Origin of the sequence: Clostridium puniceum (assembly GCF_002006345.1) — a bacterium.
GTDB classification, from domain to species: domain Bacteria; phylum Bacillota; class Clostridia; order Clostridiales; family Clostridiaceae; genus Clostridium; species Clostridium puniceum.
The window spans coordinates 1-41,192 of sequence record NZ_LZZM01000196.1 but is presented as its reverse complement, the minus strand read 5'-3'; the positions used below and the strand labels follow the sequence as shown (position 1 = coordinate 41,192).

Genomic DNA, 41,192 nt, shown 5'->3' with positions numbered 1-41,192 from the left:
ATTCACAGTAACTAAATATATGTAGTTTATTTATTGGAATATATATATCATTATAAAAAACTTTTTTATTTTTATATGTATAATTTCGTTCATTTTAGTAAATAAATGTAATTATTCATAAAAAACAATCAATTGACTATTTGTAAAAATTTAATCCACTAAATTTATTTTTTTATATTAATTCTAATGTATAATTATTAATTCTTTTATATTTTTATTCAAAATCTCAAATAATCAAAATCACTCTTTTTTTTAAGAAGGTATATGAAAATTTTCCACTTATATTTATGCTATACTTATAAATATACAACTAAAAGGGGGCATACATAATGGTCTTAAATCCAAACGTTATCGTTGGTTTCGTTGGAACTTATACAAAAAATGAAAGTAAAGGGCTTTATCGTATAAATTTCAATATAGTTTCTGGTAACATTGAAAAAAGTAACTTAGCTTATGAAATCGAAAATCCTACATATTTATCGATTGATAAGGAAAGACATCTGCTTTATTCAACTTGTAAAATTGGCGAAAAATCTGGGGCAGCATCATTTAAATATTGGCAAGAAAAAGATAAAATTCATTTAATAAATTGTATTCTTTCTGAAGAAAAGCCACCTTGCCATCTAAGCATGAGCAATGACAAGCAAATATTAATTTCTTCAAATTATCATGAAAATAAGATGCTTATTTATAATACTTTGGACGGATTAATATTAAGTTCTCCTATTACAGGCAGTCACAATGGCTCTAGTATAAATACCTTAAGACAAGAAAAACCTCATATTCATTGTTCTATGTTTACAGCTGATGAAAAATACATTTTATCAATTGATTTAGGAGTAGATAAGCTGATAGTTTCATCCTTAAAAGATAATGATCTTACTCAAATGAAAGATCTTAGTTACTCATTCCCTGCTGGAACAGGACCAAGACATATAACTTATTCAAAAGCGAATCCTTTTTATTATGTATTAAGCGAATTAACTTCTGAACTTTTTGTTTTTAAATATGATTCTAAATCAGAAATTCCTTTTAAAAACATTCAAACTTTAAACAGTTTACCAAAAGACTATAGAGGTGTAAAAGCTGGTGCTGCAATACGCATTCATAACAATAATAAATTTTTATATACTTCGGATAGAGGAAATAATTCTTTAAGTTTATTTTTTATAAATCAAAGTGATGGAAGTTTGATTTATATTGATACCTTTTCTTGCAAAGGAGATTCACCCAGAGATTTTCAAATAGATCCAACAGGCAGCTTCTTACTTTGTGCTAATGAGAACTCTGATAATATTTCTATATTTTCTATAAATCATACAACAGGTATACTAACATTTATTAAATCAGAAAATATTCCTACTCCTACATGTATAGAATTTGCATAATAATTATATTATTAAAAACAGAGGCTAAAATTAATGTTAATTTAACATTAATTAATTAGTCTCTATTTTTATGTGCTTTAACAATTTTTCTAATTTTCATACAATTATTTATTTTTATAAAATTATTGTGATTTTTACATGCAGTTTTAATTGTTTTAAATAAAAATTGTATTTATTTTTATGTAAACCTTTTTTCTCTTTGACAATATTAATCAACTTAACTATAATAAAAAAAATATACACCTATAAAAAAGTGCGAAGCACAACCAAGAACTTTAAAACACAGCTAAAATATCACGAAGTTCAACTAAAAACTTTATATACAGATAAAAAAAGCGCGAAACGCAACCAAGATCATTTCACAAATATAAAATATCTCACAACAAAAAACTAGGTGAATATTAGTTAACGAATATAACAATTATAACTTTTTAAGGGAGGTGCCTATTGTGAATAAGCAAAAATTAATAAATCATATTAAAGCATCTAATAAACGTATAAGATGTGATTTAGTAATAAAAAATGTAACAATAATTGATGTTTTTAATAAAAATAGCTTTGTTGATAACATTGGAATTAAAGATGGATATATTGTTGGAATTGGTGATTATGAAGGAGTTGAAGTTATAGATGGTACAAATAAATATATCTGTCCTGGACTCATAGATTCTCATTGCCATATTGAATCTAGCCTAGTAACGCCTGCTGAGTACTATAAAGTTGCTTTATTAAATGGAGTCACCTCTGTTATTGCAGATCCCCATGAAATTTCAAATGTAATGGGCATTGATGGTATAAACTTTATGCTTAATTCTTCAAAAGGAATTCCTTTTGATATATATTTTATGCTTCCCTCTTGTGTTCCAGGTACTAGCTTTGAAAGTTCTGGCGCAACTCTACTTGCTAATGATTTAAAGTTTTTTTATAAAGATGATAAAATTTTAGGTTTAGCTGAAGTTATGGATTATCCAGCAGTTTCAAATTGTGAAGATAATATGATTGATAAAATTTATGATGCTATTACTAGCAATAAAGTTATTGATGGTCATAGCGCAGGCTTTACACCTATGATGACAAACACTTATAGAAACGCTAATATCCTAACAGATCATGAATGTAACAATACAGAAGAAGCCCTAGAAAAAGTTAGACGTGGCATGTATGTATTAATTAGAGAAGGTAGTGTTGCTAAAAATTTAAAAGAATTGTTACCAGCTGTTAATGAAAGTAATTGTTCTAGATTTTGTTTTTGTACAGATGATAAGCATATAGATGATATGATAAATAATGGATCAATTAACAGTTCAATAGTTTACGCTATAAAGAATGGTTTAAATCCTGAAACAGCTATTCAAATGGCTACTATCAATCCATCTATTTTATACAAATTAACTAACAAAGGTGCAATTGCTCCTGGCTACATAGCTGATTTTATTTTATTAAACAATTTAGAAGAATTCCAGATATCTAGTGTTTATAAAGAAGGTAAACTTGTTGCACTTGATGGTAATCTTGTTGGTTTAAATAATAATTTAACGAAAAATTCATTCTTAGACTCTTTTGCTCCTAATACTATAAATCTCTCTTCTTTGAAAAAGGATGATTTTAAAATTAATATCCCAAATAGAAATTTTAAAAATTTAAATGTAATTGAAATAATTCCAAACAAATTAGAAAGTATAAATTTAAAAGTTAAATTTTCTGATATTGATTCAATGAAGAATGGGAAATTTAAATATTTTAAATGCTCACCAAAAGATGATTTAATTAAAATTTCTGTTGTAGAAAGACATAAAGCCACTGGAAATATAGGACTTGGGATCTTAAAGGGGTTAGGAATTAAAGAAGGTGCGATTGGTACCACAATTGCTCATGATTCACACAACCTAATTCTTGCTGGAACAAATGACAAAGATATGTTGTTTGCAGCTAAAGAATTAGAAAAACTTCATGGTGGAATAATAGTTGTTAAAAATGAAACTGTTCTTGCTCATATACAACTTGAAATTGCGGGTCTTATGACTAGTAGAAAATATTCTGAAATTGAAGCAGATTTAGAAACTCTTCATTCTGCTGTAAAAATAATTGCTCCTTATATTAATTTTAATCCATTCCTAACACTTTCATTTTTATCTTTGCCAGTAATACCAGATATTAAAATTACAGATAAAGGTTTATTTGATGTTGTTAACTTTAAATTTATAGATATTTTTGAATAAGACATATAATCCAATTAACTCCCTTTATAGGTACATGTAGGCAATAATTGATGAAAACTCAAAGGGAAAAATATACTAACATACTTGACTTATTACTTTCTAGAATCTGATCTAAAATAAAGCCTCAAAGTGAATACTACACCTTGAGGCTTTTTACCGCATTATTGAAAATCACCACAATTATGATATAAGTTACAACAAATAAATTTCCATATACTTATTTAATCTATATAATTATAATATATCAATTTAACTAGAACTTATAGAATAAAAACTTTTTTAAACTATAACATCTTAAATTTTATAATTCATATTTTACCTTAATAATAACTATAGAAATTTCTTTAATCAAATCAATTTTTTCACCAATCCTACTTACTCTTAGACTCTCTATTACCTTTAGTTTAGGTCTTAATGGAAAACCTGGCGTTGTTTCTTCTACAATAGCAATTTCTCCTGTACTAATTTGCACAATAGTTCCTCTTGGATATGGAATTACTATTCTACAAAAAGTATTAACAATGTCATAATCAAACTTTGATCCTGCATTTGACATTAAATATTCTAAAACATCACTTGGAAACATTGCCCTTTTTTCTGGCAAATCTGTTGATAAATTATCATATGCATCTGCAATACTCACAATATTACTTAAATCAAGAATATTTTCTCCACTTAAACCATCTGGAAATCCAGTTCCATCTGGTCTTTCATGATGCTGAAGAACTATTAATTTACTCAAACTATTTAAATTGTAAGTACTTGATAAATACCTATATCCAAGTCGTGAATGCTGCTTAATTATTTCTTTTTCTTCTTCTGTTAAATTATCCTTATCTTGTCTATCTAAAAGATCTTTTGATAACAAAGATTTACCAATATCATGAATCAAAGCTCCAATGCAAAGAGCCTCTAACTTTTTTTTAGAAAATTTGAATGCCATTCCTATTGTAAGAGAAATTACTGCAACATTTACTGAATGAGAAAACATATAGTTATTCATGCTTCTTATATCTACTAAAGCAAGCATTACATCTTTATGATTTAATATATCATCTATCAAACTTACTGCCATTTTTCCTATATTATAAAAATAACTTTGCTCCTGCCATGTATAATCACTTTCACCATTTTTCTCTGGTTTTCCTTTGTTTAGTCTCCCTATATTAGAGAAAGCTTCTTTTATAGTTATAATGGCTTTTTGCCTTAATTCTGGTTTAATAATATCTTCGATTTCTTCATCACTATATTTATCCACTATATATATTGATAAAATGTTTATTTGCTTTATTTTTGCTATTGTGTTTTCTCTTAAAACCACTCCAGCTCTAAGTAAAATTCTACCATCAACATCATATAATGATTTTCCAAGTACTGTGTTAGGTCTCACATTTTCAATTGGAACTAATCTCATTAGCCTTCCCCCTAAAACTTGCTATCAGCTCCCATAATTCTAATACGAAATATGTACTAGCTTAGTCTTGAATACTTATCATTTATTATTTTTTTAAATTTTTCCCTTATGTACTTGTAAATTTTTGTATTCTTCAACTATTATATGTTATATTGTCGATATTCCTTTTAGTTACTTTTCTCGGTTTACCCTTAACTAATAAAAATACTAATTTAAAATAAATTTTTCTATTACCTTTGATATTCCATCTTCATCATTTGATGCTGTAATATAATTAGCAACCTCTTTAACTTCTGGAACAGCATTATCCATTGCAACTCCAAGTCCTGCATATTTGATCATAGATAAATCATTACCAGCGTCTCCACAAGCAATTATTTCTTCTTTTTTTATGCCAAGGAATTCACCAAGTTTTTTAAGTCCAAGTCCCTTGTCTACTTCCTTATGAGTAAATTCTAAAAAGAATGGTGAACTTTTAAATACACTATACTTTTCATAAATTTCATTAGGTAATTTTTCTATAGCTGGATCTAATATTTCTTGTGGATCTATCATCATAACCTTTATAATATCTTCTTCATCCTCAATCTCATTAAAATCCTTTATATTAATGTCAATGCCATTAATTTCAGCCTCATATTCTGTATATTTGCTATTCTTAGGTGTTATTAATCCATCCTTTGCAGAAAACGCATGAATGTTAATATTAAGTTGTTTGCTTATTTCATATATATTTTTTAAATCTGATCCCTTTAAAGAAACTTTTGACACAATTTTCCCTGTCTTAGTATTTTGAACCAAACCTCCATTAAAGCTTAATACATAATCTTCGCCCTTTAATAAACCTAGTTCCTCTAAATATTTATTGAGTCCAAGCAATGGTCTTCCTGATGCCAACACTATTTTTACCCCTTTTGCTTCTGCTTCCTTAATAGATGCTGCAGTTCTTTCAGATACTTTTTTATCTGTTGTAAGTAATGTTCCATCCATATCTAATGCAATTAGTTTATACATTTTACTCCTCCATTTGTACAATTATATTTATCTATTTAAATTATAGCATGAAATTCTCATACTTTATATTAACTTGTTATGTTTGTGAAATTATTTTAAATCTAATCATAAATCATCATTACTTTTTTAGTTTACTTCTATTTTCTCTCTAATTCAATTACTTTAATTTTTGAAATAATATTATAAAACATCTAAATTTGTAACTAATAGTAGTTTTTATTCATATTATGAATTATATCTAAAACTTATGAGGTTGTATTTATGCTTGAATCTTTATTATTAGTATCTTCTATATGTATAGATTCCTTTGTCGCAAGCATTGCTTATGGTACATCTAAAATCCGTATTCCTCCATTATCCACAATAATAATAAATTTAATCTGTACCATTACTCTTGCTTGTTCCTTATTTATGGGATCTATTTTTAAAAGTTTTCTTCCTGGCAACCTTCCTATAATTTTAGGATTTTTGCTTTTAATGATAATAGGAATATATAGATTATTTGAATATATTTTCAAATCATCTATTTCTAAATGTTCTAAATCAGATAAACCATTAACCTTTAAAATTTTTGATTTTCAATTTGTTTTACAAGTTTATGCAAATGAAATAAAAGCTGACTTTGATAACTCTAAATGTTTAAACATTAAAGAATCTTTTTATTTAGCTATAGCACTATCTTTAGATAGTCTTGCAGTTGGTTTTGGTTCTAGTCTTTGTAATATTAATTATTTAGAAGTTTTAATATTATGTTTTATCATAGGAATCCTTTCTGTATCTATTGGCGTATTTGTCGGAAGAAAATTTGCTCAAAAACTTCATCTTGAATTATCTTGGCTTTCAGGGGTTCTACTCATAATATTAGCAATACTTAGGATTTTAAAATAAGTTACTATGTTAAACTTTTTAATCTTAACTTAGAGTCTAAAAATGAAATCAATAATTTCTTTATTGAATTAAAAAGAAATTATTGATTTTATTGTTTTAATTTACATTATCTTTTACTTAATTCCATATTTCTGTTAAAATATTGTTATCATATTATTAAAAATTTAATCAAGAGAAAAAAATTATCCTTATAATGATTTCTTTAATAAATTTTACTATTTAATACTATTTTATTTGCATATAAAATAAGTTTTATATCATTTTAATAAGGGGGATAAATATTAATGGAACATATTTTAATTGTAGATGATAATGTAACCAATTTAAAATTTGCAGAACAAGCATTAAAACCACATTATAAAGTTACTTTACTAACTTCTGCTATGCAGACCATGAAATTTTTATCTAAAAATACGCCAGACTTGATATTAAGATGCCAAATATAAATGGATATGAAATTTTTAAAACAATTAAATCTCTAGATAGATTTAAAAATATCCCTATAATATTCTTAACTACTTTAAATGACGTTGAAAGCGAATTAAAATGCCTAAAACTTGGAGCGTTGGATTTTATTAGAAAACCGTTTGTTCCTGAATTAATGTTAAGTAGAATAAATATTCATTTAGAACTTGCAAGCTATAGAAAAAAACTAGAATTTCTTGTACGTGAAAAAACAGAAACTATAGAAAATTTGCAAGATAGTATGGTTGTAGGTCTTGCTGAGTTAGTTGAATGTAGAGACGGTGAAACTGGTGGACATATTAAAAGAACGGCTAAATATCTTGAAATTTTAGTCTATGCAATGGCCGAAGCTGGGGTATATTCTGATATATTAACCGAGGAATATATTCATAATATTATACGTTCTGCACCTCTTCATGACATAGGTAAGATTGGAATATCTGATGGCATCCTTTTAAAACGTGGTAGTTTTGATGAAAATGAACGTGATTATATGGAGCAACATACAACATTAGGCGGTATAGCACTTCAAAAAGTAATAGATGCCACAGCTGATGAAAGCTTTTTATATGTAGCAAAGGACATGGCTCTATGCCATCATGAAAAATGGGATGGTACAGGATATCCATTAGGACTTTCTGAATACAATATTCCCCTTTGTGCAAGAATTATGGCTATAGCAGATGTGTATGATGCTTTAACCTCTGAATGTCATTATAAAAAACCTTATTTACACTCAAAGGCTGTAGAAATAATTTTAAGTAGCTCCGGAACTCACTTTGAGCCTTATATTGTAGATGTTTTTAAATCTATAAGTGATAAATTTAATGTTATATCTGAATTATATAATCAAAATGTGGAGATTATTGAATAATGAGTGAAGATAATATTAAACCTTTTATTGCCGAAAAGGCTAAAATATTAATAGTTGATGATAGCAATGTAACACTAAAGATTGAAGAAGATTTAATGAAAACTTATGGCATGGATGTCAATACAGCTAAAAGTGGTAAGGAATGTCTAACTTTACTTAATTCCCACAGATATGACATTATATTTATGGATCATATGATGCCTTATATGGACGGAATAGAAACTACTCAAAAAATCAGAAAAATGAATGGTGAATATTTCAAAAATGTGGTTATAATTGCTTTATCGGCAAGCATAACTCCAAATGTCTACTCAATTTATATAAAAAATGGCTTCAATGATTTTTTAGAAAAACCAATTGATATTTCAAAATTAAATAACTATCTTCGTACATATTTGCCAAGAAAATATATTATTGAATCAAACTCTATCAGTTATGATATAAAAGAATTTAGTGAAATGAAAATAAAAAACGTAGATACAAAAAAGACAATTCAAAATTGTTGTGGCAGTTTAGATAATTATCTTTCATTGCTTTCAGTTGCTTATCATGATGGCAAGAAAAAATTTGCTTAATAAAAGAGTTGGTAAATAAAAGAGATATTATAAATTATACAATAAAACTTCATGCTTTGAAAACTGTTGCCACATTGATTGGTGACACAAAGTTAGCTCAATTATCTAAGCGTCATGAAATAGCTGGTACTAATAATGATTTAATTTTTATATTAGAAAATGTTGATTCACTACTTAGTTCCTATGACGAATTACTGAATAATATAAAAATAGTGCTTCCAAAAGAAGCTTTAGTTATTAAGGAAAAAATAAAATTTTTACTGCTGAAGATTTATATACTTTAGCAAAATCTACTGCTGAAGCAATTGATAATTTTGATTTAGATGCCATAAATGAATCCTTAAATCATTTATTACATTATGACTTATCAGAATCTCAAATATCAACTTTAAACGAAGTAAAATCCTTTATAAATATTTTTGATTATGACAATGCTTATGAAGGAATTTCAACTTTTAAATACAGTTTAGATGTTAATAATAACTCTTAAACAAAAATCCCAAAACATCCAATGAGGATTTGGGATTTTTTCATTTCTAAAGATCATATCTCTTAGCTTGTTTATCTAATTCTTCAAAATTATCTTCCAAAAATTTATTAAAAGTATCTATATTTGCCTTAAATATAAATTCTGTTGCTTGCATCGAATTCATATATTTTACAAGCATATCAGGAATATCTTCATCGTCTATATGGTAAACTTCTTTAAAAACATCTATAATTGATCCTTTATTAAAGTTTTTAAATCTTAGCTCTGCTTCTTTTTTTATCGCTGGCAATTTATGCCCGCCAAATAATTCGAATTGTTCCTTTAAGGAAGCATATCCATTTCCCAACATATATAAATATTCATCTATAATAGCTTCCTTGGTATTTTTAATATTTTTTCTAATCATAATATCTTTCAATATTTCATATGCTCTTTCTTCTGATATTAAAAACGCCTCTTTTAATATATCTGTATTTCTAAAAAACTTTTTATCCTTGACATTATATTTTGCACGCTTTTCAATATATTCTAATAATTCTTGATTATTTAATGCCATAATAAACTCTCTCCTTTGTATACACACAAATCATAATATATCAGCTTTTATTTTTTATGTGCTTTGAATAAAATTAATTTTCTTTAGATATAATAAATACTTTATAAAGAAAAACAAATCCCTATTAATGTACTCCCTACATTATCTCTATAACTTTACAAATCTATCAAATTGTTTGTCTAATTCTTCCAAATCTGATTGTAAAAATTTATGAAATGTATCTTTCTCTAATCTAAATATAAATGATGCAGAATTTAAAAATCCCAAATATTTTTTTATTATTTTAGGCATATCTTCATCTGAAATTTTATAAACTTCTCTAAGAACATCCAAAAATGTTCCACCTTCATATTTCTTCAATCTCTTTTCAGCAGTATATACTATGCTTGAAAATTTATCTCCTCCAAATACATCGACTTGTTCTTGAATTGATCCATATCCTTTTTTTAACATGTCAATATATTCATTTATAACTTCATTTTTAGAATTTCCTATATGTTTTCTAGAAATTATATTCTTTAAAACTTCATATGCTTTTTCTTCTGATATCCAAAATGCGTGTTCTAATATATCTGTCATCTTATAAAAACTTTTTCCCTCTACATTTTTTCTCGCACAATCCTCTATATACTTTAATAATCGTTCTTCTGTAGCTGTTAACACTCAGCCCCACCCCTAATTTAAATTTTTATTATCTCCATAAGTTTATTTACATCTATATTTTCTTCAAAAAGCTTAGCCAACTTATCATATTCATTATTTTTATATTCATTTACTTTTTCAATAACATCATCCTCAAATATCATTATATTATTATTTTCCTTAAGCGCTTTTATAAATAAACTTACAAACTCTTCTGAATCAAATATACCATGAAGATAAGTTCCTACCACCACTTTTTCCTTATCACATACTCCTACAACATTTTCATCACAGTCTTTTATAAATGGAATCGCGTTCTTTCCAACCTTACTTATACCGTTATGAATTTCATAACCACTTATAGTATTTCCTTCTATAGATTTTACTGATTTAAGATCACATAAGATTTTACCATTTGTCTGCTTTGTAATCTTTCTTTCATTAAATCTTGTTTTTATATCAAGAAAACCAAAACCATCTTCTTGAGAAATATTCCCCTCTACCCCTAATTTGTCTAAAACTAAAGTTCCAAGCATTTGATACCCACCGCATATTCCAAATATTATGGTTCCACTTTCCTTCAATTCCTTTATTTTATCAAATAACTTATTTTCTTTTATATATCTTAAATCTTCAATTGTATTTTTTGTACCTGGAATTATAATTAAATTTGGATTGTTTAATTCATTAGGTTCTGTAACATATCTAACAGTAACACCTTTCACCCTTTCTAAAACGTTAAAGTCAGTAAAATTTGACATATGGGAAAGCCTAATGATAGCTATATCTAAAGTTCCCTCTTCCTCTTTATTCTTAATCCTTTCAGTTACACTATCTTCATCTTCAATGTCAAATTTCTCATAAGGCATAACTCCAAGAACAGGGATCTTTATAATATCCTCTAACTGCTTTATCGCAGGTTTAAAAAAATCTACATTCCCTCTAAACTTGTTTACAATTACACCTTTAACTCTCTTTCTTTCTTCTTCTGATAATAAAGAAATTGTTCCAACAATAGACGCAAAAACCCCGCCTCTATCAATATCTGAAACTAAAATAACAGGTGAATTTGAAGCTTCTGCCATAGACATATTTGAAATATCACTGTCTCTTAAATTAATTTCAGCACAACTTCCTGACCCCTCTAAAACAATAATTTCATACTTTTTACTTAACTTATCGTAAGCTTTCTTTACTTTTATTTTTAATTCCTTGTTTAATTCTTTATATTTATAAGGCTCAATATTACAATAAATTTTTCCATTTACTATTACTTGTGTATAATCTCCACTAGGTTTTAATAACACAGGATTCATTAATGCTTCTGGTTCTATTCCACAAGATTCTGCTTGAACAACTTGTGCTCGCCCCATCTCTAAGCCATCTTTTGTAACATAAGAATTTAGCGAAATATTTAAAGCTTTAAAAGGAGCTACATTTAATCCTCGTTTTTTCAAATATCTGCATAAAGCTGTTACTAGAGTACTTTTTCCAACAGAAGATGCTGTCCCCAAAAACATTATACTCTTCTTATTCATTTATTATCCCCCTATCAACTTTAATTTGAATGCTCAAGTATTAAAGTTAAATTAAATATTATGTATTATCCAATTAACAGTTTCTAACAATTTTTGTTATATATATTCTAAAACTAAGTTTACAAACTATAATTGAGAATTATACATTTGAATTATCAATTGTTAAATATCCAAAATTCCCAATTATCTCTCTGCTAAATTTATTAAATTTAACTTCATTTTTAAATATAGGACCATCAAAAACTAAAGTGTGGTATTCTCCATTTTCACCGCTTGGATCACACCCTAAACTTTTTATTTCAGAAACAACTTCTTTAATTAATTCTTTACCTAAAAATTCTGCTCCTAATGAATTTAAATTTACCTTTTTAATTATAGCTTTAAATCCATAATCTATAAATTCATTTGTCAACTCTTCTCTATTTTCCTGCCATAAAGGAAATTCTCCTTTAAGACTTGCTGCATTACATCTATCAATACACCATTTTTTATGATTTTCTATATCTATATCCCCAAAAACACAAATTTCAGCACCTTTTTCTTTAGCTATAATTAATGCTTTTTCAAATTCCTCTTCATAGACCTTTCCATCACTGCAATCAACCTCAATCATTGGAATTTCTAAACTTTTTGAAACTTCTTTTAAAATTTCCTTTGGTATTCTATGAAAACATGAGTCGTTTTGATTATCAAAAGTAACTAATAATCCAATTACATCATATTCCTTTTTAATCATTCTTTGCAAAGATAGCATACTATCTTTGCCCCCACTAAATGAAACCACAACTTTTCCTCTACTCATTTTTCAACTTCCTTCATCTTTTAATATTCTTTGAACCATGATTCTCTTAATTAGTATTCAATTTTAAATTTTGCTACATACAATATTAATTATAAGACTTAAACTATATATTTTTATATTACTCTTTATTTTCATATTCTTCAAATATATTCATTATACTCTTTATTAAAATCGAATTTTCTTCATGAGTCCTTACTGCTACTCTATAATATCTATTGTCTAATCCATTATAATTGCTACAATTTCTTATTAATATATTATGTTTTAACAGCTCTTCTTTTAAATCTAATTCTATTAAAGTTTTAAACAAAATAAAATTTACACTTGGTTCATATACTTCTATTTTATTTATTTTTTTTAATTCCATATATAAATACTTTTTCTCATTATTTATGAACTCTACAGATTCTTTCATATAATTTTCATCCTTAAGTCCAGCTTTTGTAGCTACTTCTGCAAAAATATTTATATTCCAAGCTGGTGATATACCTTCAACCTTCTCTATTAATTTTATATTAGCACATATTCCATATCCTATCCTTATACCTGGAATTGCAAAAAATTTAGTTAACGATTTTATTATAATTAAATTTCTATATTCATTTATGTACGAAATCATTGATAAATCTTCTTTTATAAAATCTAAAAAGGATTCATCTATTAACACTATAACTTTATTTTTCTTTGCTTTATCCAGAATCTTAATTAATAAGCCTTTTTCGGTTATAACTCCTGTTGGATTATTAGGATTACAAATAAAAATTAAATCTAAATCAGTATTTATATAATCTAAAATATCTTCTTGTATATAAAATTTACTTTCTTCTTTTAATTTATAATAAATTATATTTCCATTTATAGCTTTTGTTGCTTCCTCATATTCTGAAAAAGTTGGTGCTAATATGAATGAATTTCTAGGATTAATCCCTCTAACTACATTAAATAATACTTCTGCCGCTCCATTTCCTAATATTAAATTCTTTATATTTACATTTTCAAATTCACTTATTGCAGATTTAAGTTCAAAATAAGTTATATCTGGATATTTTTCTGCTTCATGTAAATTTTGCATAATTGTCTTCTTTACACTGTTTGGCATTCCTAAAGGATTTATATTAGCAGAAAAATCAATTATTTTACCATACTCTATTTTATTTCTTCTACTTATTTCTTTTGCATTTCCACCATGACTAAAACTCGCCATATCTTTCCTCCTTATCCATTGCAACATTTATTTATGTGAAAACTTAACTTTACTATTACCAATTAAAGTTATACCTACATTTTAATTGTCACTTACGGCTTTCTAAAATAAAACTCTTATTAATTGACTAAAACTTAATGCAAGTAAGAAGCCCATAAATGAAGATAAATAAAGAACTTTTACTGTTTTATTAACATCATTTGTTTCAATTTCTTTAATCTTATCACCTATTGTAGGCTTTTCTATAAGCTTTCCAAAATAGTAGTTAGCTCCACCAAGCTGTACCCCAAGAGCTCCAGACATTGCTGCTTCTGGATGTGCACTATTAGGACTCGTGTGATTATATCTATCTCTTTTATAAATCTTAAAACTATTTTTATAATCATATCCTAATACACAGGAAGCTAGTACAATTAATATCCCTGTTATTCTAGCTGGAATATAATTAAAAACATCATCTAATTTAGCTGGAAAATATCCAAAATTCATGTATTTATCATTCTTATAGCCGAACATTGAATCTAATGTATTAACCGCTTTATATGCGAAAGCTAATGGTGCACCAAAAATTCCTGCATAAAATAAAGGTGCTACAACTCCATCTGCCATATTTTCAGCTATAGTTTCAACTACTGCTTTCACTATTCCTTCTTCATTTAAACTTCCGGTATCACGCCCTACAATAAATGATAACTGCTTTCTAGCACCATCTAAATCATCATTTACTAAAAATTTAATTACCTTATATCCCTCCACAACTAATCCTTTTGATGATATACAAAAATATATTAAAATTCCTTCTAAAATAATACCAAAATAAATATTAAAAATTTTAGCTGCCTTAACAATTCCAAAGGTAATTATAAAAGTTAATCCAACTGTAAATATCCAAACTATAAATCCTGCCAGTTTTAAATTCTTTTTTATAATGTCTCTAAATATATTTTCAAGCTTATTTGCAATATATCCAATTCCTCTAACAGGATGAAAAGGATTATTAGGGTCTCCAATTATTATATCTAAAATAAATCCTATTGTTAATTCAATCATGTATTACTCCTTTTTAGGATATTCTAATAATAACAAGTTATTAGAATCTGTCGTATTCTTTAAATTACTTTATCTATTTTAAATTTTCCATTTTCTTTTATTTTTATAGTTAATTCATATCCTTCACCATTTTTAGGCTGCCACTCATAAAATTTCTTTTTATTATCATATAACATTTCTAATATCATACCTATAGTTCCACCATGAGTTACTCCTAAAGCCGTTTTTATATTTTCTTTTGTTAAATATTCTATAAGTTCTTTAAAACCTTCTATAATTCTTTTCCTAAACTCTGCTTTACATTCTCCATTTGGACATTTTACCCTTTCTTCTTTATCATCAATCCATTCTATATATTCTTTTAGCAATTTTAACTCTTCATATGATTTTAATTCAAAATCGCCAAAATCATATTCAAAAAACTTTTCTAATCCAATATATTTATTTTCTGGGCAAATAATTTCCAAAGTTTGATTTGCTCTTTTAGCTCCACTTGTAAAATAAAAATCACACTTTGGATATTTAATCCTTTTAAGACTTTCCTTTAATTCTTTTATGCCATTTTCAGTTAGATCAACATCACTTTTTCCACAATATAATTTTTTTTCATTACAATAAGTCTTACCATGTCTTATTAAATATAATTTAATTTCATTCATAAATTATTACTAGTGACAAATTTATAAAATAAATATATCACTAAATGCACCTCTCTTTCTAAAATAATCTTTACTTGTGTACATTTAGTTTTTGAAATTTTGATTAAAGTATTTACAACACATTTTATTATTCAATTGAGAATTGATATCTTTTCGGATTCTCTGCGACAATAAATATTTAAATTTCAAGACAATTAAATATTACTACTTTAGTTGTTCCTGCATTCCAAAAAATATTCTATATACTGACGAAGAATTTTTTGACAAAAGTTGCAATGCACGACCGGTTTCTTCTCTCCAAGCTCTATCTAACTTATCCATTGGGACAATTCCTGAATTTATTTCATCACAAACTATTATTTTATCTTTTAAAATATCTATATTATTTTCTAAATTCTCTAATGAATTAATATTGTTTAAAACACAAGCTTTTGTAAAAATATGTAGTCCACATAATACTTTCTTCTTAAAATTCAAATCTTCATTTGTACAGAAAAATATTTCTTCATTAGTTATATTATATTTTTCTTTTACAAATTCTAATTTTCCATTATAAGCTCCCCCAAATATTAAGATCATTAATTTTCACCTCAAAACTATAATATTATACCCAAAACTAGTATCCCTATTACTTCACCTACAACTAAAGCAAAACCAGCTACATCTCCTGATATTCCACCAAATTCTTTTTTACATTTTTCTACTGCCCATGTAATTCCTAAAACTACTGATAAAACTAATACAAACCCGTGATAATTCAATAAAATGAAGGAAATTATGGACATTCCTATTAATGAAATTATCATAATCATTATATCGTTAATATTGGTTCCCTTTTTAAAATAAGTTCCTAGTATACTTTGTTTTATTGTTGTTCTGCTTAGAAGAAAGTATGCTACACTACTTCTGCTTAATATCGGAATTAAAATTAATATGTAAAATGGAATATTTTTTTCTATAATAGAATATATACTGCTAAATTGTAAAAAGAATAAAATTAATAAAGATATTACAGCAAAAGCACCTATTGTTGAATCTTTTAATATCCTAAGTTTTTCTTCTCTATCTCTTCTTGATAAAATTGCATCACAAACATCCATAAAACCATCTAAATGTAACATTCCTGTAACTATAAATGGCACAACCATAATTATTGTACTTTTTAAAACCATTGAAACATTTAGGATATTAATTAAATAATACATTATCCCCCATATAATCCCAACTATAGCACCAATAATAGGATAAAATTTCATCATATTTTTGGCAACCTCATCATCCCATTCAATATACGGTGTTGGAATTATAGTAAACATGCTTAATGCCATTATAAAACTTTTTAATAATTTCTTCATATAAAAGTTTCCTCTCTGCATTTATGATATTTCATGTTACCAAAACTACATTCAATTACGTTATCACAAATCTCTGCTAATTCCCTATTTATAATAGCTAATTGTTTTTGAAAATTCTTAGTTATTCCGTCATAATATATAGCATCATTAAATATATAATCACTTACAATTAGAATGTTTTTAGCCTTTAACATAATTTGTTTTAATCCATTTAATATATTTACTGACGGATTTTTTATAATCTCATTGCTTATAAACATTTCATTTGTCAAAAGTGATGTAATACTATCTATTAATATTGTATCATTTCCACTAATACTTCTGATTATCTCATGAAGATTTCTTTCCACCTCTAAAGTTACAAAATTAAATCTTTTTCTGTTTTCTATGTGTTTCTTTATTCGTTCTTTATCCTCTGTATCAAAAGGCTTCATAGTGGCAATATATATAACTTTATTTTTATTTAAAGTCAATGCAATTTTTTCACCTACTTCAGATTTGCCACTTTTAGAGCCTCCTATTATTAAATAATTCATATTTTGCTCCAATTCTAATGCTCAACTAATTCAATAAATTTTTATCATAAGCCTATGAAAATTCATCACTTTTCTATTCCTATTCTTGAATTTATGCCCTTTTCATAAGGATGCTTTACAGCTTTAATTTCAGAAACATAATCTGCAAGTTCAATTAATTTATCATCAGGATTTCTTCCAGTTAAAACAACTTCTAATCCAACAGGTTTATTTTTAAGGAATTCCACAACTTCATCTAGAGATACTAATTGTAAATTGGTTGATGCTATTATTTCATCTAATATAAGTAAATCAACATCATCACTTATAGCTTTTTTAGTAATTTTTCTAAATCTCTCTTCATGTTCTCTTCTAGTTTCTTCTTGTTCTTCAGTACTCATAAACTTGAAAAACTTCTTCACTGGGATTCCTTTAAAGATTTCGAATTTTTCTCCAAGTTTTTCAATAGAATTTAATTCTCCAGTTTCATTATCCTTTAAAAATTGAGTTAATAGAACTCTCTTTTCTCGCCCTACAGCCCTCATTCCAAGCCCCATAGCTGCTGTAGTCTTTCCCTTTCCATCTCCACAATAAATATGTATTAATCCAAGTTCCACAAAAGTACTCCTCTCTATTTTTATAATATTTTTTACATTCTGCCAAAATAATTTCATTTTCATAAACCATATTGTTAAATTATAAATAAAAATTCACTTTAAATAATCAATATAACAAAAATACCGTAGCTTCATTTTTCAATACGGTATTATCTTAGTTAATTTTTATTTTATATATTAATTGTGAAATTAATGTATAGCTTTCTTTTTATACCTTTTCCCCGTACCTTCAACACTTGTAATAGTAATTAATGCTTCCGTATCAAATCCATTTACAATATCTTTTAATTTTGTTATTTCAAGTCTTGATAAGACTACATATATTACATTTGTCTTATTACCACTATAAGCACCTTTTCCATCTAATAATGTAATTCCTCTACCAAGTCTTGCCATTATTGCCTCTGAAATATCATCATTCTTATCAGATACAATAATTACTGCCTTTAACTCATTAAGTCCTTCAACTGTAATATCTATTGTCTTAAATGCAATAAAATATGCTATTAGAGAATACATTGCTCTATCCCATCCAAATATAAAACCTGAACTACCCAATATGAAAAGATTAAAAAACATCACTATTTCTCCAACAGAAAATGGAGTTCTTTTTTCCAATATTATAGCAATAATTTCAGTTCCATCTAATGAACCACCATTTCGTATAATCACCCCAACTCCAGCTCCCAATATAATTCCACCAAATATAGTCGCTAAAAGTATATCCTGCGTTATACCAGGAACAGGATGAAGTACACTTACGCCGATTGCAAAACATATTACAGAAAAAATCGTTGAAAAAGCAAATGTTTTCCCAATTTGCCTATAACCTACAATGACGAAAGGAAGATTGAATAGAAATACAAATATCCCCAATTGAATCTTTGTTAAGTGACTTGCAATAATTGATATACCTGTCATTCCACCGTCAATTACATTATTAGGCAATAAAAATATTTCAAGTCCTATTGCTGCTAAAATGGAACCAAACATCATAAAAAAAATCCTACTAATGGTAGTTAAAATATGGTTATTTTTATGTTTCATGCGATACACTCCTTAAAATTTATTAATATGTTTTATGAATTAGCGCTTTCTAACTAATAAAGCATAATTTAATCCTAATTAATGAATGTAAGTTTTGACTATTAGTGGTATTTTTCTATTCCTATGACCTAATACATATAAACATACCTACTTACTATTATAGCATATCTTGTTAATCTCATGCTATTCTTATTGAATAACTAGACTTACTAATCCCTATAATTTGTCCATTTCTTTAAGTTCATCTAAATAACTGTCATTAATTTCTGCTTCCTCAAAAGTTGCCATGTTATTAATTACTGCACAAGCTGAGTCTATTATAGAAAACGCTAATGGACATCCACTACCTTCTCCCAGTGCCATATCTAAATTTAAAATTGGACTTAATCTAAGTTCTTCCATTGCAACTTTAAAGCCTAACTCCCTAGAATCATGAGATGTAAACATATAATCTCTAGTTTTTGAATTTAATCTAAAAGCAATAAGTGCTGAAACTGCTGATATAAATCCATCAATCACAACTGGAATCTTATAATAAGCTGCACCTAGAAATACACCTGCCATAGCTGCTATATCAAAGCCTCCTACTTTAGAAATTACATCTATAGGGTCATTTTTATCTGGTTGATTTATTTTTATGGCGTTTCTTACAACTTCTTTTTTCCATTTAAAAGTTTCATGGGTGATCCCACCTCCTCGACCTACTACATCTTCTACATTAACATCTGTTAAAGCTGATAAAATCGCACTGCTTGTTGAAGTATTTCCTATGCCCATTTCTCCAACGCCAAGAATTTCATAACCCATATTTTTTGCATTTTTTACAGCTTCAATGCCAACTAACATTGCTTGCACCGCTTCTTCATAACTCATAGCAGGTCCTTTAGCAATATTATACGTAGCTTTTCTTATCTTTCTATTAATTATATCTGGATGGCTAAAATCACAGTTGATTCCAACATCAATAACCATAAGTTCTGTATTATTTGCTTTTGCAAGAACTGCAACACCTGTTAATCCTTTTGTAAAATTAATAGCTTGAGCTAAAGTTACAGATTGTGGTGCTGATGCAACACCTTCCTCTACAACTCCATTATCAGAACACATGATTATCACCATTTTTTTTGTGATATTATTCTTTATCTTTCCTGTAATCCCTGAAAGTTTTATTGACATTTCTTCTAATTTACCTAAACTTTTCAAAGGTTTGGCAAGTGAAGTAATTCTTCTATCTGCTGCTATTATTGTTTGCTTATCTACATCTTTTATTCCATTTATAATTTCATTTAGTTGCTTTAAATTATCCTTCATTATTTTGTATCCCCCAATTTAATTCAGTTAACTATTTAATTTTAAATATATAGCTTTCTAAGTTTATTTTTGTAGATTTTTATTTATTTAATATTACTCTGTTTTGTTGTTATTTATTATAAACTATTTTTTAACTATAGAATTAAAAATATGTATAAAATTTATTTACTTTGTTTAAAATAATTCATCTCACATTCAAAATCTAAAATTTGGAGGTTTTGCTCTTGAATAATTTCAGTCAATAACTTTGCATAAATTTCTTCACCCTTATCATTTTCTACAGTACTATATCCTGATTTTTCTATAGCCTTCGCTTGTTCTATGTATTGTGTAGCTTTAAAAACACCACTTTCTTTATATCTTTTATTATTTTTAAGAAATTCTCCATAGTCTTTTATCGACTCTTCATTACTGCTATATACACGAAAATTATCTACAATTTTTTTGTTATAATATTCCGATGTGTTCATTTTAATTTTTTTACCCTTCCAGCTACTATCTGCTTTTATTCCAAACAAGTTGTTTGCTTTTGTACTTAGCTCTGATTTTCCCCATCCACTTTCTAATATAGCTTGTGAAATAGTTACAGAAGGAAGCACCCCATACTTATCATATATTTGAGAAGCCTGAGGATATAATCCCTTAATAAATTCCTGCTTTAAATTATCATTTAAATTATTCTTTTGAATTCCTGTATATTTTAAGTTTTCTATGTAATGATATACTTTTTCCCTTTGATCTTTATCAAAAGAGAATTTATTTAGTACCTCTTCTAAATCTACAATCTTATAATCATTGTTCTTTATTTTAGTACTTGTACTATTTTTCTCTAAAAACATATTAGCTAATGCATTTACACTTTCATCTGTAGTTTTAGAAAAATCATTTCTATATCTAACACCATCAATAGCCGCCATGTACTGCCAATTAATTTGAAGCTTTCCATTACTAGCCTTATCTGCTGCTTGTATGTATACTTTTGTATCTAGTTGTGATAAATTAATATTCTTGTCTTTAGTTGTATATACATTAAAGACTTCAAACGCAATAAATACGATAAAACTTAAGGTCATAATACTTATAATAGCCCTAATAAATTTTCTGAAGCTTTTTTTCTTTTTTTTCATGTTTATATAGTACCTCTTTAGATATCCTTCAATTTATTTTAATTTAGATTTTTCGTAGTTATAAGGTATGCTTTTACCGATAATAACATCATCTATTTTATCAACAATCACCCACATTACTTTGATAATCAAATTCTAATGGAATATTTCTATATATATTTAAACAAATATTATTTATACCACTTTTTCCTTATCATCAAAATAAACCAAATTTTCCACATCATCCCTACTACTTTCTATCTATTTTTTTAATATTAGATTTCATAAACCATATTCAAATAGATTTATGCAGCCCAAAAGACTTATTTATTTAAGTGGAGAATTTGTAATTCTTTAAATTTGAGAATCTTTAATATCATGTCTTGAATGTACCATCAGCATCAAAAATTAACTAATAATTCTTAAAACTTAATCTCTCTATTTTCATTTATTCCTTCCATATATAAATGGTAATATTAATTTTACTATTTTTATGTATTTTATAACTTTCAAATCGAAAATAAGGAATACCTTTTTAGGTACTCCTTTCCTTTTTATGTTTTCATTAAAATTATATTAAACTTTTTGTAAAGTTCATTCTGTAAATATATTATAATTAAATATATACTCTAACCTAAATATATGCAAAATTGTTATATTGTACTGCAATCTTATTTTGCCGGTTCCCATTTACAACGAACTGGTGATATAATAGCATTTTCTTTTTTTAATTCTTTAAATGCATTGTCTATTTCTTTACGGTCTAATCCTGATAATTTTTCTACTTCACCTGCACTTACTGGTTTTGCTGCTTCTTTCATAACTTCTAATACCTTTTCTTTAACGCTCATTAAATTCAGCTCCTTTTAATAATAAATTTATTGATTAAATTATAATACATTAATATATTTTAATCAATAATTATTATTTGTTGAAATGCATTATTTAATTCATTGCTTCTTTTTATATTGGTAATTATATATGATACAACATTATGTTCAGCTATATATATTAGCACTATAAAAATTGTACCTAATTCTTCATCACTGATTTTTCCTACAAATATTTAACTGTTTTCATATTTTAATAGTTTTTTTAATATACCATATAACTTATTCATATTTATTAAAATAATTTTTACTTAATAAATATTTAACTAGTTCCACTTCATTATTAAATATTAAATCTCCTATAAATTGAGGTTTATCAATTACAATTAATTTAATATTAGCTTCTTTAGAAGCTTTATATTTTTCTAATACTCCACCTTCAATTCCACTATCCTTAGTCAAAATTGCTTTAACATTATATTGATGTATAAATGCTTTTTCAAGTTCATAGGTTATTGGTCCTTGCATAGCAATAATATCTTTTATTCTTATTCCAGCATCTACAGTTTTAGTTAATACTTTAGGGGATGGTAAAATTCTATGTATAATTCTATATTTAAAATTTAAATCTAAAAATTTAGAAACATTATTTCCCCCTGTAGTATTTAAAACATTTCCTTCTATTTCTTTTATAACATTAATAGCTTCATCATAATTTTTTACTCGTATTATATTCTCTCCATGAACATTTTCTAATGAACCTTCTCTTTCATATCTTACATATTGAATTTCAAGATTATTTGCACATTCCAAAGCAGTTTTTGTGACTTCTTGGGCATAAGGATGAGAGGCATCGACTAAAACATCAATTCTATTAACTTTTATCCAATTTAACATATTTTCTTTATTTAAAGGTTTTGTATTTAAAACTTTAATATTAAACTCCTTAAGCAAATCTCCACCATAGGTTGTAGCTGTTGTAACTGCAATATCATTTGTATATTCATTTATTAACGCTAATATTTTTCTTCCCTCTGAAGTTCCCAAAATAAATCCAATCATATTTTCTCCAATCATTAGTTGTCTATTAATCTTTTTCTTTCAATTAACTTTTATTTTCATAACCTCTAGGAGTTATAAATTGTTCTTCTTTATAATAACTTTTTGAATTTCCTACTATTACAATTGACATCATATCTACTACTTCAGGATCAAAATTTTGAATAGTAAATAATTTATAGTTTTGCCCTTCCCTAAGTGCATGTCTTACCACTGCCACTGGTGTAGAATCTTCTCTGAATTCCTTTATTATATTTATACATTCTCTTAAATAATATGGTCTCCCCTTACTTTTAGGATTATATAATGATATTACAAAATCACCTTCTGCTGCCAGCTTTACTCTCTTCTTTATATCTTCATAAGGTGTCATAAGATCACTCAAACTAATATTGCAGTTATCATGCATAAGTGGCGCACCAACTACAGAACCTGCTGCACTGCTTGCAGTTATACCTGGAATTATTTCAACCTCTTCATTAGTTCTTAGTTCAAGAATTAATCCTGCCATTCCATAAATTCCAGCATCTCCTGTACTAATTAATGCTACATTTTTATCTTTACATAAACTTAAAGCTTCTTTACATCTAGCTTCTTCACCTTTCATTCCAGTCGAGTATAATTCTTTATCTAAAGTTAACACCTTTATCATGTCTATGTACTTATTATATCCTACAATAATATCACTATCTTCAATTGCTTTTAAAGCCCTTAAACTCATATTTTCAATACTTCCAGGTCCTATTCCTATTACTCTTAATTTTCCCATTGAAAATCCACCATTCCTTTTATTTTTTGATATTTCTCTATATTTTGCTTATATAGTTTTATATTATACCATTTTACCATGGAATTTAGATATATATTATTAAAACAGTTAATATAAAATTTTGATTATTTCTATACAACAATCAAATATTTAATTAATAAAAAACTAAAAAGACAGTAACTACTTTTGTGAACTGCTCCCTGTTATAGAGACAGGGAGCAGTTCATCTGTTAAATTTACTGCCTCATTTTACATACCTTTGCTAATATTTTTAAAGGGATTTAATTATATTTTTTAACTCAAAATTCTAAGATACCATATTACTTCACTTTCATTTCGGCTCCTGGAATAAATCCTAAACTTTCTATGTTGGAACTATTATCTGAACTTGTTACAAATTCAATAAATTCGTTTGCTAATCCTGTTGCTTCTCCTTTAGTATACATATGTCCCCACGACCAAAGCTTATATGACCCATCTATAATATTTTCTTTTTTAGAAGCAACTCCATCAATTTTTAATACATCCAATAGTTTTTTTTGCTTCTTCTGTATTCATGTATACAAGAGATAGATAACTTATTGCCCCATCATTTGTCTTAATTACACTTAATACGGCACCATTTGAATCTTGAGTTATTCCTATAGAATCATTTTCAAGAGATTTATTTCCATCAAGTATTGTTTTTTCAAAGGTTGCTCTTGTCCCTGAACCAGCTGTTCTATGAATAAGCAATATGTCTTTATCTGAACCTCCAACATCTTTCCAATTAGTAATCTTTCCAGAAAATATATCTCTAATTTGATTTGAAGTTAAATTATCTATTCCAAGAGATTTATTTACTACAATACCGAAACCTTGTGCTATAACCTTATGGTCAACTAGATTCTTTACAAGTTCTTTGTCTAATTTCTCTTCTGCTTGTACATCTGAATTCCCAATATCTACTGCTCCATTTAATACTTGAGCAAGACCTGTTCCAGATCCTCCTGCTTGAGCACTAATTTCTGCATAAGGTTTTTTTTTCATTAAACTTTTCAATTGTTTTTTCCATAAGGGGTAATAATGCTGACGAACCACCGATAGTTATGGATTCATAATTTTCTTTTCTCTCATTTCCACATCCTATTATAAAACTTGCCATAATCAATATAACTAATGAACTTAAAATTAATTTTATTGTTTTATTTTTCATCACGATTTACCTCCTTCTCTAAGTTATATCCTATGTTAATTTATACTTTTTAATACATTCATCTAATATTTATTTAAAAATACAAAAAAGCTATCACTCTTATTATGAGCGACAGCTACAAAACCATTTATCTTTGTCTTTGTAAACTTCTAATCCCTTCTTTAAGGCTACTTTTTATACTTATATAATATGGCATTGAATTTTATATCCTTATTAAGAAGTTTTACAATATTGTTATTTCTTAAAATATCACTCCTTCAATATTATATTATTCATAAAAGATTATTTATTATAACTTCTATATAATTATATTCCTTGAATAATTACTAAAATTTTAAGTGTAGTAATATAAAATAATTTGAATTACTATGTGTAGAGTGAAATTCAATATATGTTCTATTTAATTATATTTTATCATTAATTTTCATAAGTTCAAATCGATACAAAATCTGGATATTTATAAAAAGCAACTTTATAACACTACACTTAAACATTACAATACTTATTTTTTTAATTCTCTTCTCCTTTAAACGTTTGAGACAGGTTTTCTTTCACCTTTAAAATTATTAATTTTATTTTTTCTATTTTCAAGTTCTGCTGAAATTTCTTCAACTGAAATTCCTAATTGAGCCATTAAAACAAGTACATGATATGTTAAATCACAAATTTCATTAATTTGTTCTTCTTTATTATTTTCCTTACAGCTTATTATAACTTCAGTACATTCTTCTCCAACTTTTTTTAGTATTTTATCTGTTCCTTTTTCAAAAAGATACTTAGTATAAGAACCCTCTTCACCTTCAGTTTTTCTTTTTAAAATCACATCATATAAAGCACTTATAGTTTCTCCCATTTCTATCCCTCCAAATTTATTCAGTTAAGAGTTAACTGTTATATTTTTAAATCCATAAATTCATCTATATATGTTCTAAAAAATTTTGTTCATTAGTATTTAATTTCTATATTAGAGTGATTGGATAAGACAACCAACTAAATTATGAACTTTCTTAATTAGAACTTATATATTTATATTTTTTATTAGTTATCCTTGATTTAAGTACAAAGTGGCTGTGCCACATATTTCAATTGAATATGCACAATTAACAATTAAGATTAAAAGCTACTGGCTTTTCTTCCTCAACTATTAATTGTACACTGTTAACTGATTTATAAGTCTCTATAAAAACAAGTTTTATTACCTGTATGACATGCTGCTCCTGCTTGTTTTACAAGTAATAAAATTGTATCATTATCACAATCTATTTTGATATCTTTCACATATTGAAAATGTCCAGAAGTTGCTCCTTTATTCCAAAGTTCTTTTCTGCTTCTACTATAAAACCAAGTAGTATCTCCTTCTAGTGTATTTTTCAAGCTTTCCTTTGACATATATGCAAGCATTAATACCTCTTTAGTTTCGTAATCTTGAACTATAGCTGGAACTAATCCATTACTTTTTTCAAAATCAACTTGTTCTACTCTTTCGAAAATTTCCATATATATCCCCTTCCAAGTAATTAATTAAAAATTAAACATTTTGCTTAATTAATATAATAAGCTTTTGCTTCTATTTTCTCATGATTTACTTTACACTATCTAAGACCTAATTTTACACATACTGTAATCAACTTTACATTTTTAGTAATTAATTTCCAAAAAATCCCAAAGATAAAGTTAGAGTCAAAATTTTATATTTTGGTTCTAGCGCTTTCTCCTTGGAACTTTCAACATTCATTGTTAACTGCAATATACGTAACTATGTTATTTATAATTTCAATTATGAATTTTTCTCATAATTTTAAACATATTCCTTATAGTTAAATACGTACTGGAATATTTCTATGATTTAAATATTTTTTCACTTCAGCAACAGTTAACTCTCCATAGTGGAAAAGTGAAGCTGCAAGAGCTGCCTCTGCTATATTATTTTTAAATACATCATAAAAATCTTCTAAACATCCACATCCTCCTGATGCAATTACAGGTACATTAGTTGCATCACTAACAGCTTTAGTTAATTCTAAATCAAAGCCTTTTTTAGTTCCATCTGCATCCATAGATGTTAAAAGAATTTCCCCAGCACCAAGTGATGTTGCTTCTTCAACCCACTTTAATAAATCCATTCCAGTATCAATTCTCCCACCATTAATCACTACATTCCAACCTGTATTATCAGCTCTTCTCTTTGCATCTGCTGCCAATACTATACATTGATTTCCAAAGTAAAAAGCCCCTTCTTTTATAAGATTTTTATCTCTAACAGCAGCTGAATTTAAACTCACTTTATCTGCACCTGCTCTAAGTACGGATTTTATATCTTCTAAAGTTTGTAAGCCTCCACCTACAGTAAAAGGAATAAATATCTTTTCAGCTACACTTTGAACAACTGCTTCCATTATCCCTCTTTTTTCATGAGTTGCAGTTATATCTAAGAAAACTAATTCATCAGCACCTTGCTTATTATAATATTCTGCAAGTAAAACGGGATCCCCAACATCAACAAGACCTTCAAAATTAATCCCCTTAACAACTCTTCCTTCCTTGACATCAAGACAAGGAATAATTCTTTTTGTATGCATAATCCACCCCGTTTATTCAGTTAATAGTTAATGCCCTTTAGGGTCTCCTGTGGACAAATAACAGTTAACTGTTACTTATTACATGTTTTTCAGTATCTGCTTATGTTATTTTTTTGAAATTTTTATTGCTTCTTTTAATGCCAAAGTCTTAGCATATATAGCTTTACCAGTTATTGCTCCATATACATTTATTTCCATTAAATCTTTTATATTTTCTATATCGCGTATTCCGCCTGAAGCTGTAATATCAATATTAACATTTTTCTTTAGAACTTTTAGCATTTCTAAATTAGGACCTTCTAGTGTTCCATCTTTACTTATGTCGGTAACTATTATATTTTTAACTCCTACGCTTTCCATTTTCTTAGCAAAATCTATGTAATCTAAATTACCACCTGCAAGCCAGCCTCTTCCATAAACCTTACCATCTTTGCAGTCTATTCCAACTGCAATTTTTTCACCATATGTATCTATTGTTTTTTTCAATAATTCTTCATCTTCTATAGCTATAGTTCCAAGAATAATTCTTGCTACTCCATTATCTAATAAATACTTAATAGTTTCAAAAGAACGTATTCCTCCACCTAATTCCACAGGAATTTTAAGCATCTTAGTAATTTTTATTACTAGTTCATGATTTTGATTCCTTCCACTCTTAGCTCCATCCAAATCTACTAAGTGTAAATATTCAGCTCCCATATCTTCAAAAGATTTTGCCGTTTCAAATATATCATCTGCAACAATTTCTTTTTTATCATAATCTCCTTGATATAATCTTACTGGCTTTCCATCAATTATATCAATTGCTGGTAAAATTATCATTTAATCAACTCCCTAAAATTTTTCAAAATACCTAACCCTACATCTCCACTTTTTTCTGGATGAAATTGGGCTCCCATAACATTATTACATCTAACTACTCCTGGAATCTTATTTTCTCCATATTCGCTATAAGCTACTAAATCTTCATTATTGTAGTCTTGTACAAAATATGAATGTACATAATAGACAAATTTACCTTCTTCTATAGAATTAAATAAATCATCTGTTTTATTGTATATTAAATTATTCCATCCAATATGGGGAATCTTAATATTATTTTCTTTATCATCCTTCATTTTAATAATATTACCTTTTAATAAACCAAGGCCAGACCTTTCAAGACCTTCAAAACCTTTTTCAAATAATAATTGCATGCCAAGGCATATACCTAAAAGCGGCTTATTATTGGCTACTTCTTTTCTTATTATTTTATCTAAAGCTAATCTTTCTATAGTGTCCATAGCATCAGGAAATGCGCCAACACCTGGCAAGATTAATCCATCAGCTTTTCTTATTTCTTCTTCATCAGATGATATTTTATTTTCTACCCCAAGAAAATCAAGTGCATTTTTAACACTTTTTAAATTTCCCATTCCATAATCTATTATAACTATCATTTAAACACCCCGTTAAATCCGTTAGCATTTCTTTTATTTTTTCTTATTACCTTTAATTATTACTTCAATTGAGATTTATCTCATAACTATTCACTATTAGCCTTTATCAGTTAATGATGACATGCTAAAGCAGTTCTTAAATTTTCTATTCATCAAATCCTAACAGTATTTCTTCCTCAACTCTTCATTTTTAACTGACTTAAAGGCTTCCTTTAGTTGATGGGATTCCATTTTCATCACTTCTAAATTTAGCTTCTTTTATAGCTTTTCCTAACGCTTTAAATAATGCTTCTATTTTATGATGATCATTTTCTCCATATAAAATTTTCAAGTGAAGTGTTATCCCTGCATTAAAAGTAAAGGCCCTAAAAAATTCAACCACCATTTCAGTAGCCATTTCTCCAACTTTTTCTCTTCTAAAATTACAATCAAATACTAAAAAGGGTCTATTGCTTATATCTAGTGATACTAAAGCCAAAGTTTCATCCATTGGAATATAAAACGTTCCATATCTATTTATTCCAACTTTATCTCCTAAAGCTTCTTTAAATGATTCTCCTAAAGTTATTCCAATATCCTCTATTGTATGATGATCACATACCTCTAAATCACCTTTTGCTATTAAATTTAAATCAATTTTGCTATTAAATGCAAATAATTTCAGCATATGATCAAAGAATCCAATACCTGTATTTATTTCACTTTTTCCACTTCCATCTAAATTTATATCTAATTTGATACTAGTTTCTTTTGTTATTCTTTCTTTTTTTGAGAATCTATCTAACATATTAGCCCCCTAAATTCATTTATGCCACATTATTCAAAATGTGAATTTTTCTTTTAATCCTAATATACCTATTAGTATACAAAAATCTTTCTTATTCCATCTACTACTTTTCTATTTTGCATAGGTGAACCAACAGTTATTCTAAAGGTATCATCTCCAAAATTTCTAATTACAATACCAATATTCTCAAGCCCTTTTATAAGAGCTTCTTTATGTGATGTTCTTCCATATATGTAATTACCTTTAGATGGATAAAACTGTATCTTCATAGCTGCATTCTTTTCAATTTCCTTAAGATTTTTATATAATTCTTCTCTTTGCTCAATTATTAACTTTGTATTTTTCAAAACATTTTCTGGATATTTTAATACAATAGATGCTAAATTTTGTGAAAAAGAATTTATTGTATAAGGTATTTTATAATTTAATAATTCACGCACATTATCTTCATGAGATATTAAAAATCCAACTCTTAATGATGCAAGCCCCCAAGCCTTTGAAAGAGTTCTTGTTACAATTAAATTTTTATATTCATTTATATATGGAATCATTGATTTTTCATAAAATTCATAATAAGCTTCATCTACAATAACAGTTTTTTCTTTAAAAGCTTCTAATATTGCAATTATATTTTTAGGCTCAATTCCAATACCAGTAGGATTGTTAGGATTTGAAAAAACAATCAAATCTACATCTTCCTTTTTTCCAAGCTCTATAAATTCTTCTAAATTAAAATTCATAGATTTACCTATATAATAAGTTTTAAGCTCTCCACCAAATCGTGATATATAAAAATCATACATTACAAAATCCGGATCTAAACTTAAGGCTTTCTTGCCATGCTTAATTGCTTTACTTATTGCAAGTTCTATAACTTCGTCTGACCCATTTCCTACAATAATGTTTTTGACTTCTGTTCCTGCATATTTTGCATATAATTCTTTAATATCCTTCATTTCATTAGTAGGATATCTATGCAATGGTATACTTGTTAAACAAGATTTCATATTCATCCATATTTTTTCATCCATTTCTAGATAAATTTCATTACTGTCTAGATTTATTGTATATTCATCATAGGAATTAATGTAATCATTATAGATTCCCATTTTTATTCAATCTCACTTTCACAGAATTAGCATGAGCTGTCAATCCTTCTTTATTAGCCAATGTTATAATTTTTTCTCCATTTTCCAAAATGGCTTCTTTTGAATAATAAATGAATGATGATTTTTTTATAAAACTATCAACTGACAATGGTGAGAAAAATCTTGCTGTACCACTTGTAGGTAATACATGGTTTGTGCCTCCAAAATAATCACCTATTGGCTCTGGGCAATATCTGCCTAAGAATACAGAACCTGCATTTTTAACCATACCTAAATATTTCATTGGTTCATCAACCATAATTTCTAAATGTTCAGGTGCAATTGCATTTGAAATATTAATACATTCTTCAATAGTTCCACAAATCATTGCACTACCAAAATCTTTAAGAGAAGCTCTTATTATTTCTTCTCTTTCAAGAGCTTTAACTTGTCTTTCTAATTCAACTTCAACTTTTTCATATAACTCTTTAGACGTTGTGATTAATATAGATGATGCTAATTTATCATGTTCTGCCTGTGACATTAAGTCTGCTGCAACAAAACTCGGATCCGATTTTTCATCTGCAATGACCAAAATTTCACTAGGCCCTGCAATCATATCTATATCAACTTCTCCAAATACTAATTTTTTAGCTGTCGCAACAAATATATTTCCCGGCCCCACAATTTTATCGACTTTTTCAATAGTTCCTGTCCCGTAAGCTAAAGCCCCAACTGCTTGTGCTCCTCCGACTTTATATATCTTATCTATTCCAGCAATTCTTGCAGCTACACCTATATATGGATTGATTCCTCCATCTTTATCTGGTGGAGTTACCATTATAATTTCATCTACACCAGCAACTTTTGCAGGTATCACATTCATTAATACTGATGATGGATAGGCTGCCGTTCCACCTGGTACATAAACGCCAACTCTTTCAAGTGGAAGAACCCTTTGTCCTAAATAAACTCCTTTATCCTTTGTCATTAAAAATCCATTTGCTTTTTGCTTTTTGTGATATTCTTCTATATTCAACTTAGCTTCTTTTAACGCCTCAATAAAATCTTTTTCTACACTATTAAAACATTCATCTAATTCACTAGGTGAAACTTCTAACGTTTTAAGTTCAATTTTATCAAATGATTTAGTAAGTTCAAATAACGCTTTATCTCCCTCTTTTTTTACTTTTGATAAAATATTGCTCACACTTAAAATTATCTCTTGTTCTGTTTCGATTGCTCTTGCCTTAAGGTCTTTAATCAAGCTGTTTTTATTGCTTCCTGTAATTTCCATGAATTTTAACATATGATAAATAGCCCCCTTAATTTTATAAAAGTCAATAACTACAAAAATTAATTTTTCAATATATTCGGATATTCTTTAATAATTATTTAAAATATATTACTTATAATTATCAACATTTCACGAAATTTGTCAATTATTAATCACTTCTTTAATCCTATCTATGAACCCCCAAATTTCATTTTGCTTCATTTTAAAGCTCGCTTTATTTACAATCAACCTTGCACTTATTTCACAAATTCTATCTAATACAACTAATCCATTTTCTTTTAATGTTGTTCCTGTTTCCATAATATCTACAACTCCATCGCACAACCCAAGTATTGGTGCAAGTTCCACCGATCCTTCTATTTTTATAACTTCCACATCTATTCCCTTATTTTTAAAATATTCTTTTGCTACCTTTGGATATTTAGTTCCTATTTTCACGTGACCAACTTTCTTAAAAATATCATTTTTAGGTAAAGATGCAACTATAAATCCACACTTTCCAAATCCTAAATCTAATACTTCATAGCAGTTATTATCACTTTCTAAAATAGTATCTTTACCAACAACGCCAAGATCAGCCACTCCATGTTCTACATATGTTATTGAATCAGGAGCTTTTACCAAAAAATACTTTATATCTTCTTTTTTATCTTTAAATACAAGTTTTCTTCCTTTATCTTTTAATTCTGAGGGATCAAACTTAGCTTTATCTAAAATTTTAATAGTTTCTTTTTCTAATCTTCCTTTTGTTAATGCTATACTTATACTCATTTTAAAATTCTCCTCCATTAACAATTTTTATTTTCTTAATATGCTCTTTAGGTAGTAAATCCACTATATATCCTTGATTTCTAAGTTCTTCACTCTTTTTAATAGCTTCAATTCTATTTTCTAAATTATAATATATCTTATATACATTTTGATTTTCATTTCTATTACCATTTTGCTTAAAATTTTCAATTACAGAATTAACATCTATTGAAAATCCTATAGCTGGAATATAATCATTAGAAGATTTAATTAACTTATCATATCTTCCACCTCTTAAAAGTGTGTTTCCTACCCCTTCACCATATCCTCTAAAGATAATTCCTGTATAGTAATTAAGTCTTGGAACCATTCCCAAATCAAATGTTACATTTTCACCATAACCTAAAGATTCTAGCTGTGAATATAATTCTTCTAAGTATTCTAGGTTTTCTTTTATATTATCATTAAAAGCTAATTTCTTAGCTTCTTCCAATATCTTTTTATCTCCAAACATCCAAGGTAGCTTATTAAAAAATTTTCTATATTCTTCCTTAATATCCAAATTGCATAGATAATCTTCTAAACTCTTTAAATTTTTATCTTCTATAAATTGAGCAATAACTTCTTTATATTCTTGATCTATTTCTAAAGTTTTAAATGCCCCATTAAAAAATCCTATATTGCCTATTTCCAGCTTAAAATCCCTAAGTCCCAATTTCTTTAAAGCTTCTAATGCTAATACTAAAACCTCTAAATCAGATTTTTTATCTTCAAGCCCTATAAATTCAATCCCACAATCTGTATATTCATTTCTCTTTCCACCAAGACTTTCATGAACTCTAAAGACATTAGAAGTATACCTAAGTTTTATAGGAAATTCTGTTTCTTTAAGCTTGGTTTCCACTACTCTAGCTATAGGAATTGTCATGTCTGGCCTTAATACTAATATACGTCCCCTATTATCAAAAAACTTATACATATCTTCTTCTCTTAAAGTTTGTGAATCATGATTAAAGGTTTCATAAAATTCTAATGTTGGAGTTATAACTTCCTTATAACCCCATTTTTCAAAAATACTATCTACATCCCTTTCTAAAGCCCTCTTTATAATACATTCATCTAATATTAAATCTCTTGTTCCTTCTGGAAGCATATTCTTTTTATTCATTTTCCACCCGCCTATCATTTATCAATCTACCACTATACCAATGCATCAATTTAGCATGCTAAATTGATATTAACCTAATAATAGCTTATTTTTTCTACTATGTCAATAATTCAAAACGTTAGTTATAGTTTTTTACCATATTATATTTAAAACATTTTTATGTTTTAAACTTTAAAATTACTATACGTTAAGACTTTTAACTATAAGTCATTTTCTATATTCTCTCCTCATTAGTTGATTTTTATTGATAATTTAACTATCATATAAAAGGATGCTAATAATATTTGTTAACTTAATATATAAATAAAAATTTTTTTATAATTAAGCATTAAATTGATATATTTCTTATTATAAATAAAAAGGAGATGCTTTAATATTGATTACTAAAGATACAATTATAACTAATCGAAATAAAGTCCATATTAATACTTCAGACTCTTTAAGACTTGGAGTTCTTCTTGCAATAGTAGGTGGATTTTTAGATGGATATACATTTATTTGCAGAGGTGGCGTTTTTGCAAATGCTCAAACTGGAAATATAGTTCTAGTTGGTATCAATGCCGCTAAAGGCGAATTTGTCCAAGCTTCCATGGCACTCTTACCAATTTTAGCTTTTATAATAGGTATAATAGTAACTGAAAAAATAAAAGATTTTGAATTTCCTTCATATACTTCTGCTGCATATTCAGAACAAATTATTTTAATAATTGAAATAGTAGTTCTTTTTATTGTAGGCTTTATTCCATCTACAATGCCTCATGCATTTGCAACCTTACCAATTTCATTTGTTTCTTCAGTTCAAATTGCTTCTTTTGGTAAATTAGTAGACTCACCTTATAGCACAACTATGTGCACTGGAAATTTAAGAACAGCTTCTCAATCAGCTTATAAAGCCTTTGTGAAAAAAGATAGCAGCTCAACCTTGAAAACAACTCGCTATATAATAATAATATTTTCCTTTATAATAGGTGCTTGTTTTGCTGGAATTTTAACTATGCTCGTTTGGGTTAAATCAATATGGTTTGCTGCAATAATCTTAATTTTCTCTTTGATATTATTTAGAATAGATGAATATAGATTTAAATCTTTTGAAAGAAAATAGTTTACCATATTCATTAAAAAGTAATAGCCTATATTTAAATAATTATTTATATTATTTAAATATAGGCTATTACTATAAATTTTCATGATAAACTTATTAAGCTATTATTCTAGCAACCTTATTGTGCTGTAACACTAAAAAATAATGCCTTTCCGACTTCTGTATCTTTTATTGCTTTCTTTGCAATTGCAGCTGCATCTTGACCAGCACTAAGGCTACAGTCAAAAGAAATTTGAAGGCCTTGTTTTTTTACAAATTTAAAGACTTTTTCATTTTCAACCTCAATATTTTCTACTATTGATATTATATCGTCCTGTCTTAATGCACAATTTACTATTATCATTGTCCATCTCCCTTTTCTATTAATTTTTTATAAAAATTACGATATTTAATTAATTTTGCTTCGATTATTTTCTTATCACATAATCTCTTTTAAAATTAAACATATCCTTTATATATATATATCATATTTTTATATGCATTTCAATTTTTTCTCGCAATAAATTAATTTCTATATCACTTCTTTAAGAAAATATACACTAACTTTTTGTCTATGAATATTCTTTAATATCGACAACGTTATAAAACAATATTTTACCAAGTTTATTTTTATATTGTCTTATTTGCAAGAGAACATGCTTTTTCTACATCACTATAATCACATTATCTTCTATTATCTACTCTTGTTTAAAGCACAATTTACTATTATCATTATTTGTATTCCTCTTTAATTATTTTTCCAAAATAAAATTGGGATGTATTATATACATAATTCATCCCAATTTTCTATATTCATATTATAATTTTATTTTCTTAAAACTCAATTCACAACTGTAAATTTTTTATCCAACAATGATAATTTAATTTGTATAAGTTCTTCAAACATGTAAAAACTAAAATGTTACAATTTCAATATTTTCAATTGACTTTTCCACTAATTCATCTACATTTAATTTTTCCTCTTCCTTTTTTATCTTATCTAACTTCGGATTGGTTTTTGGATGTTTGGGAACAAATATTGTGCAACAATCTTCATAAGGAAGAATTGATGTTTCATATGTACCTATTTTTCTTGCTATTTCCATTATATCTATTTTATCCGTAGCTATTAAAGGCCTAAATACAGGTCTATCAGAACAAGCATCACTTACTATAAGTCCATCCATAGTTTGACTTGCAACTTGACCTATACTCTCTCCTGTACTTACTGAATCAATTCCAAATTTATCAGCAAGTTTGCAGGCTATTCTCATCATAAATCTTCTCATTATTATAGTAAGTTCATCTTCTCTGCATTTATCTATAATATCCATTTGTATTTCTGTAAATGGAACAATATATAAATTTATCTTTTCTGTATATTCTGCTAATATTTTAGCTAAATCTTTAACCTTCTCTTTAGCTCTTTCTGAGGTATAAGGATGGCTATGGTAATAAACACAATTTACTTCAACACCTCTTTTAGCCATCAGATATCCTGCCACTGGAGAATCTATTCCTCCTGAAAGCATAAGCATTGTACTACCATTCATTCCATATGGAAGTCCTGCTGCTGCCTTTGTTATATCCTTGTTAGACCAAATGTAAGAATAATTATTTCTTATTTCAATATTTATTAAAAGTTCTGGGTTGTTAACATCAACATTTATTTCACCATCATAATTATCAAGAACATATCCTCCAACTTTTCTTGAAACTTCCATAGAATTTAATTCAAATTTCTTATTAGCTCTATTAGTAACTATTTTAAAAGTCTTTTCTTTCGCTTCTTTTACTTTTTCTAAAACAGCTTCTTCTATAGAATTTAAATCTATTTCTAATTCTTTAACTAGACAAACTTCTGAAATTCCAAACACTTTGCTAATTCTTTTAATACTTTCTTCCACTTCATCTGTTTTAATAAAATATCTTCCACTATCATGTATAAATTCTACTTTTATGCCCTCAAGCTTTTTTCCTATATTATCTCTTAATTTTTTTTCAAATTTCCCTCTATTTAACCCCTTTAAAAATATTTCTGGGGCATACTTTACTAAAATAAGTTCTTTCATTATTTTCTCCTCCTTAAAAATGTAAGTCCTTTATTTAAATTATCTATTACATAATCTACTTCTTCCTCTTTATTGTCATCAGAAAAAGAAAATCTAATTCCTCCTGCCATTTCATCTTGACTTAACCCTAATGCTTTTAATACATAACTTCCACCAAGTTTTTCTCTCTCTTTAGATGAACAAGCTGATCCAGTTGATACGTATATTCCTGATTCCTCCAAAAAGTGAAGTAATACCTCTCCCCTTATTCCTCTAAATGAAACATTTAGAATATAGGGGGAATAGTCTTCATTTAATAAACTATTTATTCTTATATTTTCTATATCCTCTAATTTTCCAGTAATTTTTTTCTTTATTTGAAAAACCTTTTTATAATTTTCATTAATTCTATCATTTGCAATTTTAGAAGCTAAGCTCATTCCCATTATTCCCGCTATGTTTTGCGTACCAGCTCTTATTCCAAATTCTTGAGCTCCTCCTTCTATTAGTGGAGTTAAGTTATTAGGCTTCCTAACATATATAAATCCAACACCTTTTGGTCCATGGAATTTATGACCACTTACTGTTAGAAAATCTATATTCATTTTTTTTACATCTATAGGTATCTTTCCATAGCTTTGAACTGCATCCACATGAAATTTAGCTCTACTACTGCTTTCTTTTATTATTTCACCTATAGTTTTCAAATCTTGAATTACTCCAATTTCATTATTTACATGTATTATTGAAATAAGCGTAGTTTCTTTAGTTATAGAATTTCTTAAATGTTCTAAATCAATTTTTCCCTCTTCATTTATCTTTAAAAATGTTACTTTCACTTTGTTATCTTCTAATTTTTTTATAGTATTTAAAATAGAAGCATGTTCAAATGGGGTAGTAATAAGATGAGTTCCACTTTTTAAAATTCCTTTAAGTATGGAATTATTTCCTTCACTTCCGCCAGAATTAAAATATATCTCATTTTCATTGGCATTTATAGTCTTAGATAATATTTCTCTGCACTCTTTAAGTTTCTTTTCACTTTTAAATCCTAAATTATGCAAAGAAGAAGGATTTCCATAAAATTCTTTCATTCCAAGAGCGACTTCATCTATTACTTCATTAGAAGGTTTTGTTGTTGAACTATTATCAAAATAAACTTCCATTAATTTCTCTTCCTTTCAAGTTTAATTGCATCACACTAAGTTAAACTCTTTAGTTAAAATTTTATATTCATATAAATTTATATTAGCCTTATTTTAAGAAAAACAGATCACCCTTAGGTGAATTTTCTTCATTTAACATATGTTTTTCTCTTTTTATCCGATAGATTTACTGTGTAATATCCATATTTTATTATAACAAAAAAATAATATCTGCATAGTCTTTTTTCAAACAAAAAAGAGCAGTAAATAAAACGTTCTTATTTACTGCTTAGGAGAGAGAGAAAAAATTGTTAAGGGGTAATTGTTAGTATTTATTAGGATTAATTAAATTATACCATTTATACGACAAAATACAACATATATTTTATATAAAAATTATTATAAAATCTATTTTTGTATTTTATTTTAATTTTTAAAATAATATATCAATATATTATTTTATTTTTTTAAAAAAAATTACTATTTTTTTCTTTATAAATACTATTTATGAGCTTTCAATAAAAAGTTAAATATATTTAAATTATTTTTTCTCAATTAAACTAGGGTTGTATGATATGATAAAAAACTATAATTTAAGCTAGAAAAATGAGCATATTAAGGATATAATTAATTGACAATGTATAGAATAATATTCTTTTAAAGCTTTAACATAGTTTAGTTTGCTATACTCCATAAGCTTTTACGTATTATATATACATAATTATATTTAAATAATCGAACTACAAAGGAGAATTTAATGAATAATTCATTTACTGATTTAAACATAAATACAAATATAATAGAAGGTCTTCAAAAGCAAGGTATCACTGCTCCAACTCAAATTCAAGCTTCATCTATTTTACCAGCACTTGAAAATAAGGATATAATTGGAGAAGCTTTTACTGGCAGTGGTAAAACCCTAGCTTATCTTATACCAATGTTTCATAAAATAAATACTTCAAGAAGAGAAATGCAAGGAATAATTCTAGCACCAACTCACGAGCTTGCTATACAAATAGAAGAACAAATTAAACTTCTTGGAGTTAATTCTAATATTCCAGTAACCTCTTTATCAATTATTGGCGATGTAAATATAAATAATCAAATAAAAAAACTTAAAGACACTAAGCCACATATAATTGTTGGATCAACTGGAAGAATTCTTGATCTTATTAGAAAGAAAAAAATAACTGCCCATACTATAAAAACAATTGTCATAGACGAAGGCGATAACTTATTAGATCCTAAAAGAGCAGATATAGCCAAGGAAATAATAAAAACAACTATGAAAGATAGACAACTCATGGTTTTTTCAGCATCTATAAAATCTGAAACACTGGAAATTGCTACAAATTTAATGAAGGATCCTGTAATTATAAAATCTGAAGACAAACCAGTTATGAATCCAAACATTGAGCATATGCTTGTTGTTTGCGATAGACGTGATAAATTTGAAACTCTAAGAAAGATCATCGTTGCTGTAAAACCTGAAAAAGCAATTATCTTTGTTAATGATAATGAAGACATTGAATTAACAACTGTAAAGCTTAATTATCATAGCAAAGACTGCTATGCTATGACTGGAAAAATTTCTAAAGAAGATAGAAAACTTGCAATTGAAAGTTTTAGAAATGGAAAAATTAAAATATTAGTTTCATCAGATGTTACTGCAAGAGGCCTTGATGTCGAGAGTGTAACTCATGTGTTTCATTTAGATTTACCATTAAAATTAAACGAGTATTTACATAGATCTGGTAGAACTGCTAGAGGAAATGCAAATGGCACTTCTATATGTATAGCTACTGTTAAGCAGCTTAATATAATAAAGAAATATGAAAAAGAATTTAAAATAAAATTTAAAGAAAAGAAAGTTTTTGGTGGTGCTTTGGAAGATTCTCATTTTTCTTCTGAATCAATTCAAGATAAGCCTAAAGGCAAATCTTATAACATTAAAACAAATAGTTCAAAATTCCATAAATAAAAAAATCTGCTTCGCAGACTATGTTGTTCTGTGTTAACATTTCATTCATATTTAAATTACCTTTACTAACCTTGTATTTACAATGCTTTCAAAAGTTATCCACATATTTGACTTGATTATAATTTCCTCGTATTTGAAAATACTAAATCCATAGACGAATATTTAAGTCTATATGGTGAAAGTCTAACTAGTGAAAATTTAATATTTGAATAGAGATATTGATGTTAATTTCCTGGGAGTATAT

The 41,192-nt window shown here is 27.0% G+C and carries 41 protein-coding genes and 1 pseudogene; 9 read left to right on the top strand and 33 right to left on the bottom strand.

The genetic code is table 11. The features are described from left to right. Positions 1–329: 329 nt before the first annotated feature. Together CLPUN_RS18895 and ade are read left to right on the top strand one after the other, a co-directional pair. Positions 330–1,388, top strand: coding sequence for a lactonase family protein (locus tag CLPUN_RS18895; RefSeq protein WP_077848792.1), 1,059 nt, complete (start codon positions 330–332; stop codon positions 1,386–1,388). Positions 1,389–1,837: 449 nt separating this feature from the next. Then, entirely contained in the window at positions 1,838–3,607 is a 1,770-nt protein-coding gene (ade, locus tag CLPUN_RS18890) for an adenine deaminase (RefSeq protein ID WP_077848791.1), read from the top strand. A 301-nt stretch (positions 3,608–3,908) separates the two neighbouring features. Here the strand turns inward: ade and CLPUN_RS18885 are convergent, their stop codons facing one another. Further along, on the bottom strand, positions 3,909–5,021 hold the full coding sequence (locus CLPUN_RS18885) for an HD-GYP domain-containing protein (RefSeq protein ID WP_077848790.1): 1,113 nt from the start codon (positions 5,019–5,021) through the stop codon (positions 3,909–3,911). A gap of 207 nt (positions 5,022–5,228) precedes the next feature. Beyond that, positions 5,229–6,035 (bottom strand): sugar-phosphatase, encoded by an 807-nt coding sequence (yidA, locus tag CLPUN_RS18880; protein WP_077848789.1) that lies wholly within the window; start codon positions 6,033–6,035, stop codon positions 5,229–5,231. 261 nt (positions 6,036–6,296) lie between these two features. On the opposite strand from yidA, the gene ytaF reads away from it, so the two are divergent. From ytaF to CLPUN_RS28835, 5 genes are all read left to right on the top strand, one after another. After that, a complete protein-coding gene (gene ytaF, locus CLPUN_RS18875; RefSeq protein ID WP_077848788.1) occupies positions 6,297–6,923 on the top strand; it encodes a sporulation membrane protein YtaF in 627 nt (208 codons plus the stop codon). Between the two features lie 284 nt (positions 6,924–7,207). After that, entirely contained in the window at positions 7,208–7,369 is a 162-nt protein-coding gene (locus CLPUN_RS28845; RefSeq protein WP_242954190.1) for a PleD family two-component system response regulator, read from the top strand. Next, positions 7,357–8,262: an HD domain-containing phosphohydrolase gene (locus CLPUN_RS18870; RefSeq protein ID WP_242954189.1), complete on the top strand. Its 906-nt coding sequence runs from the start codon at positions 7,357–7,359 to the stop codon at positions 8,260–8,262. Before CLPUN_RS28845 ends, CLPUN_RS18870 begins: the two co-directional genes overlap by 13 nt. After that, positions 8,262–8,837, top strand: a complete 576-nt coding sequence (locus CLPUN_RS28840; RefSeq protein ID WP_242954188.1) for a response regulator — start codon at positions 8,262–8,264, stop codon at positions 8,835–8,837. Before CLPUN_RS18870 ends, CLPUN_RS28840 begins: the two co-directional genes overlap by 1 nt. An 8-nt stretch (positions 8,838–8,845) precedes the next feature. Continuing rightward, entirely contained in the window at positions 8,846–9,121 is a 276-nt protein-coding gene (locus CLPUN_RS28835) for a hypothetical protein (protein WP_242954187.1), read from the top strand. Between the two features lie 252 nt (positions 9,122–9,373). Here CLPUN_RS28835 and CLPUN_RS18860 read toward each other — a convergent pair whose 3' ends face one another. The 28 genes and pseudogenes from CLPUN_RS18860 to hisZ all read right to left on the bottom strand — a co-directional run bounded on the left by CLPUN_RS18860 (position 9,374) and on the right by hisZ (position 34,690). Continuing rightward, positions 9,374–9,883, bottom strand: a complete 510-nt coding sequence (locus tag CLPUN_RS18860) for a hypothetical protein (protein WP_077848787.1) — start codon at positions 9,881–9,883, stop codon at positions 9,374–9,376. A 147-nt stretch (positions 9,884–10,030) separates the two neighbouring features. Beyond that, positions 10,031–10,546 carry a hypothetical protein gene (locus tag CLPUN_RS18855; protein ID WP_077848786.1) on the bottom strand — a complete coding sequence of 172 codons (516 nt, stop codon included), beginning with the start codon at positions 10,544–10,546 and terminating at the stop codon, positions 10,031–10,033. Between the two features lie 17 nt (positions 10,547–10,563). Continuing rightward, on the bottom strand, positions 10,564–12,063 hold the full coding sequence (locus tag CLPUN_RS18850) for a cobyric acid synthase (protein WP_077848785.1): 1,500 nt from the start codon (positions 12,061–12,063) through the stop codon (positions 10,564–10,566). Between the two features lie 139 nt (positions 12,064–12,202). After that, positions 12,203–12,865, bottom strand: a complete 663-nt coding sequence (locus CLPUN_RS18845; RefSeq protein ID WP_077848784.1) for a Dph6-related ATP pyrophosphatase — start codon at positions 12,863–12,865, stop codon at positions 12,203–12,205. 118 nt (positions 12,866–12,983) lie between these two features. Beyond that, complete coding sequence (cobD, locus tag CLPUN_RS18840; protein WP_077848783.1) at positions 12,984–14,069, bottom strand: threonine-phosphate decarboxylase CobD; 1,086 nt, start codon at positions 14,067–14,069, stop codon at positions 12,984–12,986. A gap of 102 nt (positions 14,070–14,171) precedes the next feature. Beyond that, positions 14,172–15,119: an adenosylcobinamide-phosphate synthase CbiB gene (cbiB, locus tag CLPUN_RS18835; protein WP_077848782.1), complete on the bottom strand. Its 948-nt coding sequence runs from the start codon at positions 15,117–15,119 to the stop codon at positions 14,172–14,174. Positions 15,120–15,178: 59 nt separating this feature from the next. Next, positions 15,179–15,778 (bottom strand): histidine phosphatase family protein, encoded by a 600-nt coding sequence (locus tag CLPUN_RS18830; protein WP_077848781.1) that lies wholly within the window; start codon positions 15,776–15,778, stop codon positions 15,179–15,181. Between the two features lie 204 nt (positions 15,779–15,982). Then, positions 15,983–16,357, bottom strand: coding sequence for a bifunctional adenosylcobinamide kinase/adenosylcobinamide-phosphate guanylyltransferase (locus CLPUN_RS18825; RefSeq protein WP_077848780.1), 375 nt, complete (start codon positions 16,355–16,357; stop codon positions 15,983–15,985). A gap of 17 nt (positions 16,358–16,374) precedes the next feature. Continuing rightward, complete coding sequence (locus CLPUN_RS18820; RefSeq protein ID WP_077848779.1) at positions 16,375–17,133, bottom strand: adenosylcobinamide-GDP ribazoletransferase; 759 nt, start codon at positions 17,131–17,133, stop codon at positions 16,375–16,377. After that, a complete protein-coding gene (locus CLPUN_RS18815; protein ID WP_077848778.1) occupies positions 17,130–17,669 on the bottom strand; it encodes a bifunctional adenosylcobinamide kinase/adenosylcobinamide-phosphate guanylyltransferase in 540 nt (179 codons plus the stop codon). Before CLPUN_RS18815 ends, CLPUN_RS18820 begins: the two co-directional genes overlap by 4 nt. A gap of 65 nt (positions 17,670–17,734) precedes the next feature. Next, a complete protein-coding gene (locus CLPUN_RS18810; protein WP_077848777.1) occupies positions 17,735–18,265 on the bottom strand; it encodes a cob(I)yrinic acid a,c-diamide adenosyltransferase in 531 nt (176 codons plus the stop codon). Between the two features lie 189 nt (positions 18,266–18,454). Next, positions 18,455–19,312: a YitT family protein gene (locus CLPUN_RS18805; RefSeq protein WP_077848776.1), complete on the bottom strand. Its 858-nt coding sequence runs from the start codon at positions 19,310–19,312 to the stop codon at positions 18,455–18,457. A 216-nt stretch (positions 19,313–19,528) separates the two neighbouring features. Then, positions 19,529–20,623, bottom strand: a complete 1,095-nt coding sequence (gene cobT, locus CLPUN_RS18800) for a nicotinate-nucleotide--dimethylbenzimidazole phosphoribosyltransferase (protein WP_077848775.1) — start codon at positions 20,621–20,623, stop codon at positions 19,529–19,531. A gap of 161 nt (positions 20,624–20,784) precedes the next feature. Continuing rightward, a complete protein-coding gene (locus CLPUN_RS18795; protein WP_077848774.1) occupies positions 20,785–21,750 on the bottom strand; it encodes a glucosaminidase domain-containing protein in 966 nt (321 codons plus the stop codon). 650 nt (positions 21,751–22,400) lie between these two features. Further along, on the bottom strand, positions 22,401–22,580 hold the full coding sequence (locus CLPUN_RS18790) for a transcriptional regulator (RefSeq protein WP_077848773.1): 180 nt from the start codon (positions 22,578–22,580) through the stop codon (positions 22,401–22,403). 261 nt (positions 22,581–22,841) lie between these two features. Beyond that, positions 22,842–23,621 carry a cobalt-precorrin-6A reductase gene (locus CLPUN_RS18785; protein ID WP_077848772.1) on the bottom strand — a complete coding sequence of 260 codons (780 nt, stop codon included), beginning with the start codon at positions 23,619–23,621 and terminating at the stop codon, positions 22,842–22,844. 43 nt (positions 23,622–23,664) lie between these two features. Then, positions 23,665–24,387: a precorrin-3B C(17)-methyltransferase gene (gene cobJ, locus CLPUN_RS18780; RefSeq protein WP_077848771.1), complete on the bottom strand. Its 723-nt coding sequence runs from the start codon at positions 24,385–24,387 to the stop codon at positions 23,665–23,667. 320 nt (positions 24,388–24,707) lie between these two features. Continuing rightward, positions 24,708–25,582, bottom strand: a pseudogene (locus tag CLPUN_RS18775) (phosphate ABC transporter substrate-binding protein). Between the two features lie 526 nt (positions 25,583–26,108). Further along, entirely contained in the window at positions 26,109–26,435 is a 327-nt protein-coding gene (gene hisE / locus CLPUN_RS18770; protein WP_077848770.1) for a phosphoribosyl-ATP diphosphatase, read from the bottom strand. A gap of 314 nt (positions 26,436–26,749) precedes the next feature. Beyond that, positions 26,750–27,079 (bottom strand): phosphoribosyl-AMP cyclohydrolase, encoded by a 330-nt coding sequence (gene hisI, locus CLPUN_RS18765; protein ID WP_077848769.1) that lies wholly within the window; start codon positions 27,077–27,079, stop codon positions 26,750–26,752. Between the two features lie 320 nt (positions 27,080–27,399). After that, entirely contained in the window at positions 27,400–28,161 is a 762-nt protein-coding gene (gene hisF, locus CLPUN_RS18760) for an imidazole glycerol phosphate synthase subunit HisF (protein WP_077848768.1), read from the bottom strand. Between the two features lie 105 nt (positions 28,162–28,266). Then, complete coding sequence (gene hisA, locus CLPUN_RS18755) at positions 28,267–28,983, bottom strand: 1-(5-phosphoribosyl)-5-[(5-phosphoribosylamino)methylideneamino]imidazole-4-carboxamide isomerase (protein WP_077848767.1); 717 nt, start codon at positions 28,981–28,983, stop codon at positions 28,267–28,269. Beyond that, positions 28,980–29,600 carry an imidazole glycerol phosphate synthase subunit HisH gene (gene hisH / locus CLPUN_RS18750; protein WP_077848766.1) on the bottom strand — a complete coding sequence of 207 codons (621 nt, stop codon included), beginning with the start codon at positions 29,598–29,600 and terminating at the stop codon, positions 28,980–28,982. Before hisH ends, hisA begins: the two co-directional genes overlap by 4 nt. Positions 29,601–29,799: 199 nt before the next feature. Further along, positions 29,800–30,387 (bottom strand): imidazoleglycerol-phosphate dehydratase HisB, encoded by a 588-nt coding sequence (gene hisB, locus CLPUN_RS18745; RefSeq protein ID WP_077848765.1) that lies wholly within the window; start codon positions 30,385–30,387, stop codon positions 29,800–29,802. A gap of 71 nt (positions 30,388–30,458) precedes the next feature. Next, complete coding sequence (locus CLPUN_RS18740; RefSeq protein ID WP_077848764.1) at positions 30,459–31,496, bottom strand: pyridoxal phosphate-dependent aminotransferase; 1,038 nt, start codon at positions 31,494–31,496, stop codon at positions 30,459–30,461. Next, a complete protein-coding gene (hisD, locus tag CLPUN_RS18735) occupies positions 31,483–32,784 on the bottom strand; it encodes a histidinol dehydrogenase (RefSeq protein ID WP_077848763.1) in 1,302 nt (433 codons plus the stop codon). Before hisD ends, CLPUN_RS18740 begins: the two co-directional genes overlap by 14 nt. A 129-nt stretch (positions 32,785–32,913) precedes the next feature. After that, positions 32,914–33,543 carry an ATP phosphoribosyltransferase gene (gene hisG / locus CLPUN_RS18730; protein WP_077848762.1) on the bottom strand — a complete coding sequence of 210 codons (630 nt, stop codon included), beginning with the start codon at positions 33,541–33,543 and terminating at the stop codon, positions 32,914–32,916. A gap of 1 nt (position 33,544) precedes the next feature. Further along, positions 33,545–34,690, bottom strand: a complete 1,146-nt coding sequence (hisZ, locus tag CLPUN_RS18725; RefSeq protein ID WP_077848761.1) for an ATP phosphoribosyltransferase regulatory subunit — start codon at positions 34,688–34,690, stop codon at positions 33,545–33,547. Positions 34,691–35,066: 376 nt separating this feature from the next. Here hisZ and CLPUN_RS18720 point away from each other — a divergent pair, with 376 nt between their 5' ends. Further along, complete coding sequence (locus tag CLPUN_RS18720) at positions 35,067–35,792, top strand: YoaK family protein (RefSeq protein WP_077848760.1); 726 nt, start codon at positions 35,067–35,069, stop codon at positions 35,790–35,792. A gap of 118 nt (positions 35,793–35,910) precedes the next feature. On the opposite strand, the gene CLPUN_RS18715 is transcribed toward CLPUN_RS18720, so the two are convergent. The 3 genes from CLPUN_RS18715 to CLPUN_RS18705 all read right to left on the bottom strand — a co-directional run bounded on the left by CLPUN_RS18715 (position 35,911) and on the right by CLPUN_RS18705 (position 38,988). Continuing rightward, positions 35,911–36,135 (bottom strand): hypothetical protein, encoded by a 225-nt coding sequence (locus CLPUN_RS18715; protein ID WP_077848759.1) that lies wholly within the window; start codon positions 36,133–36,135, stop codon positions 35,911–35,913. Between the two features lie 550 nt (positions 36,136–36,685). Then, positions 36,686–37,843, bottom strand: a complete 1,158-nt coding sequence (gene thiI, locus CLPUN_RS18710) for a tRNA uracil 4-sulfurtransferase ThiI (protein WP_077848758.1) — start codon at positions 37,841–37,843, stop codon at positions 36,686–36,688. After that, complete coding sequence (locus CLPUN_RS18705) at positions 37,843–38,988, bottom strand: cysteine desulfurase family protein (protein ID WP_077848757.1); 1,146 nt, start codon at positions 38,986–38,988, stop codon at positions 37,843–37,845. Before CLPUN_RS18705 ends, thiI begins: the two co-directional genes overlap by 1 nt. A 736-nt stretch (positions 38,989–39,724) precedes the next feature. Here CLPUN_RS18705 and CLPUN_RS18700 point away from each other — a divergent pair. Then, on the top strand, positions 39,725–40,948 hold the full coding sequence (locus CLPUN_RS18700) for a DEAD/DEAH box helicase (protein WP_077848756.1): 1,224 nt from the start codon (positions 39,725–39,727) through the stop codon (positions 40,946–40,948). Positions 40,949–41,192: the final 244 nt, after the last annotated feature.

Excerpts from the sequence above, each read along its gene's own strand:
- CLPUN_RS18845 (WP_077848784.1), bottom strand. The coding sequence starts at position 12,865 with ATGAGTAGAGGAAAAGTTGTGGTTTCATTTAGTGGGGGCAAAGATAGT.
- CLPUN_RS18895 (WP_077848792.1), top strand. The coding sequence starts at position 330 with ATGGTCTTAAATCCAAACGTTATCGTTGGTTTCGTTGGAACTTATACA.
- cbiB (WP_077848782.1), bottom strand. The coding sequence starts at position 15,119 with ATGATTGAATTAACAATAGGATTTATTTTAGATATAATAATTGGAGAC.
- CLPUN_RS18815 (WP_077848778.1), bottom strand. The coding sequence starts at position 17,669 with ATGAATTATTTAATAATAGGAGGCTCTAAAAGTGGCAAATCTGAAGTA.
- hisG (WP_077848762.1), bottom strand. The coding sequence starts at position 33,543 with ATGAGTATAAGTATAGCATTAACAAAAGGAAGATTAGAAAAAGAAACT.
- CLPUN_RS18830 (WP_077848781.1), bottom strand. The coding sequence starts at position 15,778 with ATGAATGAAATTAAATTATATTTAATAAGACATGGTAAGACTTATTGT.
- CLPUN_RS18715 (WP_077848759.1), bottom strand. The coding sequence starts at position 36,135 with ATGATAATAGTAAATTGTGCATTAAGACAGGACGATATAATATCAATA.
- cobJ (WP_077848771.1), bottom strand. The coding sequence starts at position 24,387 with ATGGGAAAATTAAGAGTAATAGGAATAGGACCTGGAAGTATTGAAAAT.
- CLPUN_RS18885 (WP_077848790.1), bottom strand. The coding sequence starts at position 5,021 with ATGAGATTAGTTCCAATTGAAAATGTGAGACCTAACACAGTACTTGGA.
- CLPUN_RS18860 (WP_077848787.1), bottom strand. The coding sequence starts at position 9,883 with ATGGCATTAAATAATCAAGAATTATTAGAATATATTGAAAAGCGTGCA.
- CLPUN_RS18820 (WP_077848779.1), bottom strand. The coding sequence starts at position 17,133 with ATGAAGAAATTATTAAAAAGTTTTATAATGGCATTAAGCATGTTTACT.
- cobT (WP_077848775.1), bottom strand. The coding sequence starts at position 20,623 with ATGAAGGATAATTTAAAGCAACTAAATGAAATTATAAATGGAATAAAA.
- ytaF (WP_077848788.1), top strand. The coding sequence starts at position 6,297 with ATGCTTGAATCTTTATTATTAGTATCTTCTATATGTATAGATTCCTTT.
- CLPUN_RS18805 (WP_077848776.1), bottom strand. The coding sequence starts at position 19,312 with ATGAAACATAAAAATAACCATATTTTAACTACCATTAGTAGGATTTTT.
- hisD (WP_077848763.1), bottom strand. The coding sequence starts at position 32,784 with ATGTTAAAATTCATGGAAATTACAGGAAGCAATAAAAACAGCTTGATT.
- CLPUN_RS18825 (WP_077848780.1), bottom strand. The coding sequence starts at position 16,357 with ATGATCTTAATATTTGGGGGAGCTTATAATGGAAAATTAGAATTTGTA.
- CLPUN_RS18700 (WP_077848756.1), top strand. The coding sequence starts at position 39,725 with ATGAATAATTCATTTACTGATTTAAACATAAATACAAATATAATAGAA.
- CLPUN_RS28840 (WP_242954188.1), top strand. The coding sequence starts at position 8,262 with ATGAGTGAAGATAATATTAAACCTTTTATTGCCGAAAAGGCTAAAATA.
- CLPUN_RS18790 (WP_077848773.1), bottom strand. The coding sequence starts at position 22,580 with ATGAGCGTTAAAGAAAAGGTATTAGAAGTTATGAAAGAAGCAGCAAAA.
- hisE (WP_077848770.1), bottom strand. The coding sequence starts at position 26,435 with ATGGGAGAAACTATAAGTGCTTTATATGATGTGATTTTAAAAAGAAAA.
- CLPUN_RS18705 (WP_077848757.1), bottom strand. The coding sequence starts at position 38,988 with ATGGAAGTTTATTTTGATAATAGTTCAACAACAAAACCTTCTAATGAA.
- CLPUN_RS18870 (WP_242954189.1), top strand. The coding sequence starts at position 7,357 with ATGCCAAATATAAATGGATATGAAATTTTTAAAACAATTAAATCTCTA.
- hisA (WP_077848767.1), bottom strand. The coding sequence starts at position 28,983 with ATGATAATTTTACCAGCAATTGATATAATTGATGGAAAGCCAGTAAGA.
- hisB (WP_077848765.1), bottom strand. The coding sequence starts at position 30,387 with ATGTTAGATAGATTCTCAAAAAAAGAAAGAATAACAAAAGAAACTAGT.
- hisH (WP_077848766.1), bottom strand. The coding sequence starts at position 29,600 with ATGATAGTTATAATAGATTATGGAATGGGAAATTTAAAAAGTGTTAAA.
- hisZ (WP_077848761.1), bottom strand. The coding sequence starts at position 34,690 with ATGAATAAAAAGAATATGCTTCCAGAAGGAACAAGAGATTTAATATTA.
- yidA (WP_077848789.1), bottom strand. The coding sequence starts at position 6,035 with ATGTATAAACTAATTGCATTAGATATGGATGGAACATTACTTACAACA.
- hisI (WP_077848769.1), bottom strand. The coding sequence starts at position 27,079 with ATGGAAATTTTCGAAAGAGTAGAACAAGTTGATTTTGAAAAAAGTAAT.
- CLPUN_RS18795 (WP_077848774.1), bottom strand. The coding sequence starts at position 21,750 with ATGAAAAAAAAGAAAAAAAGCTTCAGAAAATTTATTAGGGCTATTATA.
- CLPUN_RS18785 (WP_077848772.1), bottom strand. The coding sequence starts at position 23,621 with ATGATTGGATTTATTTTGGGAACTTCAGAGGGAAGAAAAATATTAGCG.
- thiI (WP_077848758.1), bottom strand. The coding sequence starts at position 37,843 with ATGAAAGAACTTATTTTAGTAAAGTATGCCCCAGAAATATTTTTAAAG.
- hisF (WP_077848768.1), bottom strand. The coding sequence starts at position 28,161 with ATGCATACAAAAAGAATTATTCCTTGTCTTGATGTCAAGGAAGGAAGA.
- CLPUN_RS28845 (WP_242954190.1), top strand. The coding sequence starts at position 7,208 with ATGGAACATATTTTAATTGTAGATGATAATGTAACCAATTTAAAATTT.
- CLPUN_RS18740 (WP_077848764.1), bottom strand. The coding sequence starts at position 31,496 with ATGGGAATCTATAATGATTACATTAATTCCTATGATGAATATACAATA.
- cobD (WP_077848783.1), bottom strand. The coding sequence starts at position 14,069 with ATGGCGAGTTTTAGTCATGGTGGAAATGCAAAAGAAATAAGTAGAAGA.
- CLPUN_RS18850 (WP_077848785.1), bottom strand. The coding sequence starts at position 12,063 with ATGAATAAGAAGAGTATAATGTTTTTGGGGACAGCATCTTCTGTTGGA.